Annotated in this window: 47 protein-coding genes and 1 pseudogene (2 of these 48 running past the window's edge); 26 read left to right on the forward strand and 22 right to left on the reverse strand. The window is 66.0% G+C overall.

Features of this window, described 5'->3' with window-relative positions; genetic code table 11:
• The 8 genes from pyk to HMPREF9710_RS06570 all read left to right on the forward strand — a co-directional run.
• Positions 1-1386 carry the 3' portion of a pyruvate kinase gene (pyk, locus tag HMPREF9710_RS06535; protein WP_005664995.1) on the forward strand. It extends 63 nt beyond the left edge of the window, so 1386 of the gene's 1449 nt are visible here — the last part of the coding sequence; the start codon falls outside the window, past its left edge; the stop codon is at positions 1384-1386.
• Between the two features lie 124 nt (positions 1387-1510).
• Positions 1511-2575 (forward strand): class II fructose-bisphosphate aldolase, encoded by a 1065-nt coding sequence (gene fba, locus HMPREF9710_RS06540; RefSeq protein WP_005664998.1) that lies wholly within the window; start codon positions 1511-1513, stop codon positions 2573-2575.
• A gap of 113 nt (positions 2576-2688) precedes the next feature.
• Positions 2689-3585: a phosphoribosylaminoimidazolesuccinocarboxamide synthase gene (locus HMPREF9710_RS06545; protein ID WP_005664999.1), complete on the forward strand. Its 897-nt coding sequence runs from the start codon at positions 2689-2691 to the stop codon at positions 3583-3585.
• A gap of 4 nt (positions 3586-3589) precedes the next feature.
• On the forward strand, positions 3590-4087 hold the full coding sequence (gene purE, locus HMPREF9710_RS06550) for a 5-(carboxyamino)imidazole ribonucleotide mutase (protein ID WP_005665001.1): 498 nt from the start codon (positions 3590-3592) through the stop codon (positions 4085-4087).
• 5 nt (positions 4088-4092) lie between these two features.
• On the forward strand, positions 4093-5277 hold the full coding sequence (locus HMPREF9710_RS06555; RefSeq protein ID WP_005665003.1) for a 5-(carboxyamino)imidazole ribonucleotide synthase: 1185 nt from the start codon (positions 4093-4095) through the stop codon (positions 5275-5277).
• A gap of 1 nt (position 5278) precedes the next feature.
• Entirely contained in the window at positions 5279-6310 is a 1032-nt protein-coding gene (locus HMPREF9710_RS06560) for an L-threonylcarbamoyladenylate synthase (RefSeq protein WP_005665005.1), read from the forward strand.
• A gap of 259 nt (positions 6311-6569) precedes the next feature.
• Positions 6570-7931 (forward strand): SGNH/GDSL hydrolase family protein, encoded by a 1362-nt coding sequence (locus tag HMPREF9710_RS06565; RefSeq protein WP_005665008.1) that lies wholly within the window; start codon positions 6570-6572, stop codon positions 7929-7931.
• 54 nt (positions 7932-7985) lie between these two features.
• Positions 7986-8444 (forward strand): OmpW/AlkL family protein, encoded by a 459-nt coding sequence (locus tag HMPREF9710_RS06570; protein WP_005665009.1) that lies wholly within the window; start codon positions 7986-7988, stop codon positions 8442-8444.
• Here the strand turns inward: HMPREF9710_RS06570 and HMPREF9710_RS06575 are convergent.
• A protein-coding gene (locus tag HMPREF9710_RS06575; protein WP_229409725.1) for an IS3 family transposase occupies positions 8441-9690 on the reverse strand; the annotation gives its coding sequence in 2 pieces (ribosomal slippage) (positions 8441-9405 and positions 9405-9690; 1251 coding nt in all). The genes HMPREF9710_RS06570 and HMPREF9710_RS06575 overlap by 4 nt on opposite strands.
• A 75-nt stretch (positions 9691-9765) precedes the next feature.
• Here HMPREF9710_RS06575 and HMPREF9710_RS28475 point away from each other — a divergent pair.
• The gene (locus HMPREF9710_RS28475; RefSeq protein ID WP_005665010.1) at positions 9766-10023 is read left to right on the forward strand and encodes an OmpW family outer membrane protein; all 258 of its coding nucleotides are present in this window, start codon (positions 9766-9768) and stop codon (positions 10021-10023) included.
• A gap of 50 nt (positions 10024-10073) precedes the next feature.
• On the opposite strand, the gene HMPREF9710_RS06590 is transcribed toward HMPREF9710_RS28475, so the two are convergent.
• On the reverse strand, positions 10074-12161 hold the full coding sequence (locus HMPREF9710_RS06590; protein ID WP_157225441.1) for a putative bifunctional diguanylate cyclase/phosphodiesterase: 2088 nt from the start codon (positions 12159-12161) through the stop codon (positions 10074-10076).
• Positions 12162-12455: 294 nt separating this feature from the next.
• Here HMPREF9710_RS06590 and HMPREF9710_RS06595 point away from each other — a divergent pair, with 294 nt between their 5' ends.
• From HMPREF9710_RS06595 to HMPREF9710_RS06605, 3 genes are all read left to right on the forward strand, one after another.
• A complete protein-coding gene (locus HMPREF9710_RS06595) occupies positions 12456-14735 on the forward strand; it encodes a carbohydrate binding family 9 domain-containing protein (RefSeq protein ID WP_005665012.1) in 2280 nt (759 codons plus the stop codon).
• A 152-nt stretch (positions 14736-14887) separates the two neighbouring features.
• A complete protein-coding gene (locus HMPREF9710_RS06600) occupies positions 14888-15322 on the forward strand; it encodes a nuclear transport factor 2 family protein (RefSeq protein ID WP_040775150.1) in 435 nt (144 codons plus the stop codon).
• A gap of 35 nt (positions 15323-15357) precedes the next feature.
• Positions 15358-15705, forward strand: a complete 348-nt coding sequence (locus HMPREF9710_RS06605) for a hypothetical protein (RefSeq protein WP_005665014.1) — start codon at positions 15358-15360, stop codon at positions 15703-15705.
• 57 nt (positions 15706-15762) lie between these two features.
• Here HMPREF9710_RS06605 and HMPREF9710_RS06610 read toward each other — a convergent pair whose 3' ends face one another.
• Positions 15763-17721, reverse strand: coding sequence for a phosphatase PAP2 family protein (locus tag HMPREF9710_RS06610; protein WP_005665015.1), 1959 nt, complete (start codon positions 17719-17721; stop codon positions 15763-15765).
• A gap of 127 nt (positions 17722-17848) precedes the next feature.
• Here HMPREF9710_RS06610 and HMPREF9710_RS06615 point away from each other — a divergent pair, with 127 nt between their 5' ends.
• Positions 17849-18673, forward strand: a complete 825-nt coding sequence (locus HMPREF9710_RS06615) for an oxygenase MpaB family protein (protein WP_218918182.1) — start codon at positions 17849-17851, stop codon at positions 18671-18673.
• On the opposite strand, the gene HMPREF9710_RS06620 is transcribed toward HMPREF9710_RS06615, so the two are convergent.
• Together HMPREF9710_RS06620 and HMPREF9710_RS06625 are read right to left on the reverse strand one after the other, a co-directional pair.
• Positions 18674-19867 carry an acyl-CoA dehydrogenase gene (locus tag HMPREF9710_RS06620; RefSeq protein ID WP_005665019.1) on the reverse strand — a complete coding sequence of 398 codons (1194 nt, stop codon included), beginning with the start codon at positions 19865-19867 and terminating at the stop codon, positions 18674-18676.
• Between the two features lie 156 nt (positions 19868-20023).
• Entirely contained in the window at positions 20024-20533 is a 510-nt protein-coding gene (locus HMPREF9710_RS06625) for a flavin reductase family protein (protein ID WP_005665021.1), read from the reverse strand.
• A gap of 135 nt (positions 20534-20668) precedes the next feature.
• Between HMPREF9710_RS06625 and msrA the strand changes: the two genes are divergently transcribed.
• On the forward strand, positions 20669-21211 hold the full coding sequence (msrA, locus tag HMPREF9710_RS06630; RefSeq protein WP_005665023.1) for a peptide-methionine (S)-S-oxide reductase MsrA: 543 nt from the start codon (positions 20669-20671) through the stop codon (positions 21209-21211).
• 39 nt (positions 21212-21250) lie between these two features.
• On the opposite strand, the gene HMPREF9710_RS06635 is transcribed toward msrA, so the two are convergent.
• Positions 21251-22471, reverse strand: coding sequence for a class I SAM-dependent methyltransferase (locus HMPREF9710_RS06635; protein ID WP_005665025.1), 1221 nt, complete (start codon positions 22469-22471; stop codon positions 21251-21253).
• 62 nt (positions 22472-22533) lie between these two features.
• Entirely contained in the window at positions 22534-23745 is a 1212-nt protein-coding gene (pdxH, locus tag HMPREF9710_RS26980) for a pyridoxamine 5'-phosphate oxidase (protein WP_005665026.1), read from the reverse strand.
• Positions 23746-23856: 111 nt separating this feature from the next.
• On the opposite strand from pdxH, the gene tcdA reads away from it, so the two are divergent.
• Genes tcdA through cysK form a run of 3 tightly spaced genes read left to right on the forward strand, consistent with a single transcriptional unit; the run spans position 23857 to position 26288 of the window.
• Complete coding sequence (gene tcdA, locus HMPREF9710_RS06645; protein WP_005665027.1) at positions 23857-24747, forward strand: tRNA cyclic N6-threonylcarbamoyladenosine(37) synthase TcdA; 891 nt, start codon at positions 23857-23859, stop codon at positions 24745-24747.
• Between the two features lie 43 nt (positions 24748-24790).
• Positions 24791-25324, forward strand: a complete 534-nt coding sequence (locus HMPREF9710_RS06650; protein WP_005665028.1) for an FKBP-type peptidyl-prolyl cis-trans isomerase — start codon at positions 24791-24793, stop codon at positions 25322-25324.
• Between the two features lie 31 nt (positions 25325-25355).
• On the forward strand, positions 25356-26288 hold the full coding sequence (cysK, locus tag HMPREF9710_RS06655) for a cysteine synthase A (protein WP_005665029.1): 933 nt from the start codon (positions 25356-25358) through the stop codon (positions 26286-26288).
• A 6-nt stretch (positions 26289-26294) separates the two neighbouring features.
• Here cysK and HMPREF9710_RS06660 read toward each other — a convergent pair whose 3' ends face one another.
• The 5 genes from HMPREF9710_RS06660 to HMPREF9710_RS06680 are packed head-to-tail and all read right to left on the reverse strand — an operon-like array spanning position 26295 to position 31953.
• Positions 26295-27269, reverse strand: a complete 975-nt coding sequence (locus HMPREF9710_RS06660; protein ID WP_005665030.1) for a cation diffusion facilitator family transporter — start codon at positions 27267-27269, stop codon at positions 26295-26297.
• Complete coding sequence (locus HMPREF9710_RS06665; protein WP_005665031.1) at positions 27266-27622, reverse strand: ArsR/SmtB family transcription factor; 357 nt, start codon at positions 27620-27622, stop codon at positions 27266-27268. Before HMPREF9710_RS06665 ends, HMPREF9710_RS06660 begins: the two co-directional genes overlap by 4 nt.
• A gap of 58 nt (positions 27623-27680) precedes the next feature.
• Positions 27681-30506 (reverse strand): M16 family metallopeptidase, encoded by a 2826-nt coding sequence (locus HMPREF9710_RS06670; protein ID WP_005665032.1) that lies wholly within the window; start codon positions 30504-30506, stop codon positions 27681-27683.
• A gap of 14 nt (positions 30507-30520) precedes the next feature.
• Positions 30521-31462, reverse strand: coding sequence for a metallophosphoesterase family protein (locus HMPREF9710_RS06675; protein WP_005665034.1), 942 nt, complete (start codon positions 31460-31462; stop codon positions 30521-30523).
• Positions 31463-31470: 8 nt separating this feature from the next.
• Entirely contained in the window at positions 31471-31953 is a 483-nt protein-coding gene (locus HMPREF9710_RS06680) for a CinA family protein (RefSeq protein ID WP_005665036.1), read from the reverse strand.
• A 309-nt stretch (positions 31954-32262) separates the two neighbouring features.
• On the opposite strand from HMPREF9710_RS06680, the gene HMPREF9710_RS06685 reads away from it, so the two are divergent.
• Positions 32263-34299 carry a sensor histidine kinase, YfiR-like protein-associated gene (locus HMPREF9710_RS06685; RefSeq protein ID WP_005665038.1) on the forward strand — a complete coding sequence of 679 codons (2037 nt, stop codon included), beginning with the start codon at positions 32263-32265 and terminating at the stop codon, positions 34297-34299.
• Positions 34296-36908 carry an EAL domain-containing protein gene (locus tag HMPREF9710_RS06690; RefSeq protein WP_005665041.1) on the forward strand — a complete coding sequence of 871 codons (2613 nt, stop codon included), beginning with the start codon at positions 34296-34298 and terminating at the stop codon, positions 36906-36908. The genes HMPREF9710_RS06685 and HMPREF9710_RS06690 overlap by 4 nt, the downstream gene beginning before the upstream one ends.
• A 37-nt stretch (positions 36909-36945) precedes the next feature.
• Here the strand turns inward: HMPREF9710_RS06690 and HMPREF9710_RS27740 are convergent, their stop codons facing one another.
• From HMPREF9710_RS27740 to thiL, 4 genes are all read right to left on the reverse strand, one after another.
• Complete coding sequence (locus tag HMPREF9710_RS27740) at positions 36946-37125, reverse strand: hypothetical protein (RefSeq protein ID WP_157225442.1); 180 nt, start codon at positions 37123-37125, stop codon at positions 36946-36948.
• Positions 37126-37128: 3 nt separating this feature from the next.
• On the reverse strand, positions 37129-37698 hold the full coding sequence (locus tag HMPREF9710_RS06695; RefSeq protein WP_005665044.1) for a hypothetical protein: 570 nt from the start codon (positions 37696-37698) through the stop codon (positions 37129-37131).
• 78 nt (positions 37699-37776) lie between these two features.
• Positions 37777-38361, reverse strand: a complete 585-nt coding sequence (locus tag HMPREF9710_RS06700) for a TetR/AcrR family transcriptional regulator (RefSeq protein ID WP_005665046.1) — start codon at positions 38359-38361, stop codon at positions 37777-37779.
• A 78-nt stretch (positions 38362-38439) separates the two neighbouring features.
• Complete coding sequence (gene thiL / locus HMPREF9710_RS06705) at positions 38440-39414, reverse strand: thiamine-phosphate kinase (RefSeq protein ID WP_005665049.1); 975 nt, start codon at positions 39412-39414, stop codon at positions 38440-38442.
• Between the two features lie 140 nt (positions 39415-39554).
• Between thiL and HMPREF9710_RS06710 the strand changes: the two genes are divergently transcribed.
• The 5 genes from HMPREF9710_RS06710 to HMPREF9710_RS06730 all read left to right on the forward strand — a co-directional run bounded on the left by HMPREF9710_RS06710 (position 39555) and on the right by HMPREF9710_RS06730 (position 46494).
• Positions 39555-41867: an NADP-dependent malic enzyme gene (locus HMPREF9710_RS06710; RefSeq protein ID WP_005665052.1), complete on the forward strand. Its 2313-nt coding sequence runs from the start codon at positions 39555-39557 to the stop codon at positions 41865-41867.
• Positions 41868-42171: 304 nt separating this feature from the next.
• Positions 42172-43212 carry a GDP-mannose 4,6-dehydratase gene (gene gmd, locus HMPREF9710_RS06715; RefSeq protein ID WP_005665054.1) on the forward strand — a complete coding sequence of 347 codons (1041 nt, stop codon included), beginning with the start codon at positions 42172-42174 and terminating at the stop codon, positions 43210-43212.
• Between the two features lies 1 nt (position 43213).
• The gene (locus HMPREF9710_RS06720; protein WP_005665056.1) at positions 43214-44164 is read left to right on the forward strand and encodes an NAD-dependent epimerase/dehydratase family protein; all 951 of its coding nucleotides are present in this window, start codon (positions 43214-43216) and stop codon (positions 44162-44164) included.
• Positions 44161-45300 (forward strand): glycosyltransferase family 4 protein, encoded by a 1140-nt coding sequence (locus HMPREF9710_RS06725; protein WP_005665058.1) that lies wholly within the window; start codon positions 44161-44163, stop codon positions 45298-45300. Before HMPREF9710_RS06720 ends, HMPREF9710_RS06725 begins: the two co-directional genes overlap by 4 nt.
• 12 nt (positions 45301-45312) lie before the next feature.
• Positions 45313-46494 carry a glycosyltransferase family 4 protein gene (locus HMPREF9710_RS06730; protein ID WP_005665059.1) on the forward strand — a complete coding sequence of 394 codons (1182 nt, stop codon included), beginning with the start codon at positions 45313-45315 and terminating at the stop codon, positions 46492-46494.
• Here HMPREF9710_RS06730 and HMPREF9710_RS06735 read toward each other — a convergent pair.
• The 3 genes from HMPREF9710_RS06735 to HMPREF9710_RS06745 form a co-directional block, all read right to left on the reverse strand.
• Positions 46466-47461, reverse strand: a complete 996-nt coding sequence (locus tag HMPREF9710_RS06735; RefSeq protein ID WP_005665061.1) for a response regulator — start codon at positions 47459-47461, stop codon at positions 46466-46468. The genes HMPREF9710_RS06730 and HMPREF9710_RS06735 overlap by 29 nt on opposite strands.
• The gene (locus HMPREF9710_RS06740; protein ID WP_040775155.1) at positions 47458-50709 is read right to left on the reverse strand and encodes an MHYT domain-containing protein; all 3252 of its coding nucleotides are present in this window, start codon (positions 50707-50709) and stop codon (positions 47458-47460) included. The genes HMPREF9710_RS06735 and HMPREF9710_RS06740 overlap by 4 nt, the downstream gene beginning before the upstream one ends.
• A gap of 229 nt (positions 50710-50938) precedes the next feature.
• The gene (locus tag HMPREF9710_RS06745) at positions 50939-53134 is read right to left on the reverse strand and encodes an O-linked N-acetylglucosamine transferase family protein (RefSeq protein WP_005665066.1); all 2196 of its coding nucleotides are present in this window, start codon (positions 53132-53134) and stop codon (positions 50939-50941) included.
• A 476-nt stretch (positions 53135-53610) separates the two neighbouring features.
• On the opposite strand from HMPREF9710_RS06745, the gene HMPREF9710_RS26985 reads away from it, so the two are divergent.
• Positions 53611-54567, forward strand: a complete 957-nt coding sequence (locus HMPREF9710_RS26985) for an SDH family Clp fold serine proteinase (RefSeq protein ID WP_005665068.1) — start codon at positions 53611-53613, stop codon at positions 54565-54567.
• Positions 54568-54687: 120 nt separating this feature from the next.
• On the opposite strand, the gene HMPREF9710_RS06755 is transcribed toward HMPREF9710_RS26985, so the two are convergent.
• Together HMPREF9710_RS06755 and HMPREF9710_RS06765 are read right to left on the reverse strand one after the other, a co-directional pair.
• On the reverse strand, positions 54688-54960 hold the full coding sequence (locus HMPREF9710_RS06755) for a hypothetical protein (RefSeq protein ID WP_005665070.1): 273 nt from the start codon (positions 54958-54960) through the stop codon (positions 54688-54690).
• A gap of 337 nt (positions 54961-55297) precedes the next feature.
• Entirely contained in the window at positions 55298-55585 is a 288-nt protein-coding gene (locus HMPREF9710_RS06765) for a hypothetical protein (RefSeq protein ID WP_005665072.1), read from the reverse strand.
• Positions 55586-55679: 94 nt separating this feature from the next.
• Between HMPREF9710_RS06765 and HMPREF9710_RS06770 the strand changes: the two are divergent.
• A pseudogene (locus HMPREF9710_RS06770) lies at positions 55680-56356 on the forward strand (DNA adenine methylase); the annotation flags it as partial.
• A gap of 297 nt (positions 56357-56653) precedes the next feature.
• Here the strand turns inward: HMPREF9710_RS06770 and HMPREF9710_RS06775 are convergent.
• The coding region annotated (locus tag HMPREF9710_RS06775) for an IS3 family transposase (protein WP_005665075.1) crosses the window boundary (this coding region is incomplete at its 5' end): on the reverse strand, positions 56654-56862 show 209 of its 1031 nt. 822 nt of the annotated region lie beyond the right edge of the window.

Raw genomic sequence — 56862 nt, forward strand, 5'->3', positions numbered from 1 at the left:
GTCAAAATGATCCGCGCCGGCGTCGACGTCGTGCGCCTGAACTTCTCGCACGGGAAGGCGCAGGACCATATCGATCGTGCTGCGCTGATACGGCGCGCCGCCGAGGAGTGCGGCCGCGAAGTGGCGATCATGGCCGATATGCAGGGTCCGAAGATCCGCGTCGGTAAGTTTGAAGAAGGTAAGATCTTCTTGAACAATGGTGACCGCTTCATCCTGGATGCCAAGTGGGGCGATAACGGCGAGCTGGGCAACCAGGAGCGCGTCGGCCTGGACTACAAGGCGCTGCCGCGCGACGTCAAGCCGGGCGACAAGCTGCTGCTGAACGACGGCCTGATCGTCCTGATCGTCGACCGTGTCATGGGCCACGAGATCTATACCACGGTCAAGGTTGGCGGTGAACTGTCGAACAACAAGGGCATCAACCGCCAGGGCGGCGGCCTGACCGCGCCGGCGCTGACCTCGAAGGACATGGAAGACATCAAGACCGCGATGACCTTCCAGGCCGACTACCTCGCCATCTCGTTCCCGAAGAGCGCGACCGATATGGAAATGGCGCGCCAGCTGGCGAACATCGCCGGCGAGCCGTATGGCCACAAGCCGATGATGATCGCCAAGATCGAGCGCGCCGAAGCGATTCCGCTGCTGCAAGAGATCCTGGACGCGTCGGACGGCATCATGGTCGCCCGCGGCGACCTGGCGGTCGAAGTCGGCAACGCCGCCGTGCCGGCGCTGCAGAAGCGCATGATCCGCATGGCGCGCGACTCGAACAAGCTGGCGATTACCGCGACCCAGATGATGGAGTCGATGATCGTCAACGCCGTGCCGACCCGCGCCGAAGTGTCGGACGTGGCCAACGCCGTGCTGGACGGCACCGACGCCGTCATGACCTCGGCCGAGACCGCATCGGGCAAGTATCCGATCGAGACCGTCGAGATGATGGCCGCGATCTGCGTCGAAGCCGAGCAGTCCGAATACAACAAGATCGACGTCGACTTCCTGAACAAGCAGTTCACCCGCATCGACCAGACCATTGCCTATGGCACGCTGTTCACCGCCCACCACCTGGCCGTGAAGGCGATCGTGGCGCTGACCGAGTCGGGCTCGACCGCGCTGTGGATGAGCCGTCACAGCATCGACACCCCGATCTTCGCCCTGACCCCGCTGCAGGCGACGCAGCGCAAGGCGTCGCTGTACCGCAACGTGCGAGCATTCAATCTGCCGCAGGAAGGCGGCAGCCACGCGGTGCTGCGCAAGGCCGAGGAACTCTTGATGAAAGAAGGGTTCGTACGCAAGGGCGACCTGATCGTCGTCACCTGGGGCTCGCCGATGGGGCAGGCCGGTGGCACCAATGCGCTCAAGATCGTGCGCGTTGGCGAGTTTGATTAAAGGGAATCAACGAGTAGCCTGAGGCGCGACGGCGGCATCCGCCCGGCGCCGTCCAGGACGGATGGCGCCGCGCTCGGCATTCGAGATTCCCGGACAAGTTTCTTTATTGTTTTGGAGTACAACCATGGCACTCGTATCATTGCGTCAATTGCTGGACCATGCCGCCGAAAACGGTTACGGCCTGCCGGCATTCAACGTCAACAACCTGGAGCAGGTGCAGGCCATCATGGCCGCCGCCGACGCTGCCAACAGCCCGGTCATCATGCAAGCCTCGGCCGGCGCACGCAAGTACGCGGGCGAAGCCTTCCTGCGTCACCTGATCGACGCCGCCGTCGAGGCCTACCCGCACATCCCGGTCGTCATGCACCAGGACCACGGGCAGTCGCCGGCCGTCTGCATGGCCGCGATCCGTTCGGGCTTCTCGTCGGTGATGATGGACGGTTCGCTCGAGGCCGACGGCAAGAGCGTCGCCAGCTACGAATACAACGTCGAAGTGTCGAAAGAAGTGGTCAAGTTCGCGCACTCGATCGGCGTGACCGTCGAAGCCGAGCTGGGCGTGCTGGGCTCGCTGGAAACCATGAAGGGCGACAAGGAAGACGGCCACGGCGCGGACGGCACCATGACCCGCGAACAGCTGCTGACCGACGTCGACCAGGCGGCCGACTTCGTCAAGCGCACCCAGTGCGACGCACTGGCGATCGCCATCGGCACCTCGCACGGCGCCTATAAATTCACGCGCAAGCCGACCGGCGACATCCTGGCGATCGACCGCATCAAGGAAATCCACGCCCGCATCCCGAACACCCACCTGGTGATGCACGGCTCGTCGTCGGTGCCGCAGGAACTGCTGGCCATCATCCGTGAATTCGGCGGCGACATGAAGGAAACCTATGGCGTGCCGGTCGAAGAGATTCAAGAGGGCATCAAGCACGGCGTCCGCAAGATCAATATCGACACCGACATCCGCCTGGCGATGACGGCCGCGATCCGCAAATACATGTTCCAGAACCCGTCGAAGTTCGACCCGCGCGACTACCTGAAGCCGGCGCGCGAAGCGGCGATGGAAGTGTGCAAGGCGCGCTTCCTGGCGTTTGGCTGCGAAGGCCAGGCGAGCAAGATCAAGCCGATCCCGCTGGAGAAGATGGCCGAGCGTTACAAGGCCGGCGAACTGGCCCAGATCGTCCAATAAGTCGGAAAGCCGGCTTTTTTGACGTAAAATATCGCATTGCACAGGCCTATACGGCCTGACTTTCTCAACCGGCGGCCTTTGTCGCCGGTTTCCGCTTTCCTGATAGCCCATCTATGAACAGCCTCTACCAATCCTCCATCCAGTCCCTGCCACTGCTCGGTCACGGCAAGGTGCGCGATAACTACGCCGTCGGCGACGACAAGATCCTGATCGTCACCACCGACCGTCTGTCGGCCTTCGACGTGGTCATGAACGAGCCGATCCCGGGCAAGGGCATGGTGCTGAACCAGATGAGCGATTTCTGGTTCGAGAAGCTCGGCCACATCGTGCCGAACCACCTGACCGGCGTGGCGCCGGAAAGCGTGGTCGCCGAGAACGAGGTGGAGCAAGTGCGCGGCCGCGCCGTCGTGGCCAAGCGCCTCAAGCCGATCATGGTCGAAGCCGTCGTGCGCGGCTACATCATCGGCTCGGGCTGGAAGGACTATCAGCAAAGCGGCGCGATCTGCGGCATCCAGCTGCCGGCCGGCCTGCGCCAGGCCGACAAGCTGCCGGAACCGCTGTTCACCCCGGCCGCCAAGGCCGAACTCGGCGAGCACGACGAGAACATCTCGTTCGCCGAGATGGAACAGCGCATCGGCGCCGAGCTGGCCGCGAAGATGCGCGAAGTCAGCATCAAGCTGTACACCGCCGCCGCCGAATACGCCGCTACCCGCGGCATCATCATCGCCGACACCAAGTTCGAATTCGGCCTCGATGAAAACGGCGTGATGCACCTGATGGACGAAGTCCTGACCGCCGACTCGTCGCGCTTCTGGCCGGCCGACTCGTACGCGCCGGGCATGTCGCCGCCGTCGTTCGACAAGCAGTTCGTGCGCGACTACCTGGAAACCCTGACCGACTGGGGCAAGACCGCACCGGCGCCCGCGCTGCCGGCGGACGTCATCGAAAAAACCCAGGCCAAGTATTTCGAAGCCATCGAACGCCTGACCGGCGAGAAGCTGAAGGCGTAACAGGATGACCGAACAAGCAAAACCTCTGGTGGGTGTGATCATGGGCTCGTCCTCGGACTGGGACGTGATGCAGAATGCCGTGGCCATCCTGAAGCAGTTCGGCGTGCCGTTCGAAGCCCAGGTGATCTCGGCCCACCGCATGCCGGACGAGATGTTCACCTACGCCGAACAGGCGCGCGCGCGCGGCCTGCGCGCCATCATCGCAGGCGCCGGCGGCGCGGCCCACCTGCCGGGCATGGTGGCCGCCAAGACCATCGTGCCGGTGCTGGGCGTGCCGGTGCCGTCGAAATACCTGCGCGGCGAGGATTCGCTGCTGTCGATCGTGCAGATGCCGAAGGGCGTGCCGGTGTCGACCTTCGCCATCGGCGAAGCCGGCGCCGCCAATGCGGCCTTGACCGCGGTGGCGATCATCGCCGCGGGCGACGACGCATTGGCCGACAAGCTCGAGCAGTTCCGCCGCGACCAGACCGCCGCCGCCCAGGCCATGACTCTTCCTGTGTAAGTGCGATGAATAATCCGTTTCTTCCCTCCGCCGATCCGTCGACCTGGCTCGGCGTGATGGGCGGCGGCCAGCTCGGCCGCATGTTCGCCCACGCCGCCCAGGAGATGGGCTACAAGGTCGCCGTGCTCGAGCCGAGCGCCGATTGCCCGGCCGGCCAGGTGGCCGATCGCACCATCGAAGGCGGCTACACCAATGGCGGCGCGCTGAGCGAGCTGGCGGCCTTGTGCTCGGCCGTCACCACCGAATTCGAGAACGTCCCGGCCGACAGCCTGGCGCTGCTGGCCGCCGATAGTTTCGTCGCACCCGCAAGCTCCTGCGTCCAGATCGCGCAAGACCGCATCCTCGAAAAGAAGTTCTTCGTCGACTGCGCGCCGGCCTCGAAGGTGATGCCGGCCCCGCACAAGACCATTGCCTCGCATGCCGACATCGACGACGTCAAGGACGACCTGCTGCCGGGCATTCTCAAGACCGTGCGCATGGGCTACGACGGCAAGGGCCAGGTCCGCGTGCGCTCGCGCGAGGACGTGCGCGCCGCTTTCGACAGCATGGGTGGCGTGACCTGCCTGCTCGAAAAAATGCTGCCGCTGGCCTACGAGGTGTCGGTGCTGACCGCGCGCGGCCACGACGGCGAGTCCGTCGTGTACCCGATCGCCGAGAACGTGCACCGCGACGGCATCCTGTTCACCACCACCGTGCCGGGGCCGAACGTGTCCGCGGCCTGCGCGCAGCAGGCCCAGGACGCGGCGCGCGCCATCGTCGCCCAGCTGGGTTACGTGGGCGTGCTGTGCATCGAGTTCTTCGTGCTGGAGGACGGCGCCCTGGTCGTCAACGAGATGGCGCCGCGTCCGCACAACAGCGGCCACTACACGATGGATGCCTGCATCACCAGCCAGTTCGCGCAGCAGGTGCGTGCGATGGCGCGCCTGCCGCTGGGCGACGTGCGCCAGCATTCGTCCGCCGTCATGCTCAACATCCTGGGCGATGCATGGTTCGAAGGCGAGGGCGACGATGCGCGCGAACCGGCCTGGGACCGGGTGCTGGCGCTGCCTGGCGCCAACCTGCACCTGTACGGCAAGAACGACCCGCGCCGCGGCCGCAAGATGGGCCATGTGACCTTCGTGGCGCCGACGCTCGCCGCGGCGCAGGGCAATCTGCGCGCCGCCTGCGCCATCCTGGGAATCGAGCCGTAAGATGGACACGCAGCAGTTCGACCCGGCGGCGATCGACGCCGCCGCCCGCGCGCTGGAGGCCGGCCAGCTGGTCGCCTTCCCGACCGAGACCGTGTACGGCCTGGGCGCCGACGCCGAGAACCCGGCGGCGGTCGCCGCCATCTACGCCGCCAAGGGCCGCCCGCAAGACCACCCGGTGATCGTGCATCTCGCTCCCGAAGCGCCGCTCGACTACTGGGCCTGCGACATCCCGCCGCAGGCGCATGCGCTGGCCGACGCCTTCTGGCCCGGTCCGCTGACCATGATCCTCAAGCGCGCCCCGAACATCCCGGACGCCGTCAGCGGCGGCCAGGACACGGTCGGCCTGCGCTGTCCGGCGCACCCGGTGGCGCTGGCGCTGCTGCGCGCCTTCAAGGGAGGAAAGGGCGGCGTCGCGGCGCCGTCGGCGAATAAATTCGGTCATGTGAGCCCGACCCTGGCCGAGCATGTGCGCGATGAATTCGGGGCGGACGGCAGCGTGGCGATGGTGCTCGACGGCGGCCCCTCGCAGGTCGGCATCGAATCGACCATCGTCGATTTGTCGCGCCTGGAGTCGCACGGCCCCGTGCTGCTGCGTCCCGGCCAGATCTCTGCCGAGGCGATCGCCGCCGTGATCGACCAGTTGCCGGCCGCGCCGGACGCTGCCGCGCCGCGCGCCTCGGGCACGCTTGAATCGCATTACGCGCCGCACACGCCGGTGGCGATGCAGGAGCACGCGACCCTGCTCGATAGCCTGGCCGCGCTGCATGGCGCCGGCCGCAAGGTGGCTTTGATCCACATGAGCGACATGCCGGCGACCCACGCCGCACTGCGCCTGCCGGCGGCGCCCGACGGCTTCGCCTACGCGCTGTACGCCGCGCTGCGCGCGATGGACGGGCAGGGCGCCGACGTGATCCTGGTCGAAGCGCCGCCGCAGGGTGGCGACTGGCTGGGTGTGAACGACCGCCTGCGCCGCGCGGCGCACGGTTCGACGGGCATTGTGCACGGCCTGCTCAACGCGCAGGCGAAAGTTTAATTTATATCAATGAAGCAAATGACGGGGCGCAAACGCCCCGCATTTCGTTCTCGTTCGTTACAAATTCGTCTCTTTCTGCATAGAAAACGCTGGTTATAATCCGATCCCGCAAGCGACCCCATCACTTTTAATAGGTGTGGTAGCCAAATGCCTACGCGCAATGGAATTTGCTATACAAGCGGTTTGAACGCTGGCATAGTGTTCATGATGCGAATAGCACGGGCGTTCGTTTCACAATAATTTCTATCCAGGAGACACAATGCGTCATACCAAATTCGCGCTGGCCGTTCTGACGGCCGCGCTCCTGACCGCATGCGGCGGCGGCACCAGCCCTGCCGGCGGCGACCAGACCACCAAGCTCACTTTCACCAATATGGTGTCGTTCGGCGACAGCCTGTCTGACGTGGGCACCTACCGTGTCGGCGCCGTGGCGGCGGCCGGCGGCGGCAAGTTCACCATCAATGGCGACAGCAGCGCCAAGAATGTCGACCTGAACGGCAAGATCTGGCTCGACTTCATGGCTGCCCAGCTCAAGCTGCCGGCCCCGTGCGCCGCCCAGACCGGCCTGCAGGGCGACGCCTCGCTCGGCTTCAACGTGCCGATCGTGAACCATCCGAATTGCTTCAACTATGCGCAAGGCGGTTCGCGCGTGATCAATCCGGTCGGTCCGGGCAATGCCGCGACCGGCTCGCCGATCGGCGAAATGACCACCCCGATGGTCACCCAGATCGCGAACCACCTGTCCAAGACCGGCAACAAGTTCAGCGGCACCGAACTGGTGACCGTGCTGTCGGGCGGCAATGACGTACTGATGCAGCTGGCCGCCGTGACCAATGCCGGCACCGCCGCCGGCGCGCAAGCCTTCGCCACCGCCCTGGCCACCCGCCTCGCGGCCGGCGCGACCAGCCCGCAAGCCGCGGCGCAAGCCATCGGCGCGGCGATCGCCACCGAGAACGCACGTCCAGGCAAGACCGACCAGACCGTGGTGCAGGCAGCCGTCCGCGCCGCCGCAATGCAGCCGGGTAACCAGGCCGTCGCCCAGCCGGCCGTCTATGGTCCGATCGTGGCCGCCGCCCAGGCCGACGGCACCGCCGCCGGCAACACCGCGGCCGGCGCCTACGCGACCGCCAACGCGACCGCCATGGTCACCGCGCTCGGCACCGCCGGCGCGCAGATGGCGGGCCTGGTCAAGAACGAACTGCTGGCCAAGGGCGCCAAGTACGTCATCGTCGCCAACCTGCCGGACGTCGCCAGCACCCCGACCGCCAAGTCGCGTCCTGTGGCGATCCAGCAACTGGTGACCGCCATGGTCAACGCCTTCAACACCCAGCTGAAAGCCGGCCTGGGCGCCGACGACGCGCGCGTGCTGTACACCGACCTGTACACCGTCAGCAACGACCAGGTGAAGAACCCCGGTCCATACGGCCTGACCAACACCAGCGCCCCGGCCTGCGCCGAAAACGCGCTGGGCACGACCTCGCTGATCTGCACCGCGAACAACACGGTCGCCGGTGATGTGAGCCGCTACATGTTCGCCGACGGGATCCACCCGACCCCGTTCGAGAACGACCTCATCGCCCGCTATGTCTTCAAGGACATGGCCATCAAGGGCTGGCTGTAAGCAGCGGCGGGCCCGTCCAGGTGACGGGTCCTCACACACATATCAGGAGATAGCATGAAAGTTCGTTTCAACAGCATGATCAAGGTGCTGGGTGTGGCTGCCGGGCTGGCATTCGCGTCCGGCGCATACGCGCAATCGGCCGGCCAGATCACGGCCAAGGTCGGTTTCAACCGCTTGATGCCGAAGGTCGAGAGCGGCGACATCAGCGCGCCGGCGCTGCCGGGCACCAAGGCCGACGTCGGCAACGACATGCAGCCGGTGCTGATCCTCACCTACAGCCTGACCGACAATATCTCGGTCGAAGGCGCGCTCGGCACGCCGTACAAGCACAGCATCTACGGCGCCGGCGCAATCGCCGGCACCGGCAAGCTGGGCGAGGTCGAGGCGCTGCCGCCGACCGCTTTCGTGCAATACCGCTTCGGCGCGCCGACCTCGACCTTCCGTCCCTTCATCGGCGTCGGCCCGACCTATAAAGTGGACCCATCAGTCAAGACACTCAGCCGGCTAGTTTAAGCTGTGTCCATTTCCACTTCAGCAGCTGCCCGGCGCTGCCCCGTTCCGCCGTTTTTCTCCGGCTCTTGGTCCGCGTCGCCGAACTTGTCGACGATCAACGCACCTCCTCCAACACCGGCACGGTAGACATGATCTGGCGTCTCGTAGCCCAGCGCCTGGTGTGGACGCTCGGCGTTGTAAAACGCGAAGTACTGTGCCAGGCCGACTGTCAGCTCGGCCATGTTGGCGTAGCCCTTCAGGTACACGTCCTCGTACTTCACGTTGCGCCACAGGCGCTCGACGAAGATGTTGTCCAGCGCCCGTCCTCGCCCATCCATGCTGATGGCCACGCCTTCGCGCTTGAGCACGCTGGTAAAGGCGTCACTGGTGAACTGCGAGCCCTGGTCGCTGTTGAATACCTCGGGCTTGCCGTGGTGGCGCAATGCCTCCTCCAGACAGTCCACGCAGAACGACGCGTCCATGCTGTTGCTGATGCGCCAGGCCAGCACACGACGCGAGTACCAATCGATGACCGCCACCAGGTAGGCAAAGCCGCGCGCCAGCCGAATGTACGTCAGGTCCGTACTCCACACCTGGTTCGGCCGCGTGACCGCCACCCCGCGCAGCAGATAGGGATAGACCTTGTGCTGCGGGTGCGGCTTGCTCGTGGACGGCCCCGGCGCCATGCCCGCCAAGCCCATTTCCCGCATCAGGCGCTGCACGCGCTTGCGGTTGACGCGGTGCTCTCGGCCTCGCAGGAAGACCGCCATGCGCCGGCTGCCGTAGAACGGGCGGCTGGTGTACTCCTCGTCGATCAGGGCGCGCAGCTGGCCGTCCTCCTCCTCGATGCATTCCTGTCGGGCCGCCGCCTCCAGCCGCCGATACACGGTCGAACGCGGCACGCCGGCCAGCTCGCACTGCATCGTCAGCGGTATCTTGTCCTCGCGCTCGATCCACCGTGCCCGCTCGGCCGGACTCATTCCCCAAGCTTTTTTTTGAGCCAATCCACCTGCATCTTCAGCTTGCCGATCTCGCTGTACAGCTTGTCCTCCGGGCTGCTTTCGTCCACCGGCTTCGGCCCGCGCTTGACGTCGAACAGGGCGCCGGCGTTCTCCAGGATCTCCTTCTTCCACTGGCCCACCAGTACTGGATGCACGCCGAATTCCTGCGCAATCTCCGTCACCGTCTTCACCCCACGCACCGCTTCCAACCCAACCTTGGCCTTGAACTCGGCGCTGTGCACCCTGCGTTTTTTACCTTCACTCATTCGCTGTCATCCTTTCGCGGACGACAGCTTAAACCACCGTCTCAGATTCGGGGTCCACTATACTACGCCTATTTCATGAAGGAACGCGGCTCGGCCAAGATGACCGCGATCACCAATCCAGGCAGCGACGTGCCGACCACCTTCAAGATCGACAACAAGCTGACCTATAGCGCGCAAGTCGGCGTGGCGATGAACTTCGACGAGCGCTGGTTCGCCGACGCCACGGTCATCAAGACCCGCCTGCGCACCGACGTGCACTTCTCGACCGGCCAGACCCAGTTCATGAAGCTGGATCCGGTGGCGATCGTGCTGGCGGTGGGCTACAAGTTCTGAACGCGGCGTTTGCCACGTGACCAAGGCCCGCCGCGTGCGGGCTTTTTCAATTAGTGGATTCCGCGCGCGTACTGCGTGAAATGCTCGGCGCTGAGCGCGTGCTGGTACAGGAAACCCTGGTAGAGATAGCAGCCGGCATCCGACAGGAACTGGCGCTGCCCCGGCGTCTCCACCCCTTCGGCAATCACCTGCAATCCGAGGCTGTCGCCCAGCGCGATGATGGAGCGCACGATCGAGGCGTCGTTCTGGTCGGTCAGCACGTCGCGCATGAAGGAGTGGTCGATCTTGAGCTGGTCGAGCGGCAGCTTGCGCAGGGTGGCCAGCGATGAATATCCGGTGCCGAAGTCGTCCAGCGAAAAGCTCAGGCCGCGCCGCTTGAGCGTGGCCATGGTGTGCGCGGTTTGGGTGAAGTCGGTGATGACCAGGCTTTCGGTCAACTCCAGTTTCAGGCTCGAGGGCTGCACCCCGCTGTGCTCGAAGATCCCCTGCAGCATGGGCACGAAATCCGGCTGGTTGAACTGGCGCGCGCTGACGTTGACCGACAAGGTCAGGCCGGCCGTCTCGGGCACGCGCTGCCAGCGCGCCAGCTCGGCGCAGGCGGTGCGCAGCACCCATTTGCCGATCTCGACGATGATCCCGCTTTCCTCGGCGGCGCGGATGAACTCGCCCGGATAGAGCACCCGGCCATTGGGCAGGCGCCAGCGCAGCAGCGCCTCGGCCCCGAGCACCCGGCCCGAGCGGTCGAGCTGGGGCTGGTAGTGCAGCACGAACTCGTCGTGCTGCAGCGCGCGCCGCAGGCTGCCTTCGAGCTCGGCGCGCGCCGACCAGGCGGCCTGCGCCGCCGGATCGTGGAAGCGGAAGGTGTTGCGGCCCGCGGCCTTGGCCTGGTACATCGCGGCGTCGGCCTGGCGCAGGGTCGACTCCACCGTGTCATGGACGCCGCACAGCGTGACCACGCCGATGCTGACCGACACCGAGTAACTCAGCTCGCCCAGCTGGAACGGCGCGGCCAGGGCCGCCACGACCTTGGCGGCGACGATTTCGGCCTGGTTCGCGGCCAGTTCGCGCGCGTCTTCCACCGGCTGGATCAGCACCACGAACTCGTCGCCGCCCAGGCGCGCCACCATGTCGGCCTCGCGCACGCAGTGCTCGAGACGGCGCGCCACCGCCTGCAGCAGCTGGTCGCCGGCCGCGTGGCCCTGGCTGTCGTTGAGGAATTTGAAGTTGTCGAGGTCGCAGAACATCAGCGCTCCCCACTTGCGCGTGCGGGTGCTGGTGAGCAGGGCGCGGCGCAGGTGGTCGAGCAGGTTGGCGCGGTTGGGCAGGTCGGTCAGGTGGTCGAAGAAGGCCAGGTGGAAGATCCTGGCTTCGTTGCTCTTGCGCTCGCTGATGTCGGTGCCGATCACCAGGATCTTCTGGCAGGCGTCCAGGGCCTGGTCCGGGCCCAGCAAGGTCCAGCTGGTATCGGTGTCGATCGTCGAGCCGTCGCGCCGGATATGGGCCAGCTCGCCCGCCCACTCGCCTGACTCGAGCGTCTGCCTGAAGGCGGCCTCGTAGAGCGCGGGCTTGTCGCACAACAGGTCGCAGAAGCGCTTGCCCAGCGCTTCCCGGGCGCTCCAGCCATACAGGCGCTCGGCGCCATGGTTCCAGTAGGTGATCACGGAATGCATGTCCATCGCGATGATGGCGTCGCGCGCCCGTTGCAGGAACGAGGCCTGCTCCTGCATCTTGAGGTCGGCCTTCTTCAGGCGCGTGAAGTCGGAGAGAAACCCTTCCAGCATGCCGGGCGGGCCGCCTGTCAGGTTGAGCGAGCCCTGTTCGCAGATCCAGCGCACGTCGCCGCTCGCGGTGCGGATCCGGTAGGTCACCTGGTAGGCGCGGCCCTGGGCCAGCGCGAGGGCAATCGCACCATCGACCAGGACGCGGTCTTCGGGAAGGATGATGGAGCCGAACGGCAGGCCGGGCCGCGCGGTGAAGGCGGCCGGCGAGTAGCCGGTCAGCTTTTCGACGCCTTCGCTGATGAATTCGATGGTCCAGTCAGGGTCGTTATGACAGCGATACACCGCGCCCGGCAAGTTACTCAGCAGCAGGTCGAGCGACAGGGCGCCCGCCTGCTCGGGCAGGGAAGGATCAAGCATGGGCTGCGTCGTACTCATCTGCGCACTCATCTGTTCTCACGCTCAAGAAGTAGAGACCGAAACGATCGTCATGCATCGCGCATTTGATGGTAGCGTAAATATCCACGCGCACAGAGTGGACGCGAGGCCGATAGCGCTAAAGATTGTCAAATGAGAACGCCATACCACGGAATGTGACATGGCTAATAATCACTTTCACACTCGCAACCCAAGGTGCATGGACTGTCGGTTGCATTTTCTTTCTAACAACCCGCATGCTAGACTGCCCGGCCCCATCCCGAGCGATTCCCTTACGTGATCCTGCGCCGATTTCTTGTCCTGCTCCCCGTCCTCCTTGCTGCCGGCATCGCGCATGCTTCCGCCGACCACGACGGCTTGCGCGCGCTGCGTATCGCCGCGCCCGAGGCGCCGGCCATCGACGGCGTGCTCGACGAGGCGGCCTGGCAGCGCGCGCCGCGATACGACGATTTCCACAAACATGTGCCGCGCGACGGGCAGCCTGTTCCGGCGGGCTTGCGCACCACGGTGCAGCTGCTGGTCGACGATGGCGCGCTGGTATTCGGCATCCGCGCCTGGGATCCGGCGCCCGAGCTGCGCCGCGGCCAGCTGGCGCGGCGCGACAAGGTCGCCCCCGACCAGGACTTCATCGGCATCTGGATCGACCCGGCCGGGCATGGCCGCTCGGCCCAGTTCGTGCGCATCAATACCCTGGGCGTGGTCAGCGACGGCATGCACCGCGCCGACGACGACGAATCCGACCTGGGGCCGGATTTCCCGGTCGAGACTGCCGTCAGGATCCTGCCCGACGGCTACAGTATGGAAGTGCGCTGGCCGCTGTCGAACCTGCGTTTCCCGTATGCGGATGGACGCAACTGGCGCATGATGGTCGAGCGCAGCGTCCCGCACGCCGACGGCGCGTTGCTGGTGAGCGCGCCGTTCCGGATCGACGCACTGAGCCACCTGAGCTTCCTGCAGGAGATCGCGGGTATGGACGCCACCGTCGAAACGGTACGCGACCGCGGCTTTGTCGAGCTGCGGCCCGAGCTGACCGTGCGCAGCGAACGCGCGGCGACACCGGGCCAGCGCTTGCGCGGCCAGCAGGCCGAGCTGGGCCTGGAGATCAATGCCCGGCCGCGCGCCGACTGGGTGTTCAACGCCACCATCAATCCCGATTTTTCCCAGGTCGAGATCGACGAGCCGTTGTCGCAGGGCGCCAGCAACGTGGCGCTCAGCCTGCCCGAGAAGCGCGGCTTCTTCCTGGAGAGCGCCGACGTGCTGGGCCTGCCACTGCCGGCCTTTTATTCACGCACCGTGAACGATCCCGAATATGGCCTGCGCGCGACCTGGCGCGGCGCGCACATGGACGCCACCGCGATGAGCCTGCGCGACGAGCCGGGCGGCCTGGTGCTGCGCGGGCGTCCTTATGAAACGCTGGAATACGCACAGACCCGGCGCACGATGGCCAGCCTGGCGCGTGCGCGCTGGCACCAGGAAGGCCTGCTGCTGGGCGCCTTCGTCTCGCAGCGCGACTACCACCGCTTCGGCAGCAACGAGGTGCTGGGCGTCGACGCGCAATGGCGCGGCGAGACCGACGGCGGCGTGCAGCACCAGCTGTCCGGGGTGGCGATGGCCTCGCGCACCACGGCCGGCTTCACGGAAGATGACTTGCCGGCGCAGGTGGACCAGCGCTCCGGCGGCTACCTGTGGGGCAAGTACCTGCACAAGACGGCGCGCTGGTGGCACGAGGCCGAGGTGGAAGCGATCGCGCCCGGCTTCGTCAACGACAACGGCTTCGTGCCGCAGGCCGGCATCGCCCGCATCACGGGCTCGATGAACCGGATCCTGGGCCCGCAGTCCCTCGGCTCGCTCGAGCTGTACGAGTTCGAGACCTATCTGATCGTGCACGAGATGCGCACCCTGGCCGACTCCACGACCGGCCAGCGCGGCGGCGAGACCGTCGAGAGGAAGCTCCGTCCCGGCGTGTGGATGGCGGCGCCGCTGCAGACCGGCCTGTGGGTCGAACTGGGCTTCGACCGCCAGCGCGCCGGGCCGGGCGGGCGCCTGCACGACACCCGGGTCGTCAACTTCGGCGTCGAGACCACGCCGGCGCCATGGATCTCGAAGATCGCGCTGGAGGCCGCGCTGGGGCGCCAGCTCGACGTCGACGCCGACCGCGTGGGGCCGGGCGGCAACGTGATCCTGGACGTGGGGCTGCGCTTTCCCTTGCGCCGTGGCTGGTCGCTGGAGCTGGACCATCACGTGAACCGGGCCTGGGTGCAGGGCACGCTGGGCCAGCCGGCGTTCTCGGACACCGCCTGGCGCTGGCTGGCGATGCTGCATTTCAGCTCGCGCGATTCGCTGCGCCTGCTGGCCCAGAACACCTGGGCCGCGCGGCGCGACGACGGCGTGACCCAGCTCGAGGCGTGGAACGACCGCCAGGTCCATCGTTCGCTGCTGTATCGCTACCAGTGGCGGGTGGGCAGGACGGTGTCGCTCGGCATCGTGGACGACAAGCTGCCGCTGGTGGATGAGCGCAGCAGGTCGCTGACGTTCAAGCTGCAGTGGGAAGTCTGAGCATCGACCGTTCATCGGGCTACGCAGCCATTCGACCCCGCGCCTCGTCGTTCCATCGGAACCGCCAGGCGCTTCGCAGTTCCGGCTGGCATAGTGCACTCATCCAGGGAGCGGGGGTGAACATGAACAAGGGATGGATTACGGCATGCCTGATGGCGGCAAGCGCCATGGCGGTGGGCGCCGACGAGGGTCCGGACCGGGCGCGCCTGGCGGCCGAGATCACGGCCGCCGACGCGCGCCTGTTCGGCGGCCTGAACGCGCGTGATATCGGGCCAATGAAGGAAGGCTTCAGCCGGCGCCTCGAGTTCTATCACGATCGCGGCGGCGTGACCGGCTACGACGAGAATATCGCCGTCTTCGAAAGGAATTTCGCGGCGCCGAACCGGCTCCGGCGCGAAGCCTTGCTCGACACCTTCGAGATCTTCCCGTCCGGGCCGGAGCATGCCATGCATATCGGCAAGCACCGCTTCTGCAACAAGCCCTCGCCCAGCGAGCCCGAAGGCTGCAGCGTCTACCGTTTCTCGATGGTCTGGGCGCGCGAAGCGGGCGCGTGGAAGCTGCTGCGGGTGCTCAGCTACGATCACTGACGCCGCGCCGTGCGCGCCGGTGATATGCTGGCGCCATGACTACCGAATCCGATATCGAACTGTCCGGCGCCTTCCAGGCCAAGGATGGGCAAGGCCGTACCCTCGACGTGAAGAACATCACCATCTTCGACGAGGGCTACGGGATCATTGACGTGTACGTGAAGTTCGCGGCCAAGCTCGAACCGGGCGCCTACAAGGACACCGTCCTGGTGCGCCAGATCATCGACCGCCTGCGCGCGGTCGGCTACAAGGGGCCGGACTTCGGCCACAGCGATCCGGGCCTGCAGGAAAGCCGCCTGATCGTGCTCGAAGCGCCCGAGGAATTCGCGGCCTTCGCCAAGAGCCGCGGCTGGAAGAACCTGGCCGAAGACTTCGACGAATAAGCCAGACTGAAAAGGGCCGGGATCGCTCCCGGCCCTTTCTACATCGGCGTCATGATCTCAAGCGCCCAGGCGCAGTTCCAGCCCGGTCGCGGTATAGGTCGGCGTCACCGTGTAGCCCTCGACCGTGATGGTCTCGAACTTGCCCTTCAGGCTGCCCGCGGTGATGACCTTCAGCGTCGCGCCGGCCGCCGGCTTGTAGCCGTTCTGGAACGCGATGCGCAGCGTGCCGCCGCCGATCGTCACCGCGCCGCTGACGCTCAGGTGGCCGTGGGTCACCGCGCCGACGCGCATTTCGAGCGTGGCGCCCTTGAGCTGGGTGTACCCCTTCGCCAGCGCCAGCGTGCCCGCCGTATTGTTGACCACCGTGGCGCCGCCGACGACATACACCTCGCCGGTGCCGAAGGCGGTCATCGACAGCGCTTCGAGCGTGCCGCCCTCGACCTGGGCGCCGCCGCTCCAGCTGTTCCTGCCGCCCAGCTTCAGCACGCCGCTGCCTTGCTTGACCAGCTTGCCGCTGCCCGAGATGTCGTTGCGCCAGCGGTCGACGGCGTTGAAGCCGCCCTTGCTTGCGTCCATGTTCACCACCACGTTGCCGGTGAAGACGCCATAGCCGTCCGCGGCGGCGAACAGGTTCAACCGGCCCCAGCCTTCAGGATCGTCCAGCACCGGGTAGCCGGAAGGGATCGCCGTCGTCTTGAGCACCACCCGGCGCTGCGCCTCGCTCAGGTAGGGCAGGCGGGTTTCCAGCATCACCTCGGCGCCTTCCGGCACCACCGCCGGCGCGGTGGCCGAGCCGATCTGCGGCAAGCCATAGGTCATGCGGCGCAGATAATTTGCGCGGCTGGCGGCATAGTCGGCGAAGCGGTCGTTGGCAGGCAGGCCCGAGGCGGCGTAGTTCGCGAAGGTGGCCGGCGTTGTGCTGGTCAGCTTCATCAGCGTCGTTTGCGCCTGGGCGCGGGCGGCGGCGCGGGTGGTGGCGCCGGCGGCGATCAGGTTGGCCGCGGCGACGGCCTGCGCCTGCACGCGGCCGCTGATCACGTCCAGCGGCGAGTGCATGCCGGCCAGGATGCGGCTTTCGCCGAGCTCCAGGCCGCGGCCGACCAGTTCCTGGAAGCGCTCCGGCACCACATAGGCCATGGCGACGGCGTTGCGGGTCGCTTCCGCCGAGTGGCCACTGGTGAAGCCGCCGTCGGTGCCCGGCGTCGAACTCTTGGCCGGCTCCAGCTGCGGCACCACCTGCACCGCGCTGCTCCAGCGGTACGGCCGCGCGTACTTGTAGAAGCGCTTGGCCGGCTCGGTCGAGCCGTTGGCGCCCATCGCGTTGACCAGGTCGATCACCTTGCCGAACTCGGGATTGGCGTCGCCGCCGACGCCGTTGTTGTTGCCGCCGTCCTCGTACTTGACGGTGATGGCGTCCTGCGGCATGTCGTTGATGGTGGTGGTCTGGCGCGCGGCGCTGCGCCAGGCGTCGGTGAGTGGGCCCATGCCGCTGGCGGTGCTGTAGCCCTTGCCGCGGCGGTCGTCGAGGTAGGCCAGCAAGGCCTGTTCGGGCGTGCGGCTCGCGGTGGCCCTGACCACGTAGTCGATGTTCGCGTTGTGGACTTGCGCGTTGACGACCGTGCCGCCGGGCGTGCCGTCGTTCGGCAAGCCGGTCCAGCTCGAGGCGACGACGGCAGGGAAGCCTTCCACGGCCGGGGCGGCCTGGCCGGCGTCGACGATTTCCGTGAGCGGCTTCCAGACGTCGAGCATGCCGCCAAGCACGCGCACGCCGGCATTCGTGCCCAGGGTGGCGTAGCGGGCGTCGCCGCGCTGGTTGGTGGCGACGGTGTCCACGAAGGCCGTGACGGCCGGGACCGGTGCGGTATCGGCCGCGCCCTGGTCGGCCGGCGCCGATGGAAGGACGACGACGACGTCGGCATCGTCATGGTGATCGGAACCGCCGCAGGCGCTCAGGGCGAGGATGGCGCCGATGGCGATGGCGAGCGGAAGGCGGCGCAGTGGACTGGCGTAATGCATGGGCTAACCCTTCAATGGATTGTGAAGCAGAAAAAGTGAAGGGATGATATGAATGCCTTGTGACGTCTTCGTGACGAACCTGGGCATCAGAGGAGAGGCAGCAATGTTGAATGCGGTACGGGACTTGATGCAAGCGCCTGCGGGCATGGTCTGCGATTTCAGCCAGCCCGCGGGCGAGCCGGCGCTGGCGCCGCATGACGGCATTGCGTGGCAGGTCTTCGCCAACCCGGTCGCCCTGTTCGTGGGCGGGGTGACGGCGGTGCTGCTCGAACTGGCCGAACCGTCGGTGCGCTCGGGCGTATGGGACCACAGCAGCTTCCAGCGCGATCCGGGCACGCGCCTGCGCCGCACCGGCTTCGCGGCGATGATGACGGTGTATGGCCCCCGCTCAGAGGCCGAGAAGATGATCGCGCGCGTGGTGCGCATGCACGGGCGGGTCGAGGGCCGCACGCCCGACGGCCGCGCCTACCACGCCAACGATCCGCGCCTGCTCGACTGGGTGCAGGCGACCGCCTCGTTCGGGTTCACCGAGGCCTATCACCGCTACGTGCGGCCGCTGTCCGCTGCCGAGAAGGACGCCGCCTTCGCCGAATCGGAGCCGGCAGCGCGCCTGTATGGCGCGACCGGCGCACCGCGTTCATGGAAGGAATGGGAGACGATGCTGGCGCAGGCCGCGCCAGGGCTGGAAGGATCAGGCATCCTCGCGGATTTCATGCGGATCATGGGCGCGGCCCCCATCGTGCCGGCGCCTTTGCATCCATTGCAGCGCCTGCTGGTGCGCGCCGCGGTGGAGATCACGCCCGAGCCGGTGCGCTCGCTGCCGCAGCTGCGCGGGCGGGGACTGCGTTTCGGCGAAGCGGCGCTGGTGCGCGCCCTGGCGCGGGGCGCCGCGCTGGCGCCGCTGGGCGACACGCCGCAGGCCCAGGCCGCGCGGCGCGTCGCCCAACGTTGATCAGAACGCCGCGATGCCGGTCTGGGCGCGGCCCAGGATCAGGGCGTGGATGTCGTGCGTGCCTTCATAGGTGTTGACCACCTCGAGGTTGACCATGTGGCGGATGATGCCGAACTCGTCCGAGATGCCGTTACCGCCCAGCATGTCGCGCGCGACGCGGGCGATGTCCAGCGCCTTGCCGCACGAGTTGCGCTTCATGATCGAGGTGATCTCGACCGCCGCCGTGCCTTCGTCCTTCATGCGGCCCAGGCGCAGGCACCCTTGCAGGCCGAGGGTGATCTCGGTCTGCATGTCGGCCAGCTTCTTCTGCACCAGCTGGTTCGCCGCCAGGGGTTTGCCGAACTGGGTGCGGTCCATGGTGTACCGGCGCGCGGTGTGCCAGCAGTCTTCGGCCGCGCCCAGCGCGCCCCAGGCGATGCCGTAGCGCGCCGAGTTCAGGCAGGTGAACGGGCCCTTCAGGCCGCGCACGTCCGGGAACGCGTTTTCTTCCGGGCAGAACACATTGTCCATGACGATTTCGCCGGTGACCGAGGCGCGCAGGCCGAACTTGCCGTGGATTGCTGGCGCGCTCAAGCCTTTCCAGCCTTTCTCGAGCACGAAGCCGCGGATCGCGCCTTCGTCGTCCTTGGCCCACACCACGAACACGTCGGCGACCGGCGAGTTGGTGATCCACATCTTGCTGCCGGTCAGGCTGTAACCGCCGTCCACCTTGCGCGCGCGGGTGACCATCGAGGCCGGGTCCGAGCCGTGGTTGGGTTCGGTCAGGCCGAAGCAGCCGATCCATTCGCCGGTGGCCAGCTTCGGCAGGTATTTCTGGCGCGTTTCCTCATTGCCGAATTCAAAGATCGGCACCATCACCAGCGAGGATTGCACGCTCATCATCGAGCGGTAGCCGGAGTCGACGCGCTCGACTTCGCGCGCGATCAGGCCATAGGCGACGTAGTTGAGGCCGGGGCCGCCGTACTGCTCGGGAATGGTCGGGCCCAGCAGGCCCAGCTCGCCCATTTCGCGGAAGATCGAGACGTCCATGGTCTCGTGGCGGAACGCCTCGAGAATGCGCGGCTGCAGCTTGTCCTGGCAATAGGCCGCCGCCGCGTCGCGCACCATGCGCTCGTCGTCAGTCAGCTGGCTGTTCAGCAGCAGCGGGTCATCCCAGTGGAAAGAAGCTTTCTTGGACGAGTCGGTACGGGTCATCGCAAAATCCTGTCTCTAAGTTCTAGTTTGGTCGGTAGCACGCGCGGCGCGCCTGAACATTATAGAAACGTGCCGCACCCGCATCTTTTGAAACTGCGACAGGCATTTTCATTTTTTATCGATGCATCCTGCCGTGCTGACGGCAAGCTGACAAGGTCAGCGCGGCGCCGTGCTGCCGAACTTGCCGCCGTGGAAGATCAGGGCCGATTGCGGATGGACCTGGCACTCCTCGACCTCGCCGACGAAGATGACATGGTCGCCTTCGGGATAGCGGCTGCGGTTGTGGCATTCGAACCACGCCGACACGCCTTTCAGGATCGGCAGGCCGGTGCGCGACAGTTCGTACTCGACGCCCTCGAACGGATTCTCGGTGCGGCGCGAGAAGCGCAGCGCCAGTTCTTGCTGGCCGGCCGACAGCACATTGATCACGTAGTGCGAGTTGCCGCTGAAAATGGGCAGGCTGTTGGCGCCGGCGCCCAGGCTCCACAAGACCAGCGGCGGGTCGAGCGAGACCGAATTGAAGGAGCTGGCGGTCAGGCCGCGGAAGCTGCCGTCGGCCAGGCGCGTGGTAATGACGGTCACGCCGGTCGCGAATTGCGACAGGGCGTGGCGGAAATGTGTTGTATCGAAGCCGCGCGTCGTGGCGCGGGCGGAAAGTGTATTCATGCGATTCCTGAACGTTGGCGCTCATTATGCCATCGTCGGGGGAGTCCTTGCCGCGTATGCAGGCAGTTCGATGCAGGATGGGGCACTTTGCGCTACATTAAAGGATATCTAATCTGACAAATGCCAAGGTGAACTATGAGTGAGCAAAAAGCAGCCGAAGTCGCCATCCTCGGCGGAGGATGCTTCTGGTGCGTCGAAGCGGTTTACCTCGAGGCGCGCGGCGTCACCCGCGTCGAATCCGGCTATATGGGCGGCCAGGTCGACCATCCGACCTATGAGGCGGTGTGCGGCGGCGCCACCGGCCACGCCGAGGTGGTGCGTCTCGAATTCGATCCTGCCGTGATCAGCTACCGCGACATCCTCGAGATCTTTTTCACCATCCACGACCCGACCACCCTGAACCGCCAGGGCAATGACGTCGGCACGCAGTACCGCTCGGTGATCTTTACCACCTCGCCGGAACAGGCCGAGATCGCGCACAAGGTGATCGGCGAGATGGGCCTGGTGTGGGATGCGCCGATCGTCACCGAGGTCAAGCCCCAGGAAACCTGGTACAAGGCCGAGGACTATCACCAGAACTATTTCGCCCAGCACCCGCTGCAGGGCTATTGCGCCTTCGTGGTGGCGCCGAAGGTGGCCAAGTTCCGCAAGACCTTCACGGATCGCCTGAAGGCCTGATGGTCGGGCAGGGACTCAGGCAGACATTCAGGCAGACATTCAGGCATACATATACCTCCTCGACCACGGCAGCTGCGCCACGTCGCTTCCCGTCTTGCCGCACACGATCTGGTACAGGCTGATCCGGTCGTGGGCGAAGGCGTAGGCGCAGCCGGCCAGGTACACGTGCCAGATGCGGAAGCGCTTCGGATCGGTCAGGGTGCGGATGTGGGCCGCATTGCTCTCGAAATTGTCGGTCCAGAGCGCGCAGGTATGGGCGTAGTGGCGGCGCAGGTTTTCCACGTCGCGCACTTCCAGGCCGCCTTCCTGCATCGCCCGCACCACGGTGGCCAGGTGCGCCAATTCTCCCTGCGGGAACACGTATTCGTCGATGAACTGGCCACCGCCGTAGGGCGTCGCGCCATTGTCGACGTCGGTGGTGGTGATCCCGTGATTCATTGCCACGCCGCCAGGGGCCAGCAGGTCGGCCACCCGCGCGAAATAATCCTTCAGGTGCTGCACGCCGACGTGCTCGAACATGCCCACGCTGGTGATGCGCTCGAAGCGGCCGTCGACGTCGCGGTAGTCCTGCAGCCGGATCTCGATCCGGTCTTGCAGCCCGGCTTTTGCTACCCGTTCGCGCGCCAGCGCGGCCTGGTTTTCGGACAGCGTGATGCCCACGCAGCGCGCGCCGAATTTTTCGGCCGCGCGCAGCGCCAGCGCCCCCCAGCCGCAGCCGATGTCGAGCAGGGTCTGGCCGGGACGCAGGTCGATCTTGCGCAGGATGTGGTCGATCTTCTTGACCTGCGCGGTGGCCAGGTCTTCGTCGCCTCCCTCGAAGTAGGCGCAGGAATACACCATGCCGGGATCGAGCCAGGCGGCGTAGAACTCGTTGGAGACGTCGTAGTGGTAGCGGATCGCGTCGCGGTCGGATTCGCGCGTGTGGTTTTTCCGGAAGCCCAGCGCATCGGCCAGGCGGCCGCGCCTCGTGTCGGCCGCGCCGGACGCCGCCAGCGCATTGCCGATGGCGATGATGTCGGCCGCACGCCCCATCACCTCGATCGCGCCTTCGACGTAGGCGCGGCCCAGGCTGTACAGGGAAGGGGAGCGCAGGTAGCGCAGCGCGGCGGGGCCGGGGATGCGGATGGTGACCCGTGGCGGATCGGGCGACAGGTCGATGCGTTCACCGTTCCACAGCTCCACGCGCAGCGGCAGTGACAGTTGCGGCAATTTGCCGCGCAGGCCTGCTTGCCAGGCCGACAGCTTGATCTGATCGAACACGGTCCACCCCTTTTTATCAAAGGCGTAGCCGGCCGCGGCTCCTGGCCGGTTACGGTTGCAAACTACGGTTGCAAACGCTGGCGCGTCCAGCCGCCGTCTTCCCGCCGCTCGTAGACGATGCGGTCATGGAAGCGCGAACGCCGGCCTTGCCAGAATTCGATACGGTCGGGGATCAGGCGGTAGCCGCCCCAGTTGTCGGGACGCGCCGGATCCTCGCCGGCCCCCTGCGCCACGACGTCATAGTTCTGTTCGAGTTGCGCACGGCTGGCGATCGGCGCGCTCTGCTTCGAGGCGATCGCCGACAGCCGGCTCTTGAGTGGACGGCTGCGGAAATAACGGTCGCTTTCGTCAGGCGTCGTGCGCTCCACACGACCTTCGATGCGTACCTGGCGTTCGAGTTCGCTCCAGAAGAACAGCAATGCGGCGACACTGTTTTCGCGCAAATCCGAACCCTTCTTGCTGTCGTAATTCGTGTACCACGAGAAGCCGCGCGCATCGAATTGCTTGACCAGCACGATGCGCGAGCTCGGGCGGCCATTGGCGGCCACGGTGGACAGCGACATCGCATTCGGTTCATTCACCTCGGCCTTCAGGGCCTGCTCGAACCAGGCCGTGAACTGGTCGATCGGGTCGTCCAGCACGTCGGCTTCGTCGAGGCTGGCCTGGCCGTAGTCCTTGCGCAGATCGGCCACGGCCTGGCCCAGGGCCGGTGACAGCGGCGTAGTCGCAGGTGTTCCCGATGCCGCGATGCCGCGCCGCAGTTGCATGGCCTGGCCCAGGCGCGCCATCTGCTCCGGCGAGAACAGGCGCAGCGCCATCGGCGCAATATTGCTTTCCTCGCGCTCCATGTGGGAGGTATAGCTGGCCACGAAGCGCCGCACCTGGCTTTCCGACAGCACCGTGCCCGTGCCTTCGGCGATGGCGGTCAGCTGCTCGTGCAGGTCTTGCCACAACGCATCCATATCCTTGTGGTCTTGCAGGATGGTCGGCGCCAGCGCCTGCAGGATGGCGGCGTCGTCGCCCTGGGCGGTGGCGCGCAGCATCGGGATCAGGTCCTGCTCCTCGTCGTCGTGGTGCAGGTGGGCGGCCTTGTCGAAATAGCGCAGCACCGCGCTTGCCGCCTGGCGCGCCTGGTCGTCGGCGCCGTGCTGGGGCAGGTGTTCCAGCAGCTTTTCCAGGGTCGCGAGCTGCTTGCGGATGCGTCCGTGGCAATGCTTGAGCACGGCGATCGGTTGATCGAAATCGGGGGCGGTGTCGGGCAGCAGCGAGCTCATGGCAATCCAGTGGCATTTTAGTGACACGCGACAAGTTTGGCGCACCACTATTTGGTTATCTAAGAGGTATTTTAGTGCAGATGCGAAAGTGCTGTCCGCTACAATATTGGGATGAACCAGATCAACACTCAGCTCTTTTCGGCAACGTTGGACGAGGAAGTCGACTTTGCGCGCCGCTTCGGCGGCATCGCACGCCTGTACGGTGAGCGTGCGCTGGAACGTTTCCGCGCGGCGCACGTCTGCGTGATCGGCGTCGGCGGCGTCGGCTCGTGGGTGGTCGAGGCGCTGGCGCGCAGCGCGGTCGGCCACCTGACCCTGATCGACCTCGACAATGTGGCCGAGTCGAACATCAACCGCCAGATCCAGGCGCTGTCGTCGACCGTCGGCATGGCCAAGATCGAGGCGCTCAAGCAACGCATCGCCCAGATCAATCCGTTCTGCCAGGTCACGCTGGTCGAGGATTTTATCGACGTCGAGAACATCCCGGCAATGATCGCCGACAAGAATTTCGATTACGTGGTCGACGCCATCGACAGCGTGAAACCGAAGGCGGCCCTGATCGCCTGGTGCAGCGCCAACAAGATGCCGCTGGTGGTGGTGGGCGGCGCGGGCGGCCAGATCGATCCGACCAAGGTCGAGATCCGCGACCTGGCCCGCACCGAGCAAGAACCGCTGCTCAAGAAAGTGCGCAAGATCCTGCGCGCGCAATACGGCTTTTCGCGCGGCGAAAAGCAGAAATACCATATCGACGCCGTGTTCTCGATGGAACCGCTGCGCTATCCCGATGCTGGCGATGCCTGCGCGGTCGATCCGAACAGCATCACGGGCCTGAACTGCGCCGGTTTCGGTTCGAGCATGGTCGTCACCGCGACCTTCGGCATGGTGACGGCCGGACAGGTGCTGCGCCGCCTGGCTGAGGCAGCCAATGCAGAGGCGGCCCTGGAGGCCAGTGCTGTACCGGCAGTGCAAACTGTGCAAGCTGAAGCGGCCTTGTTATCATAAGATTGTTGCAACCGTCCGGTTGCCTATTCTTGGAAGAGCACTCATGATTCGTCGATCCGCATTCATTGCACTGCTGCTGGCCGCCGCGAGCGTCCAGGCGCAGGAAGGCGCGCAGGACGCCAGCAAGCCGACCACCCAGCCGCCGCCGGACGTGCAGCAGTCGAGCACGCCGCCGGTCGCGCCGCCTGACAACCAGGTTCCGGCGCCGGTGGCCGAGGCCCCGGCGCCCCAGGTCGAGATCGTCGACCGCGTGGTCGGCACCGGCAAGGAAGCGACGCTGGGCAGCAATGTCGTGGTCAACTACTCCGGCTGGTTCCACAAGCCGCTGGCCCGGCAGCAGCGCGGCCGCAAGTTCGACTCCTCGCTCGAGCCAGGCCGCGAGCCGCTCGAGTTCCAGCTCGGCGCGGGCCGCGTCATCAAGGGCTGGGAGCAGGGCGTGGCCGGCATGAAGGTCGGCGGCAAGCGCACCCTGATCATCCCGAGCGCGCTTGCCTACGGCAAGCGCGGCGCGGGCGGCGGCGTGATCCCGCCCGATTCCGACCTGATCTTCGACGTGGAACTGCTGGACGTCCGATAACGTCAAAATTTGTTCGACAACGGGAGGCGGCATGAGAATCGCGAACGATGTCACTGAACTGATTGGCAATACCCCGCTGGTGCGCATCCGCAAGCTGGCGATGGAGAGCAAGGCCGACCTGGTCGGCAAGCTCGAATTCCACAATCCCGCGCACAGCGTCAAGGACCGCATCGGCCTGGCCATGATCGAGGCCGCCGAGGCGGCCGGCCTCATCACCCCCGACACCACGGTCGTCGAGCCCACCAGCGGCAATACCGGCATCGCGCTGGCGATGGTGTGCGCGGCGCGCGGCTACCGCTGCAAGCTGGTGATGCCCGAGACCATGAGCAACGAGCGGCGCATGCTGTTGCGCGCCTACGGCGCCGAGCTGGTGCTCACGCCCGGCAGCGAAGGCATGCTGGGCGCCATCCGGCGCGCCGAAGAGATCGTCGCGAACGATCCGCGCGCTTTCATGCCGCAGCAATTCAACAATCCCGCCAACCCCGAGGTGCACCGCCGCACCACGGCCGAGGAAATCTGGCGCGACACCGACGGCAAGATCGACATCCTGGTGGCGGGCGTCGGCACCGGCGGCACCATCACCGGCGTCAGCGAGTCTATCCGCCCGCGCCGCCTAGGCTTCCAGGCGATCGCCGTGGAACCCGAGGCGTCGCCGATGCTGTCGAAGGGAAGCAAGGGCCCGCACCCGATCCAGGGCATCGGGGCCGGCTTCGTGCCGCAGGTCCTGAATACCGCGTCCTACGACGAAGTCATTTGCGTGAAGAACGAGGATGCCTTCGAGACGGCGCGCGCCGCGGCGCGCGAGGAGGGGCTGCTGGTCGGCATCTCGTCGGGCGCGGCGCTGTGGGCCGCGATCCAGGTAGCGCGCCGGCCGGAGAACGCAGGCAAGCTGATCGTCGTCATCATCCCCTCGTTCGGCGAGCGTTACCTCAGCACGGCACTGTACGCCAACCTGGCAGGCTGAACCTCGTCAGTGCGCGTGGCCCTGCAAGGTGCAGTGGTGATGGATCGTCCCCTGTTCCACCTGCAGCGTGGAGTGGTGGATCGCATACTTTTCGCGCAACGTGTGTTCGATGGCGTCGAGCGTCGCGTCGCCCGGGTAGCCGCCCGGGATCACCAGGTGGGCGGTGAGCGCGGTCTCGGTCGTGCTCATGGCCCAGATATGCAGGTCATGGACTTCGGTCACGCCGGGCTGGCCGGCCAGGAAGGCCTGCACCTTGCCCGCGTCGACGTTCGGCGGCACGGCCGCCATCGACAGCTGCACCGACTCGCGCAGCAGCGACCAGGTGCCGATCACGATCACCACCACGATCCCCAGGCTCACGATCGGATCGATCCAGGTCCAGCCCGAATACATGATCGCCAGGCCCGAGATGACCACGCCCAGCGACAGCGCGGCGTCGGCCGCCATGTGCAGGTAGGCGCCGCGGATGTTCAGGTCGCCCTTGCTGCCGGCTAAAAACAACCAGGCCGAGAAGCCGTTGATGACGACGCCAATGGCGGCCACGATCGAGACCGTGGCGCCGGCCACCGGCGCCGGCTCGGCGATGCGCTGCACCGCCTCCCAGGCGATGGCGCCGCAGGCCACCATCAGCAGCAGGCCGTTGCCCAGCGCCGCCAGGATCGACGAGCCGCGCAGGCCATAGGTGTAGCGGCCCTTGGGCGCGCTCTTGGCCAGCAGGGCGGCGCCCCAGGCCAGCATCAGGCCCAGCACGTCGGACAGGTTGTGGCCGGCGTCGGCCATCAGCGCGGTGGAGTGGGCGATGAAGCCGTAGGTGAACTCGACGATGACGAAGGCCAGGTTCAGGCCGATCGCCAGTGCGAAGGCGCGGCCATGGCCATCGGGCGAGGGCATGTGGTGGTGGTGGTGTCCGAAGCCATGGGAATGGCCGTGATCGTGGTCGTGATGATCGTGTCCGTGCTGGTGGTCGTGTGCGTGGTTCATGCGTCCATTCCGTTGGCGGGTTCGGCGATGTGTTCGAACATGGTGGAGAGCAGGCTGCTGATGTGGGCGTCGGCAGCCGAATAAAAGACCTGCTTGCCCTGGCGCTCGGCCTTGACGATGCGGGCCGCGCGCAGCAGGCGCAGGTGGTGGCTGACCAGCGAGCTGGACAGCATCAGGCCGGCCGCGATATCGCCCACCGCCGTCGGCTGGGCCAGGCAAGCCAGCACGATGCGCAGCCGGGTCGGGTCGCCCAGCAGGTGGAACAGGTCGGCCAGCTGGCCGATCGCTTCCTCGGGCGGTGGGGCGATCGGTTGGGCAGGCGGGTGTGCGGTCGTCAAGTTTGGCTCTAACATGTGAATAGATGTTCATATGTTAGGCGAAAACAACCGCGCCGGGCAAGCGCGGTGTTGTTCAGCGTCGTTTCGTGTCCAGCGGCTGGCCGTCGTCGTCGCGCTCTTCAGGCTGTCCCAGCCCGAGCTTCTGCAACTGCGGCAGGATCTTGCGCCGCTCGCCCACCGCCACCACGATCATCCGGTCCGGATCGAGATACTCCCGCGCGACTCTGCGCACGTCTTCCACGCCGACCTGCGCCAGCTCCCGCGCCAGGCGATCGTAGTAATCCGGCGCCAGGCCATACACGAACAACTCGGTCAGGCTGGCGCCGATGTCGGCATTGGTCTCGAACTGGCCCGGCAGCGACAATAGCTGGGCATTGCGCGCCGCGTCGAGTTCGGCCTGCGACAAGGGCTGTTCGCGCATGGCCGCGATCTCGCGCAGGATCTCGCGCACCGATTCTCCGGTGGCGTCCTGCTGTACGCTGGCCTCGACCGAGAACGGCGCCGGAGTGCGGTCGTAGTCGAAGTGCGAGTAGATGCCGTAGGTATAGCCTTTGGTTTCGCGCAGGTTGTTGTTGAGCCGGCTCGAGAACATGCCGCCCAGCGCGCCGTTCATCACTTGCAGGGCCGGGAAGTCGGGCGTGTCGCGACTCGGGCCCATGCAGGCCACCTGCAGCGCCGTTTGACCGGCGTCCGGCTGGTCGACCAGCACCAGGCGCGCCGCCGTGGGACGGGTCTCGGCCGGCTTCACCTCGGGTGCGTCGGCGGCCGGCCAGGCGCCGAATTGCGCCACGGCCAGCGCTTCCAGCTCGGCGCGCGTGATGTCGCCGGTGACCACCAGCGCCGCATTAGAGGGCACGTAGTGGCGCTGCCAGAAGCCGGCGATGTCCGCACGGGTAGTGGCGCGGATCGCGTCTTCGAGCCCCAGCTGGCCATAGGCCTTCGGATGCCCGCTGCCGAACAGGGCGCCCGCCGCGGCGAGGGCTGCCACTGTTTCAGGGTCGTCGCGCTGCTGCGTCAGGGAACCCAGGCGGTCCTGCCGCTGGCGCTCGATCTCGGCCGCCGGGAAGGCCGGATGCTGGACGATGTCGGCCACCACCTCGAGTGCGCGCGCAAAGGTCGCGCGCAGCGCCAGCAGCGACACGGTCGAGACGTCGTCGCTGCTGCCGGTGTCCATGAAGGCGCCCAGTTGCGCGATCTCGTCCGCGATCTGCGGCGCGCTGCGCGTGGCCGTGCCTTCTTCCAGCATCTGGGCCGTGAAGCCGGCCAGGCCGGGCAGCTTGACCGGATTGGCCGCGCCGCCGCTTTTCACCACCAGCTGGCTCGAGACCAGCGGCAGCGCCGGATTGTGGTGGTGGATCACAGTCAAACCGTTCTTGAGCTTGAAGCTCTCTCCGCGCGGCAGCGTCACCTTTGGCGTCGGGCCGGCCACGGGCGGCGTCGCACGCCACGGTTCGGCCTCGTTGAGCGCAGCTTGGGCGGGCTGCGGCGCGGTCTTGACCGGCTTGGACGCGCGCGGATCGTCGACCTTCGGCTTGCCGGGCACGCCGGTCACCACGGCGCGCGCCTCCGGCTTGAGCCAGGTCTGCACCGCGCGCTGCACGGCCGCCGCGTCGATGCTGCGCAGGCGCGCCAGGTCCCTGGCCAGGTAGCCCGGGTCGCCCGTGTACAGGTTGTAGTGGTTGAGCTGCTCGGCCAGGCCGTCGCCGCCGAGCTTTTCGAGCGACGCCAGCAGGGCCGTCTCCAGGCTGTTGCGGGCGCGTTCGACTTCCCGTTCGGTCGGGCCGTCCTTGCGCAGCCGTTCCAGCTCGGCGTCGATCGCCGCTTCCAGTTCCTGCGGCGTGTGGCCGGCGCGCGCGGTGACGTCGACCACGAAGGTCGAGCTCAAGGCCAGCGAGGTCTGGGTGCTCGACACGTCTTGCGCGATCTGGCGTTCGTACACCAGCGATTTGTACAGGCGGCTCGATTTGCCGCCGCCGAGGATGGTGGCGGCCACCGCCAGCTCGGCGTCGCCCGGCTGGTAGGCGGCTGGCGTCAGCCAGCCCATGAACACGCGCGGCAGCTCGACCCGGTCGCGCACCACGACGCGGCGCTCGGCCGTGATCGAAGGCGTGACCACCGTGGGACGCACGACGTCCGGCCCGCGCCGCAGGCTGCCGAAATAGCGCTGCACCAGTTCGCGCGTCTTGCCCTTGTCGATGTCGCCGGCGATCACCAGGCTGGCGTTGTTGGGGCCATAGTAGTCGGTGAAGAATGCGCGCACGTCTTCCAGCCGCGCGCCCTGGATGTCGGCGTGCGAGCCGATGATCGAGGCCGCATACGGGTGGCCCTTGGGGAACAGCGTCTGCAGCAGCGCTTCCTCGACGAGGCCATACGGCTCGCCCTCGACGGTCTGGCGGCGCTCGTTGCGCACCACGTCCTGCTGGTTGCTCAAGGCCTGCTGGTCGAGCACGTCCAGCAGGTAGCCCATGCGGTCGGCATGCACCCACAGCGCCAGCTCGAGCTGGTTGCTCGGCACCGTGTCGTAGTAGCTGGTGCTGTCGAAGCCGGTGCCGCCATTGCTGTCGGTCGCGCCGGCGCCTTCGAGCAGGCGGTCGGCCTCGCCGCGCGGGATGTGGCGGGTGGCGGCGAACATCATGTGCTCGAACAGGTGGGCGAAGCCGGTCAAGCCGGGCGCCTCGTTGGCCGGGCCCACGTGGTACCACAGGTTGACGGCCACGATCGGCAGGCGCTTGTCCTCGACCAGGATCAGCTGCAGGCCGTTGGGCAGCACGGTTTTTTCGAAGGCGATCGACGGGACCGGCGCCGAGGCGGTCGCAGGGGGCTGGTCCGGGACCTGGCCCGGCGCGCTAGCCGGAGCGGCGGCCAGCATCACCGGGACCATCAGGGTGGAAATGTTCAAATACTCTCCGTAATTCAATGACAACTGCCGATGCCGCGGTCGAGCGTCGCGCCGGCCGGCACCCGCTCGGGTTCGGCGGCCAGGAATTGCCACTCATAGCCGTCCGCCAGCAGCCGCAAACGCAGCACGCCGTCGAAGCTGGCTTCGCGCACCTCGCTATTATCCCGGATACGCAGGAAAGGCGTGGCGTAGGCGCCGCCGGTGCCGACCACGAACTGGCGCAGGCCGCGCGCGCGGTCCGGCCGCCCCCGGGCATCCTGGGGCGCGAAGCGCTCGTAGTCGTGGTCGTGGCCGGACAGCACCAGCTCGGCCCCGGCCCGGTGCAGGATGTCCCAGGCATCGATCATCCGGCCCGGGCCGCGGTGGCCGCCGGAACTGAAGGAAGGATGGTGCCAGAATGCCAGCGTACAAGAGGCGGTGCTGTTTTCCAGCTCGGCGCGCAGCCACGCCAGCTGGGCCGCGTGCCGTTCGCCTTTCAGGTTGCTGTTGAGCGAAACGAGCAGCCACGAACCCAAGCGCAGGCTGTAATAGCCATTGCCGTCGACTCCGCGCGCGCGCATGCCGAAGTAGTCGAAATAGGGCAGGGCGTCTTTGGTGTTGTACTCGTGGTTGCCCGGCGTCGGCCAGGTGCGCTCGCGAAAGCGGCCCCAGGTCGGGGCGTAGCAGTCGGCGAATTCGCGCGCCGTGCCATTCGGATAAGTGTGGTCGCCCAGGGGCAGCACCACGGCCCTGGGGTCGGCGCGCAGCGCCCATTCGACCAGGGTCGCGGTGGCGGCGGCGCCCGACCAGCGCGGGTCGGGATGCTTGCAGCGCGCGATGTCGCCGGCCGCATAGACCGTATGCGCCGTGGATGAAGCGTGGGCCGGCGCTGCATGGGGCGCTGCATGGGACAGCCCAAGCGCTGCGCAGGCCAGCGACAGCAGGATGGCGCCCGCGGCCGGGCGGCGCAGCGCCATCGCCGGTCTTACTCGACGAAGCGCAGGATGCCGCGCAGCGCGTGGGCGATGGCCTGCTCGCGCACCGCCTCGCGGTCGCCGGGGAATACCAGGCGCTCGGTATGGACATGGTCGCCGCGCGCCCAGCCGAAGCACACGGTGCCGATCGGCTTGCCGGGCACGGCGCCGGTCGGGCCGGCGATGCCGGTGGTCGAGACGCCGATGTCGGCATTGCTGTTGGCCACGGCGCCCGCGGCCATGGCGGCGGCCACCTCTTCGCTGACCGCGCCGAACTGGGCGATCACGGCGTCGGGCACGTCCAGCATCTCGTTCTTGGCGGTGTTCGAATAGGTCACGAAGCCGCAGTCGAACCAGTCGCCCGAGCCGGGGATGGCGGTGAGCGTGTAGGCGATGCCGCCGCCGGTGCAGGATTCGGCGGCGGCCAGCATCAGGTTTTTGGGGCCGAGGGCGTCGCTGACTTTCTGGGCAAGATCGATGAGTTCGTTCGTCACGTGCGTCTCCTTTGCAAGCCGCCGGCCGGGCGAGTGCCACGTCGGGAAACCGGTCGGACTTGCTTCATTCTAGCGCGCGGCGCGAGCGCACGGTGAGCAAACGGCAGGCCAAAGTTTCAAAAATTGCTACCCAAACCGCGAGCGAACGTTTACAGTGCCAGCCGCATTCTCATCCTGGCCCGGCTTGATAAATGTTTCGTGCGACACACAGCACAAGCGTGCTGCTATGCTGGGATGACCGATTTCTCGTCTTTGTTAGAACTTTTACATGCCGCGCATGCGTTCCCGTGAGCGGTCCGTGGAGGAAGCATGAGCCGCCAGCGCTCTATCCGCAAGAAGCTGGTGGCGGTGGTGATGACGACCACGTTCGTCGCGCTGCTGGTCTCGATCGCCATCGTGATCGGCTATGACTTGCGCAGTTACCACCGCGCCCTGGTCAACGACCTCTCGACCCAGGCCGAACTGGTCGGCCACATGACGTCCGCCGCGCTGAGCTTCGACGATCCGCGCCTGGCCAACGAGAACCTGGCGCTGCTGCGCACCAGCCCCCTGGTGCGCGCCGCCGCCATCTACGATTTCCAGGGCAAGCTGTTCGCTTCCTACGCCGCCGCCGGCGAGCCACGCGATATTCCCCAACGCCTGGACGCGGCGAGCCTGCCCGGCGAAAACAGCGCGGAACTGGTGGTGCGCCAGCCCATCGTCGAGAATGGCGACACGGTCGGCACCGTCGTGCTGCGCGCCGAGAACCGCCTGCTGGCGCGCACCATCGACTATCTCGCGATCGCGGCCGGGGTGACCCTGCTGGCGATGGCGATCGCCTACCTGCTTATGTGGCGCCTGGGCCGCGGCATCACCGAGCCGATCATGGCGATCAGCGAAATCGCACGCGAGGTGGTGGCCACGCGTGACTATTCGCGCCGCGCGCCGCGCATCGGCGACGACGAGGCGGCCGAGCTGGCCGACTCCTTCAACGCCATGCTGACCGAGATCGAGGGCCGCACCCGCGAGCTGGAAGACACGCACAGCACCATCCTGCGCGAAGCCCAGCAGCGCACGCGCGCCCAGCAGGAAGTGATGCGCCTGAACGAGCAGCTGGAACAAAGAGTCGATGAGCGTACCCTGCAGCTGGCGCTGGCCAACGCCGAACTGGCCAACGCCAACGAGGAGGCGAAGAGCGCCAACCAGGCCAAGTCGGCCTTCCTGTCCTCGATGAGCCACGAGCTGCGCACCCCGCTCAACGCGATCCTCGGCTTCGCCCAGATCCTCACCTCCGACACGCTGCCCTCGACCCTGGAGCAGAAGAAGGAATTCGCGAACCACATCCTCAAGTCGGGCCGCCACCTGCTCACCCTGATCAACGAGATCCTCGACCTGGCCAAGGTCGAATCGGGCACCATCACGCTGTCGATGGAACCGGTGGCCCTGGCCGACATCCTGCTCGAAGTGCGCACCATGATCGAGCCGATCGCCGCCACCCGCAAGGTGCGCGCCCTGTTTCCGGCGGTGGACGGCGCGGTGGTGATGGCCGACCGCACGCGCCTGAAACAGGTGCTGCTCAACCTGTTGTCGAACGCGGTCAAGTACAACCGCGAAGAGGGCGCGGTCGTCGTCTCCTGCGAGCAGTCGGGGCCGGAGCGCCTGCGCCTGTCGGTGCAGGACACCGGCCACGGCCTGAATCCGGAGCAGCTGGCCAACCTGTTCCAGCCCTTCAACCGCCTGGGACAGGAAGCCGGCGCCCAGGAAGGCACCGGCATCGGCCTGGTGGTGACCAAGCGCCTGGTGGAACTGATGGGCGGCGAGATCGGCGTCACCAGCAGCCCGGGCGTGGGCAGCGTGTTCTCGATCGAACTGGGCAGCACCGCGCCGCTGGCGTCGGCGCTGCCCGAGCGCGGCCCGGAGGCGCAGGCGGCGCCGAGCGCCCCGCCCGCCGAAGGCGAGCCGCACCTGGTGCTGTACGTCGAGGACAACCCGGCCAACCTGCGGCTGGTGGAGGAAATCGTCGCCTTCCGGCGCGACCTGAGCCTGCTGTCGGCCCCCGACGGCCACCTCGGCCTGGCGCTGGCCAAGGCGCACCGCCCGGACGCCATCCTGATGGACCTGAACCTGCCGGGGATGAGCGGCTTCGAGGTGCTGCGCCAGTTGCGCGCCGATCCCGAGACCACCTGGATCCCCGTGATCGCGCTGACAGCCAACGCCATGCCGCGCGACATCGAGCGCGGCATGGCGGCGGGCTTCCACCGCTATCTCACCAAGCCGATCGACATCGACAAATTCACCGAAGCGATCAACAGTACGCTGGCGCAGCAGCCCGGGACGGGCCAGCCAGGCGAAAGGAAGGCCAGATGATTTCCCTGTCCGACATCCGGCGCGCGCGCATCCTCGTCGTCGACGACGAGCCGGTGAACGTGCAGCTGCTCGAATACCTTCTCAAGACCACCGGCTACGAGAACGTCAGCTCCACCTACGATCCGCGCCAGGTGGTGGCGCTGCACCTCAAGCACCGCTTCGACCTGATCATCCTCGACCTGCACATGCCGGGCATGGACGGCTTCGAGGTGATGGAAGCCCTGAAGCCGCTGGAAAGCGATTCCTGGCTGCCGGTGCTGGTGGTGACGGCCGAGCCGGACAAGAAACTGGCGGCGCTCGAAGCCGGCGCGCGCGACTTCATCGGCAAGCCCATCGACACGGTCGAGGTGATGACGCGCATCCGCAACCTGCTCGAGGTGCGGCTGCTGCACCGCGAATCGATCGACTACGGCAGCCAGCTGGAGCGCCAGGTGCGCGAGCGCACCGCCGAACTGGCGCGCTTTCGCGGCGCGATGGACGCCACGCCCGACGCCCTGTTCCTGATCGACACCGCCAGCATGGCGATGGTCGACGTGTCGGAAGGCGCCTGCCGCATGCTGGGTTTTTCGCGCGACGCGCTGCTGCGCATCGACCCGGTGGCGCTGGGCCTGGCCACGCGCACCCAGCTCGAACGCCTGCTGGGCGGCGGCCCCGCCCACGATGGCGAGTCCGAGTCCGAGGCCGACATCGTCGAGACCGAGCTGCTGCGCGCCGGCGGCGAAGGCTCGGTGGCGGTCGAGATCAGCTGGAAGCTGCAGGAACAGGACGTCGGGTACGCCGCGCAGCGCATGCTGATCGCGGTGGCGCGCGACATCAGCGAGCGCCTGCAGGCCCAGGAAAACCTGCGCCATGCGGCCAGCTACGACGCCCTGACCGGCCTGCCGAACCGCACCCTGTTCTTCGAAAACCTGCGCGACACCATCGAGCTGGCCCAGGACAAGAACTGGCGCGTGGCGGTCCTGTGCATCACGCTCGACCGCTTCAAGGTGATCAACGACACGCTCGGCACGCGCGGCGGCGACGAGCTGCTGCGCCAGTTCAGCACGCGCCTGGTGCGCTGCGTGAAGGTGCGCGATTCGGTCGGCCGCCTGGGCGGCGACGAGTTCGCGCTGATCCTCACCATGCCGCGCGAGCAGCAGGACGCGGTGAACATGGCCAACGACGTGCGCGATTCCCTGCGCCTACCGTTCGACCTGCACGGCCAGCCGGCCGCGCTGACGGCCAGCATCGGCATCGCCATGTACCCGGACGACACGACCGACCCGGGCGCGCTGGTCAAGTACGCCGATACCGCCATGGTGCGCGCCAAGGAGGCCGGCCGCGACGGCTACCGCTTCTTCACCGCCGGCATGAACGTGCAGGTGCTGGCGCGCCTGGACCTCGAGCTGGCCCTGCGCGGCGCGCTCGAAGATTCCCAGTTCGTGCTGCACTTCCAGCCCAAGATGGAATTGAACACCGGCCGCATCGCCGGCACCGAGGCCTTGCTGCGCTGGCACCGCCCCGGCTACGGCCTGGTGTATCCGGCCGAATTCGTGCCGGTGATGGAAGAGACGGGCCTGGTGGTGCGGGTCGGCGACTGGATCATCGACGAAGCCTGCCGCCAGATCGCGGCCTGGAACGCGGCCGGCGTGCGCGACGTGCGGGTGGCGGTGAACGTGTCGAGCCGCCAGTTCGTCGAGGGCGACCTGGAGGGCGTGATCAGGGACGCGCTGGCGCGCCACGACGTCGAACCGGGGCTGCTGGAGCTGGAGCTGACCGAGAGCGCGCTGATGCAGAACGCCGAGCGCACCACCGAGGTGCTCACGCGCCTGAAGGCGCTCGGGATCCGCATCGCGATCGACGATTTCGGCACCGGCTATTCGAGCCTGGCCTACCTGAAGCGCTTCCCGATCGACAAGCTCAAGATCGACATCGCGTTCGTGCGCGACATCGTCAACAATCCGGACGACGCCGCCATCGCGCTGGCCATCATCAGCATGGCGCACAGCCTGCACATGCAGGTGATCGCCGAGGGCGTCGAGACGCGCGCCCAGATGGCCTACCTGCGGCGCCACCGCTGCGACCAGATCCAGGGCTTTTATTTCTCGCGCGCGCTGCCGGCCGACCAGCTGGCCGAGATGGTGCTGTCCAACCGCGCCAAGCCCGAAGAAAAGCAGACCGCCGACGACAAGGTGCAGACCCTGCTCGTCGTCGACGACGACCCGAACGTGCTCACCGCGCTGCACCGCCTGTTCCGGCGCGACGGCTACCGCGTGCTGACCGCGTCGTCGCCGGCCGAGGGCTTCGAATTGCTGGCGCTGTACCGCGTGCACGTGATCCTGTGCGACCAGCGCATGCCGGTGATGAGCGGCACCGAATTCCTCAGCAAGGTCAAGGAGATGTATCCCGAGACCATCCGCATCATTCTGTCGGGCTATACCGGAGTGGACTCGGTGCTCGATTCGATCAACCGCGGCGCGATCTACCGCTTCTACACCAAGCCGTGGGACGACCAGCAGCTGCGCGACAATGTCCGGCTCGCGTTCCGGCACTACTGGATGACGTACGGGCCGTATGACGATCGCAAGACGCCGCGCGAGGAGGACCAGCGCGGCGAGGCGGCGGCCTAGGGTCTGGCTTGTTACTTGTTGGCAGTAGCAGCGGTTTTCAAATTAACCCGTACGCAGCGCAGTGCGCAAGGCCGGTCTGTCTGAATTCGATTGGTACATCTGCTGCATCTGCTGCAGTTGGACCCGGGTTGGCGCGAAACGATTGATCGATCTCGACCGCGCCGTGGATGAAGCGCGGCCCGAGCGGCGTGACCACGGGATGCGATTCCAGCGCCATGCGCTAGCCGGCCCTGAGGCGCCGCGGGCGGAAGTGCAAGAGCAGCGCCGAGACCAGGAAGTAGAAAGCGCCGAAGCCCGCGTAGCCGGCCACGGTGGCGACCGTCGGCTCGGCCGGCATGCGCGCCTGTCCGATGAATACGGCCCCGGCAAGCGCCGACTGTGCGCCGCTCAGGACCATCGCCCACTGGGCGCCATGGGTTTTCCAGCGCCGTACTCCGGTGCCCAGTTGCAGCAGGCCGGACAGGATGGCCCAGGCGCCGAACACGGCCAGCACGCGGTGCATGTCGGGCAGGGCGACGGCCAGCGCCAGCGCCACGACCAGGCTTGCGACGACGTTCAGCAACTGGGTGCGGTTCGCCGCCAGTCCGCCGCTGCGGCGAGCGTCGACCAGGTTGGCGAAGGCATCCCAGGCGGGATAGGCGACCAGCAGCACCGCGCCGGCGAGCGTCGAATGCTGGGCGACGCCCAGCACCGCAAGCACCCAGGCGCTGGAAAAGACGGCGCGCACGAAGTAGTAGCGTTTGAGCCAGCCTTCATGGGTGCCGCCGGCAAGGTTGGTGTCGTGGTTCATGATGTCCTCCATTTATTTACCTACTAGTTGGTAGGCTGTTGGGTTAAAAAAAGCCGGTCTGCCGGACCGGAATCGTTTTCAAGCCGGCGCCTGGACGCGCGCCAGCTGGGCGGCCGTAATGGCGCCGAACACCTTCGCATCGCCGTAGGCACGTGCCGACAGCATGGCGCCGTGCACGGTGGCCATGAAGACCTCGGCTTCGACCTCGGGCGGCTGCATCAGCCGGATCGTGCCTTGCTGGACGCCCCGTTCCAGCACCGATGCCATCCAGCCCGACAGGAAGCGGAAGTAGCCGCGCACCTCGACCGCCACCTCGGCCGGCAGGATCGGCAGTTCGCCGGCCAGCAGGGCGCACACGCAGAACGGCGCGCTCAGGTCGGCGATGCACTTTTCCCAGTAGTCGATGTAGGCGCGCAGCATCCCCAGCGGATCGGGAATCGCCTGCTGCAGGCGCTCGATTCCCTCGGCCGTGGCCTGGCGGTGCTGCACCACGATGGTCTTGACCAGGTCGAGCTTGTTCGGGAAGTGGTGGTGGATGCTGGCCTTGCGGATGCCGACCACGTCGGCGATGTCCGCATAGCTGAATCCGTTGTAGCCACCGGCCACGATCAGGGCGCGCGCGCAGGTCAGGATGTCTTCCGAGGTATTGGACAGCTTCTTCATGCTGGAATCCTACCTTCTGGTAGGGAGGTAAGTCAAGCGAAGTGTCAATCCGGCGTGCGCGCCATCGCACTGAGATATTCAGCTGCCGCTGAAGTGATCCCAGCCCGTCAGGCCCAGGTCGAGCGGCACGCCGTGCGCGTCGACCAGGCGCAGGCCGGGCGCGGTCTCGATCGTGCCGACCCGGGTGACCGGCGTGGCGGCCAGCGCCGCGGCTTCCAGCACCGCCGCGCGTCGTGCAACGGGGGCCGTGAAGCACAGTTCGTAATCGTCGCCGCCGGCCGCCGTGAAGCGGCGCCGCAGTGCGTGGTCTTGGCGCGCCAGCGCCGGGCCGGCCGGCAACGCGTCGACGTCGAGCGTGGCGCCGACGCTTGACGCCGCCAGGATGTGCCCGAGGTCGCCGACCAGGCCATCCGAGATGTCGAGTGCGGCGTGGGCAATCGGCGCCGCCGCCAGGCCCAGGCCCAGGGCCACGCGTGGTGTCGGCATGTGCAGCCTCGGCGCCGCCTGCGCATGCGCCTCCGGGGAGAGTTCGACTTCTTTCCAATAGCCGGCCAGCGCCAGGCGCGCATCGCCCAGCGTGCCCGAGATCCAGATATCGTCGCCCGGCCGCGCCGCGCCGCGCCGCAGCGCATGGCCGGGCGCCAGTTCCCCGAACACGGTGATGCAGATATTCAGCGGCCCCTTGGTGGTGTCGCCGCCGATCAGTTCGCAGTCATGCTCGTCGGCCAGCGCGAACAGGCCGCGCGAGAAACCGTCGAGCCATGCCTCGTCGGCCCGCGGCAGCGCCAGAGCTAAAGTAAATGCGATGGGTCGCGCACCCATCGCGGCCAGGTCCGACAGGTTCACGGCCAGGGCCTTGTGGCCCAGCATGAAGGGATCGGCGCCGGCGAAGAAATGGCGGTCTTCGACCAGCATGTCGGACGAGATCGCGATCTGGCGGCCGGGAGTCGGGGCGAGCAGGGCGCAGTCGTCGCCGATGCCCAGCGCGACATCAGGGCGGCCGGGGCGCTCGCGGTGAAAAAAGTGCTTGATGAGGTCGAATTCGGAAAGCATGGCGGCGATTGTACCGCCCCCCGTTGGCCTGCCGGGAATTGCTGCAACCGCACATAAGTGTGGTGAAAATACGTAGCCATTGACAACATGCTGTCTGATAGAATCGAAAGTCCCGTTTTGCTTCAGGAAGGCTGCCCAGCATGGATTCGTCATCTGACAAAAAAGAAGAATTACGTCAGCAACTGCGTCAAGCAGCGCTCGAGTATCACCAGTTCCCCCGTCCCGGCAAGATCAGCGTGGCGCCCACCAAGGGCCTGCTGAACCAGCGCGACCTGGCGCTGGCCTATTCGCCGGGCGTGGCCGCCCCTTGCGAGGAAATCGTCAAGGATCCGGCCGCCGCCTACAAGTACACCGCGCGCGGCAACCTGGTCGCCGTGATCTCCAACGGCACCGCCGTGCTGGGCCTGGGCAATATCGGTCCGCTGGCGTCGAAGCCGGTCATGGAAGGCAAAGGCGTGCTGTTCAAGAAGTTCGCCGCGATCGACGTGTTCGACATCGAGATCAATGAGACCGATCCCGACAAGCTGGTCGACATCATCGCCGCGCTCGAGCCGACTTTTGGCGGCGTGAACCTGGAAGACATCAAGGCGCCCGAGTGCTTCTACATCGAGCGCAAGCTGCGCGAGCGGATGAAGATCCCGGTCTTCCACGACGACCAGCACGGCACCGCGATCATCGTCGGCTCCGCCATCCTGAACGGCCTGAAAGTCGTCGGCAAGAGCATCAAGGAATGCAAGCTGGTGGTCTCGGGCGCCGGCGCGGCCGCGCTGGCCTGCCTCGACCTGATCGTCGACCTGGGCTTCCCGATCGAGAACATCTTCGTCACCGACCTGGCCGGTGTCGTCTATCAAGGTCGCGTCGAGCTGATGGACCCGGACAAGGAACGCTTTGCGCAAGACACGCCGCACCGTTCGCTGGCCGACGTCATTCCCGGCGCCGACATCTTCCTGGGCCTGTCCGCCGGCGGCGTGCTCAAGCAGGACATGGTGGCCAAGATGGCCCCGAACCCGCTGATCCTGGCGCTGGCCAATCCGAATCCGGAAATCCTGCCGGAAGACGTCAAGGCGGTGCGCGGCGACGCCATCATCGCTACCGGCCGTTCGGACTATCCGAACCAGGTCAACAACGTCCTGTGCTTCCCCTATATGTTCCGCGGCGCACTGGACTGCGGCGCGACCACCATCACGCGCGAGATGGAAATCGCGGTGGTGCACGCGATCGCCGACCTGGCCCATGCCGAGCAGTCGGACATCGTGGCCTCGGCCTACGGCATTTCGAACCTGTCCTTCGGTCCGGAATACCTGATCCCGATGCCGTTCGACCCGCGCCTGCTGACCCATATCGCGCCGGCCGTGGCCAAGGCCGCGATGGATGGCGGCGTCGCCAGCCGTCCGATCGAGGACCTGGCGGCCTACGCCGAACACCTGCAGCAGTTCGTGTACCGCAGCGGCACCTTCATGAAGCCGCTGTTCCAGGTCGCCAAGGATGCCCCGGCCGAACTGAAACGCATCGTCTACGCCGAGGGCGAGGACGAGCGCGTGCTGCGCGCGGTGCAGGTGGTGGTCGACGAAAAGCTGGCGCGCCCGATCCTGGTCGGCCGTCCGGCGGTGCTGGAGCAGCGCATCGAGAAGTTCGGCCTGCGCCTCAAGCTGGGCGTGCACTTCGACGTCATCAATCCCGACTTCGACGAGCGCTACCGCGACTACTGGACGACCTACCACCAGATGGTGATGCGCAAGGGCGTGACCCAGGACCTGGCCAAGCTGGCCATGCGCCGCCGCCACACCCTGATCGGCGCCATGATGATCCACAAGGGCGAAGCCGACGGCATGATCTGCGGCACCTACGGCACCACCCAGATGCACCTGGACTTCATCGACCAGGTGCTGGGCAAGCGCGCCGGCGCCAACGTCTATGCGGCGATGAACTTCATCATCACGCCGGAACGCCAGCTGGCCATGGTCGACACCCACGTCAACGAGAACCCGAACGCCGAGCAGCTGGCCGAGATCACTATCATGGCGGCCGAAGAGCTGGAGCGCTTCGGCATCAGCCCGCGCGCGGCCCTGCTGTCGCACTCGAACTTCGGCAGCGCCAACACGGAGTCGGCGCAGAAGATGCGCGCCGCCCTGGCCCTGGTGCAGCAGAAGAAGCCGGAACTGGAAGTCGACGGCGAGATGCACGGCGACGCCGCGCTCGACGCCAAGAACCGCGCCAAGATCATGCCGGAATCGACCCTGAAGGGCGACGCCAACCTGCTGGTGCTGCCGAACATCGATGCCGCCAATATCTCGTACAACCTGCTCAAGACGGCGGCCGGCAACGGCATCGCGATCGGCCCGGTCCTGCTCGGCTGCGCGCGTCCGGTCCACATCCTGACCCCGTCGGCGACGGTGCGCCGGATCGTCAATATGACGGCGCTGGCCGTGGTGGACGCTGTGTCCCAGCGATAATCATTCAGCCGGTTTGTACTTGACGCCTGCCTCGCGCGCCTTGCGCCGGGGCAGGCGTTTTTGTGTGCACCTGTCTCCAGCTGTCGCCGTTTGTCGTTTTGCAAAGACACTGGTAACAAACCGTAAGCGACGGTCGCAGCGCGTCATTTTCGGGTCATAATGTTCAGATAAGTGTTGATTTAATTGCACACATTTCTGTTGTGCAATTAGGCAAACCGACCTCCTCTGTTACAATCCTTGCTTTCGCCGGGCTCGTCAGGTAGTACGTGGCGCCCGCAAGACCACTTCATATCCATCCAAGAACATGCAAAACAAACGAGCCCTCATCACCGGTATCACCGGCCAGGATGGCGCCTATTTGGCCCAGTTGCTTCTGGAAAAAGGCTATCACGTCACCGGCACCTACCGTCGTTCGAGCTCGGTCAATTTCTGGCGCATCGATGAGCTCGGCATCACCTCGCATCCGAACCTGTCGCTGGTCGAATACGACCTGACCGACCTGGCCTCGAGCCTGCGCCTGATCGAAACGGCGCAGCCGGGCGAGGTGTACAACCTGGCGGCGCAGAGCTTCGTCGGCGTGTCCTTCGACCAGCCGGTGACCACCGCCTCGATCACCGGCCTGGGCGCCGTCAACCTGCTCGAAGCGATCCGCATCGTCAATCCGAAGATCCGCTTCTACCAGGCGTCGACCTCGGAAATGTTCGGCAAGGTGCAGGCCATTCCCCAAAAAGAAGATACGCCGTTCTACCCGCGCAGCCCGTATGGCGTGGCCAAGCTGTACGCGCACTGGATGACCATCAATTACCGCGAGTCGTACGACATCTTCGGTTCCTCGGGCATCCTGTTCAATCACGAGTCGCCGCTGCGCGGCCGTGAGTTCGTGACCCGCAAAATCACCGATTCGGTGGCCAAGATCGTGCAGGGCAAGCTGGAGCTGCTGGAGCTGGGCAATATGGACGCCAAGCGCGACTGGGGCTTCGCCAAGGAATATGTCGAAGGCATGTGGCGCATGCTGCAGGCCGACAAGCCCGATACCTATGTGCTGGCGACCAACCGCACCGAGACCGTGCGCGACTTCGTCACCATGGCCTTCAAGGCGGCCAATGTCACGCTCGACTGGAGCGGTTCGGGCGAGCAAGAGGTCGCCCACTGCAACCAGAGCGGCAAGAAACTGGTGGGCGTCTCGCCCAAGTTCTACCGTCCGGCCGAAGTCGACCTCTTGATCGGCGACCCCGAGAAAGCCAAGCGCGAGCTGGGCTGGGAGCCGAAGACCACGCTCGAAGAGCTGTGCCAGATGATGGTCGACGCCGACCTGCGTCGCAACGAACAGGGCTTCTCGTTCTGATATGACGCGCCTGGCCACGGATGACGTTTCCGCCCTCGCCAAGCAGGCGAGCGGGCGCGAAGGGGAGGGCCGCCGCGCCCTGATCACGGGCCTGCGCGGCTTCACCGGCCATTACCTGGCGCAGGAGCTGACCGCCGCGGGTTACCGCGTGCTCGGCACCGTGATGCCGGGCGAGGAAACCGGGCCCGACATGTTCGCGGTCGACCTGTGCGACCGTGACGCGGTGGCCGCCATGGTCGCCGAGGCCAGGCCCGACGTCGTGGCCCACCTGGCCGGCATCGCCTTCGTGGGCCATGCCAACGTCGAGGCGATCTACCGCGTCAACGTGGTGGGCACGCGCAACCTGCTGGAGGCATTGGCCGCCGGGGCGCATCGTCCCACCAGCGTGCTGCTGGCGTCGTCGGCAAATATCTACGGCAATGCCAACGTGCCGGTGATCGACGAAAGCGTGCCGCCGGCGCCGGCCAACGACTACGCGGTCAGCAAGCTGGCGATGGAATACATGGCGCGCCTGTGGATGGACAAGCTGCCGATCACGATCGTGCGTCCATTCAATTACACCGGCGTGGGCCAGGCCGAGAATTTCCTGCTGCCCAAGATCGTCAACCACTTCCGCCGCAACGAACAACGCATCGAACTGGGCAACCTCGCCATCGCGCGTGATTTCTCCGACGTGCGCATGGTGGCGCGCAGCTATCGCCGCCTGCTGGCGGCGGCGCCCGCCGGCGAAGCCTTCAACGTCTGCTCGGGCACCCCGCACTCGCTCTCGAGCGTCATCGAGACCATGGGCGAGATCGCCGGCTACCGCATCGATGTGCAGGTGAATCCCGCCTTCGTGCGCGCCAACGACGTGCTTCAACTGACTGGCAGCAATCGCAAGCTGGCCGCCGTGATCGGCGACCTGGCGCCGACCCCGCTGCACGAGACGCTGGACTGGATGTACAGGGCGTGAAACCGGCAGTCATCAAGGTCGGTCTGGGCACGACCATGGTCGAGCCCGGTTTGACCGGTGGCCGGCTGGACGGCATCGGCGTGTACACCCGGGCCCTGATGCAGCACCTGCCCGCAACGGGCTGCGAGGTGGCGCCGTTTTCCTGGCCCCGCCTGCGCCAGGGCGATGCGGGTATCTCCATCGGCCAGGCCTTCCCCCGATCGTTCGAGGCGGCGACCCTGACCGACCTGGTGACGCCCGGCGCGCACCGTGTCCACATGCCGGCCGATATCTTCCACGTGACCGATTACCGCGTGGTTCGCATGGATTGCCCGGTGGTGGCCAGCCTGCACGATGCCCTGCCGATCAAGCACCCGGAATGGTGCAACCCGCGCCTGCGCAAGCTCAAGAACTGGCTCCAGGCCAAGGCGGCGCGCAAGGCCGACCACGTGATCGCGCTGTCGCACTTCGCCATCGACGAACTGGTCGAATGCTTCGGCGTCGACGAGCGGCGCATCTCGGTGGTGCCCTGCGGCGTCGACGAGGAATGGCTCGCCGCACCCGCACCGCGCTCGATCGAGGCAACCCTCGATGCCTACGGCCTGCAACCTGGCTATTTCTTCTTCGTTGGCACCCTGCAGCCGCGCAAGAACGTCGGACGCCTGCTGGAAGCGTATCTCGCGCTGCCCGCCCCCTTGCGCGGCGAGCGCGGCCTGGTGATCGTCGGCGCGCCCGGCGCGCGCAGCGAAGCCCTGGTGGCGTCGATCAGGGCGGCGCAGGCGGCGGGCGAGAACGTGGTCTGGCTGGATCGCTTGACCGACCATGGGCAATTGCGCGACCTGTATGCCGGCGCCGGCGTCTTCGTTTTTCCTTCCTTGTACGAGGGCTATGGCATTCCGGTACTGGAAGCCTTCGCCTCGAACGTGCCGGTGGTGGCCTCGAACACGACCTCGCTGCCGGAAGTCGCGGGCGACGCGGCGTTGCTGGTCGATCCGTCGTCAAGCGGCGCCATCGCCGACGCCATGCGCATCCTGGCCACGGACGGTGTTGCGCGCGCGCGCTGTATCGCCGCCGGACGCGCTCGCGCCGAACAACTCACATGGCAAAACACCGCACGCCTGACGGCGGAGGTGTACCGTGCCGTCCTTTCGCAGTAAGCTGAGCTGATTATGCGTGTCCTTCATTTCTACAAGACCTACCACCCGGATTCGGTGGGCGGGGTCGAACAGGTGATCCGCCAGATGTGCGTGGGCACCGGCCGCCTCGGCGTGAGCAATACGGTGCTGTCGCTGTCGCGCCAGGACAAGCTGGACCCGTTCGAATTCGAAGGCCATATGGTCCACCGCGTGCCGCTCAATGCCGAGATCGCGTCCAACGCCATCTCGGTGCAGTCGATCGGCGCGCTGGCGCGCCTGGCGAAGCAGGCCGACGTGGTGCACTACCACTTCCCCTGGCCGTTCATGGACCTGGCCCATTTCATGGCCCGGGTCGACAAGCCGACGGTGGTCACCTACCACTCCGACATCGTGCGCCAGCGCCACCTGCTGCGCCTGTACCAGCCGCTCAAGCACCGCTTCCTCAAGAGCGTCGACGCGATCGTCGCCACCTCGCCCAACTACCTCGGGTCGTCGACCGTGCTGGCGCGTTACAGGCAAAAAACCTCGGTCATTCCCTTCGGCCTGGACCGCGGCACCTATCCGCAGCCCGAGCCGGCCCGCCTGGCGCACTGGCGCGAGCGCGTGGGTCCGAAGTTCTTCCTGTTCGTGGGCGTGCTGCGCTACTACAAGGGCCTGCACATCCTGCTCGAGGCGGCCAGGGGTCTCGACTATCCGATCGTGATCGTCGGCGCCGGGCCGATCGAGGGAGAGCTCAAGGAACAGGCCGCGCGCCTGGGCCTGTCCAACGTAATGTTCGTCGGCGCGATCGACGAACCGGACAAGGCGGCGCTGCTGACCCTGTGCTATGCCGTGGCTTTCCCGTCTCACCTGCGCTCGGAAGCCTTCGGCATCTCGCTGCTCGAAGGCGCGATGTACGGCAAGCCGATGATCTCGAGCGAGATCGGCACCGGCACCACCTATATCAACGTCGATGGCGACACCGGCCTGGTGGTGCCGCCGTCCGACCCGCAGGCGCTGCGCGCGGCGATGCGCACCTTGTGGGACAACCCGGACATGGCGCGCGCCATGGGCCGGCGCGCCGAGCAGCGCTTCGAAGAGCTGTTCACGTCCGAGCAGATGGCGGCCAACTACACGGCGCTGTACCACGAGCTGGTGGCGCGGCGCGCCGTCAAGCCGAGCGGCACGGTCGCCGACCCGGGGTCAGTCAGGCCGTCTCCGCCCACCTCGACCTGATCTCGCGGATCGCCGGCATCTGGTCGGCGAACAGCTCCACCAGCTGCGGATCGAAGTGGCGGCCCTTCTGTTCACGCAAGAAATTCACCGCTTCTTCTTCGGTCCAGGCCTTCTTGTACGGCCGCACCGAGGTCAGCGCGTCGAACACGTCGGCGATCGCCACGATCCTGCCCACCAGCGGAATATCCTCTCCTGCCAGGCCGTTCGGATAGCCGCTGCCATCGTATTTCTCGTGGTGGGTCAGCGCGATCTGGCGCGCCAGCGCCAGCATGCCGCCATCGTGCTCGCCGATGATCTCGGCGCCGATCGTCACGTGGCCCTGCATGATCTTCCATTCCTCGGCGTCGAGCGGCCCCGGTTTCTGCAGGATGCGGTCGGGGATGCCGATCTTGCCCACGTCGTGCATCGGCGCCGCGTGCAGCAGGTCGTCGGCTTCATGCTCCGTCATGCCGGCGGCGATGCCGAGGATGCGCGAGAAGTGGCTCATGCGGATCACGTGCAGGCCGGTTTCGTTGTCCTTGTACTCGGCCGCCAGGCCCAGGCGCTGCACGATCTCGAGGCGGCTGGCGCGCAGCTCTTCCATCCGCACCAGCGACAGGTGGGTGCGCACGCGCGCGCGCACCACCGGCGGGCTGACCGGCTTGGTGATGTAGTCGACCGCGCCGGCCTCGAAGCCTTCGACTTCGTCGGCGGTCTCGGTCAGGGCGGTGACAAAAATCACGGGAGTCGAGGCGGTGGCGGGGTGCGCCTTGAGGGCGGCGCACACTTCGTAGCCCGACATCCCGGGCATCATCACGTCCAGCAGCACCAGGTCGGGCTGCTCCTGGCGCGCCAGTTCGAGCGCGCGCGCGCCGTCCTTGGCGAACAGCAGGCGGTAGTGGTCTTGCAGGATCTGGCGCAGCAGCTGCAGGTTGCTGGCTTCGTCGTCGACCGCGAGGATCAACGGGCGGGTATTCGGTTGGCTCATGCTGGGGATTCGTTGGAAACGTCGTCAAGCGCGCCCTCACCCAGCAGGCCGATGACGGCCTCCAGGTGCCCGAGGGCGAGGTCGAAGTCGAAGTCGGCGATCGCCGACTGGACCTGGGTCACGCGGGTGGCGGCCGGATGCGCCGCCAGCGCCGCGGCCAGGCTGGCCATGGCGCCGTCGTTCAGGGCGCCGCGTCGCAGCGCCTCGAGCGCCGCGTCCAGCGCATTGTTCGCCATCACCAGGGCATTGGCGACCTGGCGCGCATCGGTCGGCACCGCGTCGGTGGCCTGCTCCAGGCCGGCCAGGGAGTCGGCCAGCAGCTCGAGGCCGACGTTGGCGGCCGCGCCGCGCACCTTGTGCGCCAACATGCGCAGCTGCTGGTGCTCGCCGCCGGCGGCGTGCAGGCGCAGCGCCTGGCCCAGCGCGGCGTACTGGCGGGCGAAGTGGTCGAGCGCCTCGGCATAGGCGTCCTCGCGGTTGCTCCAGCGGTGCAGGCCGGCGCGCCGGTTCAGCACTTCGCGCGCCGCATTGGGCGCGGCATGTGCGTCCGGCGCGCTGCCGGGCAGTCCGAGCACGCGCGCGATCTCGTGCGACAGCGCGAACCAGTCGACCGGCTTGCTGGCGAAACCGTCCATGCCGGCGTCGACGCTGGCCTGGCGGTGTTCGGCCAGCACGCTGGCCGTCATCGCGATCACCGGCAGGCGACTGCGCCCGCTGGCCTGTTCCTGCTCGCGGATCGCGCGGGTGGCGGCCAGGCCGTCCATGGTCGGCATCTGGAAGTCCATCAGCGCCAGGTCGAATTCGCCGCTGGCCGCGAGTTCGACCACGGCGGCGCCATCGCGCACCGCGGTCATGGTGTGGCCGCGGCGCGTCATCAGGAGCTGCATCAGTTCCAGGTTCTGCGGCACGTCGTCGGCCACCAGCACGCGCAGCGGCGGCAGCACGGCGGCGCTGCGCACGCGCGGCGCCTGGCTGGCAAAGCGCGCCAGCACCAGCGGCACCCGCACGTGGAAGGTGGTCCCGCATCCGAGCTCGCTCTCGGCCCAGATCCGGCCGCCCATCAGCTCGACCAGCTGCTTGCTGATCGTGGTGCCGAGACCGGTGCCGCCGAAGCGGCGCGTCATCGAGGCGTCGGCCTGGGTGAACGGGTCGAAGATGGCGGCCAGGCGCTCGGGCGCGATGCCGATCCCGGTGTCGATCACGGCGATGCACAGCTGGTCGCCTTCGGCGCCGACCTTGAGCGTCACGCTGCCCCTGGCGGTGAACTTGATCGCGTTGTCCAGCAGGTTGGTCAGCACCTGGCGCATGCGCAGCTCGTCGCCGCGCAGGCCGGTCGGCAGCGCCGGATCGTACTGGATGTCCAGGTGCAGGCCCTTGGCGCGCGCGTTCGCGGCCAGGGTCGAGGACAGTTCGTCGATCAGCGACAGCAGGTTGTAGTCGTTCTGTTCCAGCTCCACCGCGCCTTTTTCGAGCTTGGCGGTGTCGAGAATCTCGTTGAGCAGGCGCAGCAGGGCGCGGCCGGCGCTGCGGATGGTGTCCAGGTGGCGCCGCTGCTCCACGTCCAGGTCGCCGTCCAGCAGCACGTCGGTGAAGCCCAGGATCGAATTCATCGGGGTGCGGATCTCGTGGCTCATATTGGCCACGAAAGTCGCGCGCGCGGCGGCGGCCTGCTCGGCGGTTTCCTTGGCGGCGCGCAGCGCTTCTTCCATCTGGCGGCGCTCGGTGATGTCGAGGATGACGCCGTCCAGCCATTGCACGTCGCCGGCCTCGTCGCGCACCGCGGTGCCGTTTTCCCACAGCCAGCGCACGCCGCCGTCGGCGTGCAGCAGGCGGTATTCGACCAGGTAGGGCCGGCCTTCGCGCAGCGCGGCGCCGGTCGCCTTCGCCACCCGGATGCGGTCTTCGGCATGGATCAGGGCGCCGAACACGCGCCGCGGCGGCTCGCCCAGGAAGTCGGCGGCCGGATAGCCGGTGACGCGCTCGACCGCGTCGCTGATGAAGACCATCGGCCAGTCGCCACTGAGCTTGCTGCGATAGGAGATGCCGGGGATGTTGCCGATCAGGGAACGGAACTGCTGCTCGCTGTCGCGCAGCGCCCCTTCCATGGCGCGCCGCTCGCTGATGTCGGTGACGAAGCAGACGAACAGGTCCTGGTCGCCCAGCTTGGCGTGCCCCATCGCGCCGCGCACCGGCACCAGGCTGCCGTCCTTGCGCAGGCCGAAGGTCTCGGTGCTGGTGTTGACGCCTTCCAGGCTGCCCCGGGACAACACGTACAGCAGGCCGCGCTCGGACTTGCGGTCATTTTCATTGAGCAGCACAGCGATGTTGCGGCCGACGATCTCGTCGCGCTTCCAGCCGAAGATGCGCTCGGCCGAAGCGTTGAATTCGGTGATGGCGCCGTCGCGTCCGACCGTGATCACGCCGTCGACGGTGGTGGTGAGCAGCGCGCGCATCCAGGCTTCGCTGCGCGCCAGGCCGAGGTACATCTCGCGGTAGCGCAGCAGGCCATTGGTGGCCACCACGCCCAGCGACAACGCCACCGTGATGAGCGTGATCGACAGCGCCAGGAAGTCGCTGTTGGAACCGTTCAGGCCCAGCGGGTCGACCTCGCCGGAGAAGCGCGCCGCCGCCATGCCGGTGTAGTGCATGCCGGCGATGGCGCAGCCCATCACCACCGCCGCGATCAGCAGGCGGCGCGCATCGGTCATCGACTTGCAGCGCGACAGGCCATGGCGCACGCCCAGCGCCAGCGTGGCCAGCACCACCGCGACCACGATCGACAGCGCGAACATGGCAGGATCGTAGTGGAGGTCGAGGCGCATGCGCATGCCGGCCATGCCGGTGTAGTGCATGGCGCCGATACCGGCGCCGACCAGCACCCCGCCCACCAGCAGGTGCGCCAGGCGCAGCTGGGGACGCGAGATCAGGTTGAGCGCGACCCAGGACGCGCCGATGCTGGGCAGGGCCGACAGCAGGGTGATGCCATGGTCGTAATGGACCGGCGTGCACAGGTTAAAGGCGAGCATGCCGATGAAATGCATCGACCACACGCCGGCCCCCAGCGCCAGGCTGCCGGCGCCGAGCACGATGGCGCGGTGCGCGGGATTGCTGCTGGCGCGACCGGTGATCTGCAAGCCCATCCAGGAAGAAAAGATCGCCACCAGCAGCGACAGCACGACCAGGCGTGGCTCATAGACGCCATAGGCGAGCATGGACGGGTCGGTAGGGGCGTTAAATAGTTGCAACATGAATTCGTGGGTAGTCGGGACAGGAGAGTTCTGTCCGTAAGGCATGACCACGAAGTATGGCATTTTCCCGGCTGGAAATGTTGTTGGCGACCGGAATGAACAGACGATTGGCGCGGTTTTGTAGCGCCTGAGCGACCATTTTTGTGCATTCCTTGTTCAAGGATTATGGTCTTGGCATGCCGGAGCGCGCGGGACGGCGCGCCCGAGGAATCGGGCGCGCCGGCGCCGGTTATTGCGTGGCGTCGGCCGGGCCGGGCGGCAGCGTCGCCTCGAAGCTGGCCGGCGGCAGGCCCTGGCACCAGCGGCGCCACATCAGGCGTAGCGCGTGCTCGATGCCGTCGGCGACCCGGGTCATGGAGTCCGACGTGGGCAGCGCATAACGTTCGCGCAGGGTGGCGCGCAGCGCCGCCAGCGCCGCCAGGTCGCCGCAGATGGCCAGGCCCTTGGCGACGAAATCGTCGGCGCTGTGCGCGACGAAATGGTGCAGCTCGCAATGCTCGAGGAAGCAGGCGGTTTGTCGTCCGGTCACGGTGCCTGCGTCCAGGGTCAGGGTCGGCACGCCCATCCAGCCGGCGTGCAGGGTCGTGGTGCCGCCCGGGTACGGGAAGGTGTCGAGGCACAGGTCGACCTGCTGGTGCAGCTTCAGGTAATCGTTCAGCCCGATGCGGCCATGGAAGTCGACCCGGTGCGCGGCGATGCCTTCGTGGTCCAGCCAGGCGCGCAGCTGGGCATGGTCGTGCTGTTCCGGCATGCCGCCTACCAGCAGCCGCGCATCGCGCAGCGCGCGCAGCAGCATCCCCCAGGCCTTGATCACTTCGCTGTTGAACTTGCTGAGACGGTTGAAGCTGCCGAACGTGACGTAGCCGTTGGCCAGGGCGGGCAACGGGCCGACGTCGGGCGCGCTGGCCACCGGCTCGAAGGGTATCAACAGCGGCAACTGCACCAGTTTTTCCACGAACAGGTGGTCATACTGTCCGTGAGGCAGGAATTTTCGGTCGACCAGGTAGTAATCCATCGCCGCCAGGCCGGTGGTGCCGGGATAGCCGATCCAGGACGCCTGGACCGGCGCCAGCCGGCGCGCGAAGGCGGGCAGCCGGTTGAAGGCGGTGTGGCCCGACAGGTCGATCAGGATGTCGATGCCGTCGGCGCGCACCTGCCGCTCCAGTTCCTCATCGTCGAGCGCGGCGACATCGCGCCAATGGGGCAGGTGGCCACGCAGGCGTTCGGTGACCGCGTCGACCAGGGTATGGTTGTAGTAGGCATGCAGCGTCAGCCCGGGGCGCTGCCCGAGGCGCTCGAAGACCGGTTCGATGAAGGAGGTGACCGCGTGGTTGCGCAGGTCGCCCGACACGAAGCCGACGCGCAGGCGCCGCTCCGGCTCCGGCGTGTTGTCCAGGGCGGCGGGCGGCGCGGTCCTTTGTTCGACCAGCTTGCCGTACAACCGGTGTTCGGCGAACAGTGCGTCCGGCGTCAGCCCGGGCATTTCGCTCAGGCAGAACAGCATATTGCTGTGGGCATCGGTCTGCTCCGGATTTCGCTCCAACAAGTCGCGATAGACGGCCACCGCTTCGACCAGCCGGCCCTGGGTCTGCAGGATCAGCGCAAGCGTGATGGCCGCCTTTTCATGCCGCGGATCGAGCGCCAGCGCCGCGTTGGCGTTGGCCTGCGCCTCGGACAGCCGTCCACGCTCGGCCAGGGTGATGGCCAGGTGGTTGTGGGCATCCACGTTGCCGGGCCGCAGCGCGAGGGCGCGCCGCAGCACGTTCTCCGATTCGACCAGCCGGTTGGCGCGCATCAAGAGCATGCCCAGGTTGCTGAGCGTTTCGGCATCGTCGGGGTCGAACCTGGCCGACATGGCCATGGCATTCAGGGCCCCATGCGCGTCGCCGCGCCGGTGATAAATGCCACCTAATAATTTCCAGCCGAATGAGTGCTGGGGGAAGCGTTCGACGAGCGCACGCGCGGCGTGCTCCGCTTCCTCGGTGCGTCCCTGCGCGAACAAGGCGGCGGCGGCGTCGATCTCGCTGCTATCGGGCGCGCCCGAGCTGGCCAACTGCCGTTCGATGTCGTCGATCGCCAGACCTTGCAGGCCGTGGGTCCGGCCGAGCTGGAGCAGTTCAGCGGCGGCGGCGAACTGGCGCGCCTCGATCAGGGCGGCGAGATAGGCAAGCCAGTGGGCCTCCTGGCCGGGGTCGGCTTCCAGGGCGGCGGCGAAATGCGGGATCGCCGTCTCGGCATCGCCGGCGCGGCTGGCCAGCACGCCCACGGCGTGGTGGGCGCCGGCGTGGCCGGGCTGGAGGTCGAGCACCGCCCCGTACAGGGCCAGCGCCTGCTCGAGGTTGCCCGCTTCGGTTTCGTGGTGTGCGGCCTGCATGGCCTGGTCGACGATCTGGAGGACGTCGGCGCTGGGGGGGAGCGTGCTCATGGCGCTACATTAGGGTATGAGGCGGGCGGGGGTCAAGGAGGGGGGCTGATGGGTGGTGGCGTGTCGTGCCGCCCGGGCCGGATAACAAAAGAAGATGACGCGTTTTCGCTAGACGCAACAAAAAGCCCGCATACTCAGTGAGCTATGCGGGCTTCGGTATTCTATGTGCTGCTGCTAACAGGCGGTGCCTCCGGCCGGAATCCAAAATACATTTAGATCAAAGACTTATAGTGAGTTCGCGTAACTTTCGCGTAACAAGAATCTAGATTCACGCGGGTTTGCATGATTGACAAGTTTTTCTGGATTGGGGGGGAGAGAGACCGAGTACGTCCATTCGACACGTTCGGGGGAAAGGGGTGTTGCTAGGTTGCCTCAGAGAAACAAAAAATTGTTTATTTGTCAATATACAAACCGGATGCCTTTCTGTTACGCTTGCAAGATTCTTTGAACCGCTTGCAAAAACACACGGGGTAAGTATGACTGGTGATGCTGTATCTCCTCAAGGTGTATTGTCTGCTCTTGTGAAGAGCCAAGGAGATCGAGATCTGATCCTCATTAGCAGAGGGATCACAAGGAAGCTTCACCATGACCTCTCTCTCCTCATCGCCAAAGAGAAAAAAAACAACAAGGTCACTGTCTTTTTGACAACCCTCGGTGGAGATCCCGACGGCGGCTACAGGATCGCACGTTGCTTGCAGCATCACTACGAGCACATCCGGCTCATCGTTCCTAGTCATTGTAAGAGCGCTGGAACGTTGATTGCGATTGGGGCGCATGAACTGGTCATTGGCGACTTGGGCGAGCTTGGTCCTCTCGACGTACAAGTTTTGAAGAGTTCTGAACTGGAGGAGCGCAGTTCTGGCCTCGACATCGTCCAGGCATTAGAGGCAGCTCAAACGCATGCACGACAGGCATTCCATTCGACTTTGGTCGAGATCAGGCAAGGTGGACGTTTGTCGACTAAACTGGCGGGTGAATTCGCTGCTACTGTCGCGATTGGCGTAGCGGCGCCCCTGTATAGTCAGATTGACCCCAACCGTTTAGGCGAGATGCAACGCGCGATGCGTATTGCTCATGAGTATGGAAAACGCCTCGATCAAACCAGTCAATCTATGCGCAACGGTGCGCTTGACAACCTGATTGCAGGTTATCCTTCCCACAGCTTCGTGATCGATAGAAAAGAGGCATCAAGCTTGTTTTCGTCAGTTCGGTCTCCAACTAAGGAAGAAAAGGAATTTTGTGATCTTGTATGGAAACACTTGGGCACGCAGTCAGAGACTGGCCCGTTGTTCATAGAAGATGAATCGTCTACCACCCAAGGAGAGCAACATGATGGAACTATTGAAGGCACTGGCGACGAACAGCCAGACGCTTACACCGCCGCCGACGACCCTGTACAAGATCCAGCAGCGTCAGATGAACCAGGCAAGTGAGTTTGCTAAGATGGTTCAGGAAAAGCAAACTTCTTCCCCAGTACGGTCAACGCTTGCTGCTGCTTGAGTTTGATAGGATAAAAAAGCCCGCGAGAATGCGGGCTTTTTTCTTGCCATGCTTCAGTGCTTGTCTTGGTACTTCATCATCCAAGCCCAGACTTCCTGCGCGCGATACCGCGCGTGGCCACGGCCACCAGTCGTAGTCGGTAAACGGACCGCTTTTGGGAAGTCCGGCTGCGGAGCCAACCGCTCGCGTACCTGAGCCTCGCTGAGCTTCATGCAGGACGCGATTGTTGCGATGTCCCACATCTCGTAGTCGAACGGGATCTGCGGCCGAATACGATCGGCTACGGCTGCAGCCAGGCGGTTAATCAAATCGTTGTCGTCAGCCATTGGTCGGCTCCTTCCTCTTCTTCTTTCCTGACCGCTTCCGTAGCAGCCTGTCGCGGACAATGCGATCTAGGGCATCGCCCAGTGTCATGTCTTTGAACTGGATGTAGCTGGTAAGAGCTTGTCTGACTTCCAGCGAAACTGCGATTCGGGGGAGCAGTATTTTTCCCTCGGCTTCCATCTTGGCCCGTCGACGTGCCTGCCTTGCCGATTCGCTCAGTGCGGTTCCTGTCGAAGGCCTGCCGCGTTTGCGAGGTGGTTCCGGTCTTGTGTCTGCATGTTCAATGTCCTGCATAGTCGTTAATCCTGTAAGGAATTATCGTGAGAACTCACGTTTTTTCTAAGCTGGTTCCGGCGTGGTTGGGTCCCCGCGCAGATCCGCAATTTCCTGTTTGTCCTGTTTGATCTGAATGTCTTTGCTGTCGAAGCCGCCTACCTTGCCCGCCAGGTAGACGGTCATCGAGATGCGGCCACCGTCGCGGTTGGCGGTCAGGCAGCTGATGAACTGGTTTAGGCCTTCATGCACCACCGGGCGAGCGCAGTGCATCGACTTGAGCAATAGCAGGTGATGCTTGTAGGCGGTCGGGTCGTTCGGCTCGTCCTGGGTGCCTGGTACAGGGCCAGTCATGTTTTCTCCCCCTGGCTGATCGAGCTGTCAGGCCAGTGCTGGAAAAATGACTAGACCGTCTTCGCTGCACGCGGAGTCTCCGATGGTCTTCGTCAGCACGCTGTACTTCGTGCGGCCGCCGGCGAAGGTCGAGGTCATCAACGACATCAACGGTGAGCTGGTTAGGTTGCACCGCGTCGTGCAGCATCACCTCGAGGAATTCGTGAGGCACTTCAAATGGGCGCTGGCCAGCTGCGCGGTTTTCAAGTGGCACCAGGAGACACCACCGGACACGCTCACGGACATCCAGCGCGCCGTGAGGTTCTTCTACCTGCAGCATCATGCGTTTGGCGGTAAGGTGCAAGGACAGACTTGGGGCACGGCAACGACTACCCCGCCGATCGACCTGCTGCGGATTGAAGAGAACTTGTCCGCAGCCCACCTGCGGCTGTCGGGCGCCTACATCGAGAACATGGACTGGCACAGGCTGATGGAACGGTACGACCGCCCCCATACGCTCTTCTACCTTGATCCGCCATACTGGGAGACCGAAGGGTATGGCGACAACTTCGGACTCGAGGAATACGAGAAGATGGCGGCCCTGATGAAGCGCTTGAAGGGGAAGGCGATCGTGAGCCTGAACGATCATCCTGAGATCCGTCGTGTGTTCGCGGACTTCCAGATGGACACGGTGCCGATCAACTATACGGTGGTGGCGGGAAGGGCGTCGAGCGAGCTGAAGTGATCATCTATAGCTGGGATCGCGCGGCTGAACCAGCTGGACTGTTCTAAGTCGACGCAAGTGTATACGTCTGCACTCCTACTTCCGATTCCCCTGACTGTCAGCCTCTCACGCATCCTGTTACGAGCACGCCGCCACTTTCAAAAATTTCATATTACTTTCTCGGTTTGCATTAAAGGAAGTATTTGAGCTTAGGAAAGATTATATGCAATTGGGATTAATTTAAGATTTGTTACATTGCGCGCTCATCTAATAAATATTGAGGAGTACGATCGACTCGCGCGCTTCCAACTTTACTGAGAGAACTATAAAGTGGACCCATCAGTCAAGACACTCAGCCGGCTAGTTTAAGCTGTGTCCATTTCCACTTCAGCAGCTGCCCGGCGCTGCCCCGTTCCGCCGTTTTTCTCCGGCTCTTGGTCCGCGTCGCCGAACTTGTCGACGATCAACGCACCTCCTCCAACACCGGCACGGTAGACATGATCTGGCGTCTCGTAGCCCAGCGCCTGGTGTGGACGCTCGGCGTTGTAAAACGCGAAGTACTGTGCCAGGCCGA

The organism is Massilia timonae CCUG 45783 (assembly GCF_000315425.1).
Taxonomy (GTDB): Bacteria; Pseudomonadota; Gammaproteobacteria; order Burkholderiales; family Burkholderiaceae_D; genus Telluria; species Telluria timonae.

Excerpts from the sequence above, each read along its gene's own strand:
- fba (WP_005664998.1), top strand. The coding sequence starts at position 1,511 with ATGGCACTCGTATCATTGCGTCAATTGCTGGACCATGCCGCCGAAAAC.
- HMPREF9710_RS06545 (WP_005664999.1), top strand. The coding sequence starts at position 2,689 with ATGAACAGCCTCTACCAATCCTCCATCCAGTCCCTGCCACTGCTCGGT.
- purE (WP_005665001.1), top strand. The coding sequence starts at position 3,590 with ATGACCGAACAAGCAAAACCTCTGGTGGGTGTGATCATGGGCTCGTCC.
- HMPREF9710_RS06555 (WP_005665003.1), top strand. The coding sequence starts at position 4,093 with ATGAATAATCCGTTTCTTCCCTCCGCCGATCCGTCGACCTGGCTCGGC.
- HMPREF9710_RS06560 (WP_005665005.1), top strand. The coding sequence starts at position 5,279 with ATGGACACGCAGCAGTTCGACCCGGCGGCGATCGACGCCGCCGCCCGC.
- HMPREF9710_RS06565 (WP_005665008.1), top strand. The coding sequence starts at position 6,570 with ATGCGTCATACCAAATTCGCGCTGGCCGTTCTGACGGCCGCGCTCCTG.
- HMPREF9710_RS06570 (WP_005665009.1), top strand. The coding sequence starts at position 7,986 with ATGAAAGTTCGTTTCAACAGCATGATCAAGGTGCTGGGTGTGGCTGCC.
- HMPREF9710_RS28475 (WP_005665010.1), top strand. The coding sequence starts at position 9,766 with ATGAAGGAACGCGGCTCGGCCAAGATGACCGCGATCACCAATCCAGGC.
- HMPREF9710_RS06590 (WP_157225441.1), bottom strand. The coding sequence starts at position 12,161 with ATGCTTGATCCTTCCCTGCCCGAGCAGGCGGGCGCCCTGTCGCTCGAC.
- HMPREF9710_RS06600 (WP_040775150.1), top strand. The coding sequence starts at position 14,888 with ATGGCGGCAAGCGCCATGGCGGTGGGCGCCGACGAGGGTCCGGACCGG.
- HMPREF9710_RS06605 (WP_005665014.1), top strand. The coding sequence starts at position 15,358 with ATGACTACCGAATCCGATATCGAACTGTCCGGCGCCTTCCAGGCCAAG.
- HMPREF9710_RS06610 (WP_005665015.1), bottom strand. The coding sequence starts at position 17,721 with ATGCATTACGCCAGTCCACTGCGCCGCCTTCCGCTCGCCATCGCCATC.
- HMPREF9710_RS06615 (WP_218918182.1), top strand. The coding sequence starts at position 17,849 with ATGCAAGCGCCTGCGGGCATGGTCTGCGATTTCAGCCAGCCCGCGGGC.
- HMPREF9710_RS06620 (WP_005665019.1), bottom strand. The coding sequence starts at position 19,867 with ATGACCCGTACCGACTCGTCCAAGAAAGCTTCTTTCCACTGGGATGAC.
- HMPREF9710_RS06625 (WP_005665021.1), bottom strand. The coding sequence starts at position 20,533 with ATGAATACACTTTCCGCCCGCGCCACGACGCGCGGCTTCGATACAACA.
- msrA (WP_005665023.1), top strand. The coding sequence starts at position 20,669 with ATGAGTGAGCAAAAAGCAGCCGAAGTCGCCATCCTCGGCGGAGGATGC.
- pdxH (WP_005665026.1), bottom strand. The coding sequence starts at position 23,745 with ATGAGCTCGCTGCTGCCCGACACCGCCCCCGATTTCGATCAACCGATC.
- tcdA (WP_005665027.1), top strand. The coding sequence starts at position 23,857 with ATGAACCAGATCAACACTCAGCTCTTTTCGGCAACGTTGGACGAGGAA.
- HMPREF9710_RS06650 (WP_005665028.1), top strand. The coding sequence starts at position 24,791 with ATGATTCGTCGATCCGCATTCATTGCACTGCTGCTGGCCGCCGCGAGC.
- cysK (WP_005665029.1), top strand. The coding sequence starts at position 25,356 with ATGAGAATCGCGAACGATGTCACTGAACTGATTGGCAATACCCCGCTG.
- HMPREF9710_RS06660 (WP_005665030.1), bottom strand. The coding sequence starts at position 27,269 with ATGAACCACGCACACGACCACCAGCACGGACACGATCATCACGACCAC.
- HMPREF9710_RS06665 (WP_005665031.1), bottom strand. The coding sequence starts at position 27,622 with ATGTTAGAGCCAAACTTGACGACCGCACACCCGCCTGCCCAACCGATC.
- HMPREF9710_RS06675 (WP_005665034.1), bottom strand. The coding sequence starts at position 31,462 with ATGGCGCTGCGCCGCCCGGCCGCGGGCGCCATCCTGCTGTCGCTGGCC.
- HMPREF9710_RS06685 (WP_005665038.1), top strand. The coding sequence starts at position 32,263 with ATGAGCCGCCAGCGCTCTATCCGCAAGAAGCTGGTGGCGGTGGTGATG.
- HMPREF9710_RS06690 (WP_005665041.1), top strand. The coding sequence starts at position 34,296 with ATGATTTCCCTGTCCGACATCCGGCGCGCGCGCATCCTCGTCGTCGAC.
- HMPREF9710_RS27740 (WP_157225442.1), bottom strand. The coding sequence starts at position 37,125 with ATGGCGCTGGAATCGCATCCCGTGGTCACGCCGCTCGGGCCGCGCTTC.
- HMPREF9710_RS06695 (WP_005665044.1), bottom strand. The coding sequence starts at position 37,698 with ATGAACCACGACACCAACCTTGCCGGCGGCACCCATGAAGGCTGGCTC.
- HMPREF9710_RS06700 (WP_005665046.1), bottom strand. The coding sequence starts at position 38,361 with ATGAAGAAGCTGTCCAATACCTCGGAAGACATCCTGACCTGCGCGCGC.
- thiL (WP_005665049.1), bottom strand. The coding sequence starts at position 39,414 with ATGCTTTCCGAATTCGACCTCATCAAGCACTTTTTTCACCGCGAGCGC.
- HMPREF9710_RS06710 (WP_005665052.1), top strand. The coding sequence starts at position 39,555 with ATGGATTCGTCATCTGACAAAAAAGAAGAATTACGTCAGCAACTGCGT.
- gmd (WP_005665054.1), top strand. The coding sequence starts at position 42,172 with ATGCAAAACAAACGAGCCCTCATCACCGGTATCACCGGCCAGGATGGC.
- HMPREF9710_RS06720 (WP_005665056.1), top strand. The coding sequence starts at position 43,214 with ATGACGCGCCTGGCCACGGATGACGTTTCCGCCCTCGCCAAGCAGGCG.
- HMPREF9710_RS06730 (WP_005665059.1), top strand. The coding sequence starts at position 45,313 with ATGCGTGTCCTTCATTTCTACAAGACCTACCACCCGGATTCGGTGGGC.
- HMPREF9710_RS06735 (WP_005665061.1), bottom strand. The coding sequence starts at position 47,461 with ATGAGCCAACCGAATACCCGCCCGTTGATCCTCGCGGTCGACGACGAA.
- HMPREF9710_RS06740 (WP_040775155.1), bottom strand. The coding sequence starts at position 50,709 with ATGTTGCAACTATTTAACGCCCCTACCGACCCGTCCATGCTCGCCTAT.
- HMPREF9710_RS06745 (WP_005665066.1), bottom strand. The coding sequence starts at position 53,134 with ATGAGCACGCTCCCCCCCAGCGCCGACGTCCTCCAGATCGTCGACCAG.
- HMPREF9710_RS26985 (WP_005665068.1), top strand. The coding sequence starts at position 53,611 with ATGACTGGTGATGCTGTATCTCCTCAAGGTGTATTGTCTGCTCTTGTG.
- HMPREF9710_RS06755 (WP_005665070.1), bottom strand. The coding sequence starts at position 54,960 with ATGGCTGACGACAACGATTTGATTAACCGCCTGGCTGCAGCCGTAGCC.
- HMPREF9710_RS06765 (WP_005665072.1), bottom strand. The coding sequence starts at position 55,585 with ATGACTGGCCCTGTACCAGGCACCCAGGACGAGCCGAACGACCCGACC.